Source organism: Streptomyces sp. WAC05374 (genome assembly GCF_004353505.1).
Taxonomy (GTDB): Bacteria; Actinomycetota; Actinomycetes; order Streptomycetales; family Streptomycetaceae; genus Streptomyces.
In genome coordinates this window covers 397,254-454,924 of the sequence record NZ_SMNQ01000002.1, presented here as the reverse complement: position 1 = coordinate 454,924, position 57,671 = coordinate 397,254, and the positions used below count along the sequence as shown (strand labels likewise).

Annotated in this window: 47 protein-coding genes, 2 pseudogenes and 1 riboswitch (2 of these 50 cut by a window edge); of the genes and pseudogenes, 24 read left to right on the top strand and 25 right to left on the bottom strand. The window is 72.3% G+C overall.

Annotation, left to right across the window (positions count from 1 at the left end):
- From E2B92_RS07055 to E2B92_RS07030, 6 genes are all read right to left on the bottom strand, one after another.
- Positions 1-182, bottom strand: partial view of a helix-turn-helix transcriptional regulator gene (locus E2B92_RS07055; protein ID WP_126886929.1) — the 5' end (the start) only. It extends 784 nt beyond the left edge of the window; 182 of the gene's 966 nt are visible here — the first part of the coding sequence; its start codon is at positions 180-182; its stop codon lies beyond the left edge, outside the window.
- A 56-nt stretch (positions 183-238) separates the two neighbouring features.
- Positions 239-2,929 (bottom strand): pyruvate dehydrogenase (acetyl-transferring), homodimeric type, encoded by a 2,691-nt coding sequence (gene aceE / locus E2B92_RS07050; protein ID WP_126886928.1) that lies wholly within the window; start codon positions 2,927-2,929, stop codon positions 239-241.
- Between the two features lie 266 nt (positions 2,930-3,195).
- Positions 3,196-3,819, bottom strand: a complete 624-nt coding sequence (locus tag E2B92_RS07045) for a GntR family transcriptional regulator (protein ID WP_126886927.1) — start codon at positions 3,817-3,819, stop codon at positions 3,196-3,198.
- A gap of 156 nt (positions 3,820-3,975) precedes the next feature.
- On the bottom strand, positions 3,976-5,748 hold the full coding sequence (gene sucB / locus E2B92_RS07040; protein WP_133087427.1) for a 2-oxoglutarate dehydrogenase, E2 component, dihydrolipoamide succinyltransferase: 1,773 nt from the start codon (positions 5,746-5,748) through the stop codon (positions 3,976-3,978).
- Between the two features lie 59 nt (positions 5,749-5,807).
- On the bottom strand, positions 5,808-7,196 hold the full coding sequence (gene lpdA / locus E2B92_RS07035) for a dihydrolipoyl dehydrogenase (protein WP_126882935.1): 1,389 nt from the start codon (positions 7,194-7,196) through the stop codon (positions 5,808-5,810).
- Between the two features lie 302 nt (positions 7,197-7,498).
- The gene (locus tag E2B92_RS07030) at positions 7,499-9,019 is read right to left on the bottom strand and encodes a leucyl aminopeptidase (RefSeq protein ID WP_126882936.1); all 1,521 of its coding nucleotides are present in this window, start codon (positions 9,017-9,019) and stop codon (positions 7,499-7,501) included.
- A gap of 304 nt (positions 9,020-9,323) precedes the next feature.
- On the opposite strand from E2B92_RS07030, the gene E2B92_RS07025 reads away from it, so the two are divergent.
- The 5 genes from E2B92_RS07025 to E2B92_RS07005 are packed head-to-tail and all read left to right on the top strand — an operon-like array spanning position 9,324 to position 15,821.
- A complete protein-coding gene (locus tag E2B92_RS07025) occupies positions 9,324-11,378 on the top strand; it encodes a hypothetical protein (RefSeq protein WP_235023717.1) in 2,055 nt (684 codons plus the stop codon).
- A 25-nt stretch (positions 11,379-11,403) separates the two neighbouring features.
- Positions 11,404-12,936, top strand: coding sequence for a GT4 family glycosyltransferase PelF (gene pelF, locus E2B92_RS07020; RefSeq protein ID WP_126882937.1), 1,533 nt, complete (start codon positions 11,404-11,406; stop codon positions 12,934-12,936).
- Positions 12,936-14,405 (top strand): hypothetical protein, encoded by a 1,470-nt coding sequence (locus E2B92_RS07015; protein WP_126882938.1) that lies wholly within the window; start codon positions 12,936-12,938, stop codon positions 14,403-14,405. Before pelF ends, E2B92_RS07015 begins: the two co-directional genes overlap by 1 nt.
- Positions 14,406-14,424: 19 nt before the next feature.
- Positions 14,425-15,033 (top strand): spherulation-specific family 4 protein, encoded by a 609-nt coding sequence (locus E2B92_RS07010; RefSeq protein WP_126882939.1) that lies wholly within the window; start codon positions 14,425-14,427, stop codon positions 15,031-15,033.
- Positions 15,030-15,821 carry an endo alpha-1,4 polygalactosaminidase gene (locus E2B92_RS07005; RefSeq protein ID WP_126882940.1) on the top strand — a complete coding sequence of 264 codons (792 nt, stop codon included), beginning with the start codon at positions 15,030-15,032 and terminating at the stop codon, positions 15,819-15,821. Before E2B92_RS07010 ends, E2B92_RS07005 begins: the two co-directional genes overlap by 4 nt.
- A 45-nt stretch (positions 15,822-15,866) precedes the next feature.
- Here E2B92_RS07005 and E2B92_RS07000 read toward each other — a convergent pair whose 3' ends face one another.
- A complete protein-coding gene (locus tag E2B92_RS07000; protein WP_126882941.1) occupies positions 15,867-16,070 on the bottom strand; it encodes a cold-shock protein in 204 nt (67 codons plus the stop codon).
- 64 nt (positions 16,071-16,134) lie between these two features.
- Positions 16,135-16,992: an adenosylcobinamide-GDP ribazoletransferase gene (locus E2B92_RS06995; protein WP_399430670.1), complete on the bottom strand. Its 858-nt coding sequence runs from the start codon at positions 16,990-16,992 to the stop codon at positions 16,135-16,137.
- Between E2B92_RS06995 and E2B92_RS33325 the strand changes: the two are divergent.
- A pseudogene (locus tag E2B92_RS33325) lies at positions 16,991-17,758 on the top strand (hypothetical protein); the annotation flags it as partial. The gene E2B92_RS06995 and the pseudogene E2B92_RS33325 overlap by 2 nt on opposite strands.
- On the opposite strand, the gene E2B92_RS32915 reads toward E2B92_RS33325, so the two are convergent.
- The 4 genes from E2B92_RS32915 to E2B92_RS06970 form a co-directional block, all read right to left on the bottom strand.
- Positions 17,695-18,465, bottom strand: coding sequence for a hypothetical protein (locus tag E2B92_RS32915; RefSeq protein ID WP_235023715.1), 771 nt, complete (start codon positions 18,463-18,465; stop codon positions 17,695-17,697). The pseudogene E2B92_RS33325 and the gene E2B92_RS32915 overlap by 64 nt on opposite strands.
- Complete coding sequence (locus E2B92_RS06980) at positions 18,462-20,207, bottom strand: phosphatidylglycerol lysyltransferase domain-containing protein (protein ID WP_126882944.1); 1,746 nt, start codon at positions 20,205-20,207, stop codon at positions 18,462-18,464. The genes E2B92_RS32915 and E2B92_RS06980 overlap by 4 nt, the downstream gene beginning before the upstream one ends.
- A 91-nt stretch (positions 20,208-20,298) precedes the next feature.
- Positions 20,299-21,462 carry a nicotinate-nucleotide--dimethylbenzimidazole phosphoribosyltransferase gene (cobT, locus tag E2B92_RS06975; protein WP_126882945.1) on the bottom strand — a complete coding sequence of 388 codons (1,164 nt, stop codon included), beginning with the start codon at positions 21,460-21,462 and terminating at the stop codon, positions 20,299-20,301.
- A gap of 42 nt (positions 21,463-21,504) precedes the next feature.
- Positions 21,505-22,704, bottom strand: a complete 1,200-nt coding sequence (locus E2B92_RS06970; protein WP_185923459.1) for a bifunctional adenosylcobinamide kinase/adenosylcobinamide-phosphate guanylyltransferase — start codon at positions 22,702-22,704, stop codon at positions 21,505-21,507.
- 80 nt (positions 22,705-22,784) lie between these two features.
- Here E2B92_RS06970 and E2B92_RS06965 point away from each other — a divergent pair, with 80 nt between their 5' ends.
- Complete coding sequence (locus E2B92_RS06965) at positions 22,785-22,994, top strand: hypothetical protein (RefSeq protein WP_126882946.1); 210 nt, start codon at positions 22,785-22,787, stop codon at positions 22,992-22,994.
- Positions 22,995-23,104: 110 nt separating this feature from the next.
- Here the strand turns inward: E2B92_RS06965 and E2B92_RS06960 are convergent, their stop codons facing one another.
- The 4 genes from E2B92_RS06960 to E2B92_RS06945 are packed head-to-tail and all read right to left on the bottom strand — an operon-like array spanning position 23,105 to position 27,434.
- Positions 23,105-24,160 carry a S1C family serine protease gene (locus tag E2B92_RS06960; protein WP_126882947.1) on the bottom strand — a complete coding sequence of 352 codons (1,056 nt, stop codon included), beginning with the start codon at positions 24,158-24,160 and terminating at the stop codon, positions 23,105-23,107.
- Positions 24,161-24,219: 59 nt separating this feature from the next.
- Positions 24,220-25,989 carry an ABC transporter ATP-binding protein gene (locus tag E2B92_RS06955; protein ID WP_126882948.1) on the bottom strand — a complete coding sequence of 590 codons (1,770 nt, stop codon included), beginning with the start codon at positions 25,987-25,989 and terminating at the stop codon, positions 24,220-24,222.
- Positions 25,990-26,040: 51 nt separating this feature from the next.
- Positions 26,041-26,778 (bottom strand): class I SAM-dependent methyltransferase, encoded by a 738-nt coding sequence (locus E2B92_RS06950; protein WP_126883023.1) that lies wholly within the window; start codon positions 26,776-26,778, stop codon positions 26,041-26,043.
- A 59-nt stretch (positions 26,779-26,837) separates the two neighbouring features.
- Positions 26,838-27,434: a DUF3043 domain-containing protein gene (locus E2B92_RS06945; protein WP_126882949.1), complete on the bottom strand. Its 597-nt coding sequence runs from the start codon at positions 27,432-27,434 to the stop codon at positions 26,838-26,840.
- 252 nt (positions 27,435-27,686) lie between these two features.
- Between E2B92_RS06945 and E2B92_RS06940 the strand changes: the two genes are divergently transcribed.
- From E2B92_RS06940 to E2B92_RS06920, 5 genes are all read left to right on the top strand, one after another.
- On the top strand, positions 27,687-28,487 hold the full coding sequence (locus E2B92_RS06940; RefSeq protein WP_126882950.1) for a PspA/IM30 family protein: 801 nt from the start codon (positions 27,687-27,689) through the stop codon (positions 28,485-28,487).
- Between the two features lie 75 nt (positions 28,488-28,562).
- Positions 28,563-28,841: a PspA-associated protein PspAA gene (gene pspAA, locus E2B92_RS06935; protein ID WP_126882951.1), complete on the top strand. Its 279-nt coding sequence runs from the start codon at positions 28,563-28,565 to the stop codon at positions 28,839-28,841.
- A gap of 98 nt (positions 28,842-28,939) precedes the next feature.
- On the top strand, positions 28,940-30,166 hold the full coding sequence (locus E2B92_RS06930; RefSeq protein WP_126882952.1) for a sensor histidine kinase: 1,227 nt from the start codon (positions 28,940-28,942) through the stop codon (positions 30,164-30,166).
- Complete coding sequence (locus E2B92_RS06925) at positions 30,163-30,852, top strand: response regulator (protein WP_126882953.1); 690 nt, start codon at positions 30,163-30,165, stop codon at positions 30,850-30,852. Before E2B92_RS06930 ends, E2B92_RS06925 begins: the two co-directional genes overlap by 4 nt.
- Positions 30,853-30,981: 129 nt before the next feature.
- A complete protein-coding gene (locus E2B92_RS06920; protein ID WP_126882954.1) occupies positions 30,982-34,095 on the top strand; it encodes an efflux RND transporter permease subunit in 3,114 nt (1,037 codons plus the stop codon).
- 104 nt (positions 34,096-34,199) lie between these two features.
- Here the strand turns inward: E2B92_RS06920 and nadA are convergent, their stop codons facing one another.
- Complete coding sequence (nadA, locus tag E2B92_RS06915; protein WP_126882955.1) at positions 34,200-35,387, bottom strand: quinolinate synthase NadA; 1,188 nt, start codon at positions 35,385-35,387, stop codon at positions 34,200-34,202.
- A 257-nt stretch (positions 35,388-35,644) separates the two neighbouring features.
- On the opposite strand from nadA, the gene erpA reads away from it, so the two are divergent.
- On the top strand, positions 35,645-36,001 hold the full coding sequence (gene erpA, locus E2B92_RS06905; protein WP_064071056.1) for an iron-sulfur cluster insertion protein ErpA: 357 nt from the start codon (positions 35,645-35,647) through the stop codon (positions 35,999-36,001).
- A 69-nt stretch (positions 36,002-36,070) separates the two neighbouring features.
- Here the strand turns inward: erpA and E2B92_RS06900 are convergent, their stop codons facing one another.
- Both E2B92_RS06900 and E2B92_RS06895 read right to left on the bottom strand, forming a co-directional pair.
- On the bottom strand, positions 36,071-37,567 hold the full coding sequence (locus tag E2B92_RS06900) for a hypothetical protein (protein WP_235023714.1): 1,497 nt from the start codon (positions 37,565-37,567) through the stop codon (positions 36,071-36,073).
- Between the two features lie 44 nt (positions 37,568-37,611).
- On the bottom strand, positions 37,612-37,818 hold the full coding sequence (locus tag E2B92_RS06895) for a hypothetical protein (RefSeq protein WP_126882958.1): 207 nt from the start codon (positions 37,816-37,818) through the stop codon (positions 37,612-37,614).
- 128 nt (positions 37,819-37,946) lie between these two features.
- Between E2B92_RS06895 and E2B92_RS06890 the strand changes: the two genes are divergently transcribed.
- Complete coding sequence (locus tag E2B92_RS06890; protein ID WP_126882959.1) at positions 37,947-38,921, top strand: carbohydrate kinase family protein; 975 nt, start codon at positions 37,947-37,949, stop codon at positions 38,919-38,921.
- Positions 38,922-39,148: 227 nt separating this feature from the next.
- Here the strand turns inward: E2B92_RS06890 and E2B92_RS06885 are convergent, their stop codons facing one another.
- Positions 39,149-40,528: a cysteine desulfurase/sulfurtransferase TusA family protein gene (locus tag E2B92_RS06885; RefSeq protein WP_126882960.1), complete on the bottom strand. Its 1,380-nt coding sequence runs from the start codon at positions 40,526-40,528 to the stop codon at positions 39,149-39,151.
- Positions 40,529-40,790: 262 nt separating this feature from the next.
- Here E2B92_RS06885 and ctaC point away from each other — a divergent pair, with 262 nt between their 5' ends.
- The 4 genes from ctaC to E2B92_RS06865 all read left to right on the top strand — a co-directional run bounded on the left by ctaC (position 40,791) and on the right by E2B92_RS06865 (position 45,245).
- Entirely contained in the window at positions 40,791-41,753 is a 963-nt protein-coding gene (gene ctaC / locus E2B92_RS06880) for an aa3-type cytochrome oxidase subunit II (RefSeq protein WP_126882961.1), read from the top strand.
- Positions 41,750-43,498: an aa3-type cytochrome oxidase subunit I gene (gene ctaD / locus E2B92_RS06875; protein WP_126882962.1), complete on the top strand. Its 1,749-nt coding sequence runs from the start codon at positions 41,750-41,752 to the stop codon at positions 43,496-43,498. The genes ctaC and ctaD overlap by 4 nt, the downstream gene beginning before the upstream one ends.
- Positions 43,495-43,893, top strand: coding sequence for a cytochrome c oxidase subunit 4 (locus tag E2B92_RS06870; RefSeq protein WP_126882963.1), 399 nt, complete (start codon positions 43,495-43,497; stop codon positions 43,891-43,893). Before ctaD ends, E2B92_RS06870 begins: the two co-directional genes overlap by 4 nt.
- 110 nt (positions 43,894-44,003) lie before the next feature.
- Positions 44,004-45,245, top strand: coding sequence for a L,D-transpeptidase (locus tag E2B92_RS06865; RefSeq protein ID WP_126882964.1), 1,242 nt, complete (start codon positions 44,004-44,006; stop codon positions 45,243-45,245).
- A 24-nt stretch (positions 45,246-45,269) separates the two neighbouring features.
- Here the strand turns inward: E2B92_RS06865 and E2B92_RS06860 are convergent, their stop codons facing one another.
- Positions 45,270-45,671 carry a hypothetical protein gene (locus E2B92_RS06860; protein ID WP_126882965.1) on the bottom strand — a complete coding sequence of 134 codons (402 nt, stop codon included), beginning with the start codon at positions 45,669-45,671 and terminating at the stop codon, positions 45,270-45,272.
- A gap of 198 nt (positions 45,672-45,869) precedes the next feature.
- Between E2B92_RS06860 and ctaE the strand changes: the two genes are divergently transcribed.
- The 6 genes from ctaE to E2B92_RS06830 all read left to right on the top strand — a co-directional run bounded on the left by ctaE (position 45,870) and on the right by E2B92_RS06830 (position 53,020).
- The gene (gene ctaE, locus E2B92_RS06855; RefSeq protein ID WP_126882966.1) at positions 45,870-46,490 is read left to right on the top strand and encodes an aa3-type cytochrome oxidase subunit III; all 621 of its coding nucleotides are present in this window, start codon (positions 45,870-45,872) and stop codon (positions 46,488-46,490) included.
- Positions 46,491-46,567: 77 nt separating this feature from the next.
- On the top strand, positions 46,568-47,377 hold the full coding sequence (gene qcrC, locus E2B92_RS06850) for a cytochrome bc1 complex diheme cytochrome c subunit (RefSeq protein ID WP_126882967.1): 810 nt from the start codon (positions 46,568-46,570) through the stop codon (positions 47,375-47,377).
- On the top strand, positions 47,374-48,426 hold the full coding sequence (qcrA, locus tag E2B92_RS06845) for a cytochrome bc1 complex Rieske iron-sulfur subunit (protein WP_126882968.1): 1,053 nt from the start codon (positions 47,374-47,376) through the stop codon (positions 48,424-48,426). Before qcrC ends, qcrA begins: the two co-directional genes overlap by 4 nt.
- On the top strand, positions 48,423-50,054 hold the full coding sequence (qcrB, locus tag E2B92_RS06840) for a cytochrome bc1 complex cytochrome b subunit (RefSeq protein WP_126882969.1): 1,632 nt from the start codon (positions 48,423-48,425) through the stop codon (positions 50,052-50,054). The genes qcrA and qcrB overlap by 4 nt, the downstream gene beginning before the upstream one ends.
- 136 nt (positions 50,055-50,190) lie before the next feature.
- Positions 50,191-51,255 carry an anthranilate phosphoribosyltransferase gene (trpD, locus tag E2B92_RS06835; protein ID WP_126882970.1) on the top strand — a complete coding sequence of 355 codons (1,065 nt, stop codon included), beginning with the start codon at positions 50,191-50,193 and terminating at the stop codon, positions 51,253-51,255.
- Between the two features lie 76 nt (positions 51,256-51,331).
- A riboswitch (SAM riboswitch) is annotated at positions 51,332-51,449 on the top strand.
- A 206-nt stretch (positions 51,450-51,655) separates the two neighbouring features.
- Complete coding sequence (locus tag E2B92_RS06830) at positions 51,656-53,020, top strand: aminotransferase class V-fold PLP-dependent enzyme (RefSeq protein ID WP_126882971.1); 1,365 nt, start codon at positions 51,656-51,658, stop codon at positions 53,018-53,020.
- Here E2B92_RS06830 and E2B92_RS06825 read toward each other — a convergent pair.
- From E2B92_RS06825 to E2B92_RS06810, 4 genes and pseudogenes are all read right to left on the bottom strand, one after another.
- Positions 53,012-54,155: pseudogene (locus tag E2B92_RS06825) on the bottom strand (glycerate kinase family protein); the annotation flags it as partial. The gene E2B92_RS06830 and the pseudogene E2B92_RS06825 overlap by 9 nt on opposite strands.
- A complete protein-coding gene (locus E2B92_RS06820; RefSeq protein WP_399430702.1) occupies positions 54,152-55,588 on the bottom strand; it encodes an SLC13 family permease in 1,437 nt (478 codons plus the stop codon). The pseudogene E2B92_RS06825 and the gene E2B92_RS06820, both read right to left, overlap by 4 nt.
- Positions 55,589-55,628: 40 nt before the next feature.
- A complete protein-coding gene (locus E2B92_RS06815; protein WP_126882973.1) occupies positions 55,629-56,303 on the bottom strand; it encodes a response regulator transcription factor in 675 nt (224 codons plus the stop codon).
- Positions 56,300-57,671, bottom strand: the 3' portion of a protein-coding gene (locus tag E2B92_RS06810; protein WP_126882974.1) for a sensor histidine kinase. The gene runs 77 nt beyond the window's last position; 1,372 of the gene's 1,449 nt are visible here — the last part of the coding sequence; its start codon lies off the right edge, out of view; its stop codon occupies positions 56,300-56,302. The genes E2B92_RS06815 and E2B92_RS06810 overlap by 4 nt, the downstream gene beginning before the upstream one ends.

The window sequence follows — 57,671 nt, the reverse complement described above, 5'->3', positions numbered from 1 at the left end:
AGCCGGTAGCCGCCCGCGCGGCCCCGGTCCGCGTAGACGGGCACCCCGGCCTCGGAGAGGGCCAGCGCGTCGCGGGTGATGGTGCGTTCGGAGACCTCCAGCTCGCTCGCCAGCTCGGCGGCCGTCATGGACGGCCGGGACTGGAGCAGGAGCACCATCTTGATCAGCCGGGCAGCACGCATGTCCACATCATGCAAGAAAGGCCCCCGCCGAAGCGGGGGCCTTCCCGGGACCGTTCCTACAGGCCGTAGCGCTCGCGGGCGTCCTTCACCTGCGAGGCCGGGACCTCACCGCGCTTGGCGAGCTGGGCCAGGGCGGCGACCACGATCGACTCGGCGTCCACGCCGAAGTGGCGGCGGGCGGCCTCACGGGTGTCCGACAGGCCGAAGCCGTCCGCGCCGAGCGAGCTGTAGTCCTGCTCGACCCACTGCGCGATCTGGTCCGGGACCTGGCGCATGTAGTCGCTGACCGCCAGCACCGGGCCGGGGGCGTCCGCGAGCACCTGGCGGACGTACGGCACCCGCTCCTCGCCGCGCAGCAGAGCCGCGTCGGCCTCCAGCGCGTCGCGCCGCAGCTCCGACCACGAGGTGGCCGACCACACGTCGGCGGTCACGCCCCACTCTGCGGCCAGCATCTCCTGGGCCTTCAGCGCCCAGTGGATCGCCGTGCCGGACGACAGGAGCTGCAGGCGCGGGGCGTCCGCCGTCACCGGCGTGCCCTCCTTGAAGCGGTACAGGCCCTTGATGATGCCCTCGTCCACGCCCTCGGGCTTGGCCGGCTGCGGCATCGGCTCGTTGTAGACCGTCAGGTAGTAGAAGACGTTCGGGTCCTCGCCCGGGGCCGCCTCGCCGTACATCCGGCGCAGACCGTCCTTGACGATCGCCGCGACCTCGTAGGCGAACGCCGGGTCGTAGGTCAGCGCGGCCGGGTTGGTCGCCGCGATGACGGGGGAGTGGCCGTCGGCGTGCTGGAGGCCCTCACCGGTCAGCGTGGTGCGGCCGGCCGTCGCGCCGACGAGGAAGCCACGGCCGAGCTGGTCGCCGAGCTGCCACATCTGGTCGGCCGTCCGCTGCCAGCCGAACATCGAGTAGAAGATGTAGAACGGGATCATCTGCTCGCCGTGCGTGGAGTACGCGGTGGCGGCGGCGATGAAGTCGGCCATCGAGCCGGCCTCGGTGATGCCCTCGTTGAGGATCTGGCCGTCCTTGGCCTCGCGGTAGTACATGAGCTGGTCGCGGTCGACCGGCTCGTACGTCTGGCCCTTCGGCGAGTAGATGCCGAGCGACGGGAACAGCGACTCCATGCCGAAGGTGCGGGCCTCGTCCGGGACGATCGGCACCCAGCGCTTGCCGGTCTGCTTGTCGCGGATCAGGTCCTTCATCAGCCGGACGAAGGCCATGGTCGTCGCGACCGACTGCTGGCCGGAGCCCTTGTCGAACGCGGTGAACGCCTTGTCGGCCGGGGCTGGCAGCGGGTCGAGCGCGTGCATGCGGCGGGCCGGGGCGGGGCCGCCGAGGGCCGCGCGGCGCTCCTGGAGGTAGCGGACCTCGGGGGAGTCGGCGCCGGGGTGGCCGTAGGGGACCTGGCCGTCGGCGAACCGGCTGTCGGAGATCGGCAGGCCCAGCAGGTCCCGCATGTCCTTGAACTCGTCCACCGAGAGCTTCTTCATCTGGTGGTTGGCGTTCTTGGACTCGAAGCCCTTGCCGAGGGTGAAGCCCTTGACGGTCTGGGCGAGGATCACGGTCGGCGCGCCCTTGTGCGCCAGCGCGGCCTTGTACGCGGCGAAGACCTTGCGCGGCTCGTGGCCGCCGCGGGAGTACTGGAAGCACTCGATGATCTTGTCGTCGGAGAGCAGCCGGCCCATCTCGGCGAGGGCGGGGTCCTTGCCGAAGAAGTCCTCGCGGATGTAGGCCGCGTCGCGGGTCTGGTACGTCTGGATCTGCGCGTCCGGCACCTCGCGCAGCCGGCGTACCAGCGCGCCGGTGGTGTCGAGCTGGAACAGCTCGTCCCAGGCGGTGCCCCACAGCGACTTCACGACGTTCCAGCCGGCGCCGCGGAACTGGGCCTCCAGCTCCTGCACGATCTTGAAGTTGGCGCGGACGGGGCCGTCGAGGCGCTGGAGGTTGCAGTTGATGACGAAGGTGAGGTTGTCGAGCTCCTCACGGGCGGCGAGCGCGAGGGCCGCCGTCGACTCGGGCTCGTCCATCTCGCCGTCGCCGAGGAACGCCCACACGTGGGAGTTGGAGACGTCCTTGATGTTGCGGTTGGTCAGGTAGCGGTTGAACCGCGCCTGGTAGATCGCCGACAGCGGGCCGAGGCCCATGGAGACGGTCGGGAACTCCCACAGCCAGGGCAGGCGCCGGGGGTGCGGGTAGGAGGGCAGGCCGTTGCCGCCGGCCTCCTGGCGGAAGTTGTCCAGGTGCTGCTCGTTCAGCCGCCCGTCGAGGAAGGCGCGGGCGTAGATGCCGGGCGAGGCGTGGCCCTGGATGTAGAGCTGGTCGCCGGAGCCGTCCTGCTCCTTGCCCCGGAAGAAGTGGTTGAAGCCCGTCTCGTACAGCCAGGCGGCGGAGGCGAAGGTGGCGATGTGGCCGCCGACGCCGTACTTGGAGCCGCGGGAGACCATGGCGGCCGCGTTCCAGCGGTTCCAGGCGGTGATCCGCGCTTCCATCGCCTCGTCGCCGTCGAAGCCGTAGCCGGCCTCGGCGGCGGTGGGGATGGTGTTCACGTAGTCGGTTTCGAGCAGCTTGGGCAGCGCGAGACCGGCGCCCTCGGCGCGCTCCAGGGTGCGGCGCATCAGGTACGCGGCACGGTGCGGCCCGGCGGCCTTGGCGACGGCGTCGAGGGACGCCTGCCATTCGGCGGTCTCCTCGGGGTCGCGGTCCGGAAGCTGGTCGAGCTCGCTCGGCTGGATGCGGGTGGGGTCGGTCATAGTCGCCGCCTTCCGGAGTCGAAGGGGTGTGGAGCCCTTGGTCTTGGCAGGACAGGGCGAGGGGACCTCTGTTGAAGTCCGCCGACGACTGTACGACCGTGATCGATGATCGATCAAAGCGTTCGGGGAAAAATCTTCGCCGGAGGGGCAAAGTCGGCATCGGGTGCCATGAAATTGGGCACCCGGTGCCTTGTTTTCGCAGGTGGGCGCAGCGAATGAGCGCGCGTCGCGTCCGATGAGCAGGGGGCGTGCGCGGGGGCGTGAACTCAGGCGCGGGGGGCGCAGCCGAGGACGTGCTCCTTCACCAGGACGCCGATCCGGGGGTCCCGGCGGCGGAACGCCTGCACCAGCTCCTCGTGCTCCTCCGCGTACGACTTCTGTACGGTGCCGAGCCAGCGGATCGACAGTGCCGTGAAGACCTCGATGCCGAGCCCCTCCCAGGTGTGCAGCAGCACGCTGTTGTGGGCGGCCCGCACCAACTCCCGGTGGAAGCCCACCGTGTGCCGCACCTGGGCCGTGCCGTCCGCCCGGGCGTCCGCCTCGTACAGCGCCGCCACGTGCGGCTCCAGCGCCGAGCAGTCGTCCCCGAGCCGGCCGGCCGCCAGCTCGGCGGCGATCTGCTCCAGACCGGCGCGCACCGGGTAGCTCTCCTCCAGGTCCGCCGCCGTCAGGTTGCGCACCCGGACGCCCTTGTTGGGCGCCGACTCGATCAGCCGCAGGCTCTCCAGCTCCCGCAGCGCCTCGCGCACGGGCGTCTGGCTGACCGCCAGCTCGGTGGCGATGCGCCGCTCGACGATCCGCTCCCCCGGCTTCCAGCGGCCGCTGACGATGCCCTCCACGATGTGCTCGCGGATCTGCTCGCGCAGCGAGTGGACGACGGGCGGGGTCATGGGGGCTCCTTCGCTGCTGCGGCGGTCGCTGGCCATTATTCCGCCCGGTAACCCCGTACGGCCGCTCCCTGTGCGAGACACCCGTCACTCTTCGTTACGCACGCGACGGCGCCCCGCCCCCGAAGAGCGGGGACGGGGCGCCGTGCGGAGAGGCGGTCACAGCCCGAGGTCGACCTCGAACTCGCCGGCCTCCAGGATCGCCTTGACGGCCGTCAGGTAGCGGGCGGCGTCGGCGCCGTCCACCAGACGGTGGTCGTAGGAGAGTGCCAGGTAGGTCATGTCGCGCACCGCGATGGTCTCGCCCAGGTCCGGGTGGTTGATGACCACCGGGCGCTTGACGGTGGCGCCGATGCCCAGGATGGCGACCTGGTTCGGCGGCACGATGACCGTGTCGAACAGCGCACCGCGCGAGCCGGTGTTGCTGATCGTGAAGGTGGCGCCGGACAGCTCGTCCGGGGTGATCTTGTTGCCGCGGACCTTGCCCGCCAGCTCGGCGGTGGCCTTGGAGATGCCCGCGATGTTCAGGTCGCCCGCGTTCTTGATGACCGGGGTCATCAGACCCTTCTCGGAGTCCACGGCGATGCCGATGTTCTCCGAGTCGAAGTACGTGATCGTGCCCTCGTCCTCGTTGATCCGGGCGTTGATGACCGGGTGGGCCTTCAGCGCCTGGGCCGCCGCCTTCACGAAGAACGGCATCGGGGACAGCTTGACGCCCTCGCGGGCGGCGAACGCGTCCTTCGCACGGGCGCGCAGCTTCATCAGCTTGGTGATGTCCACCTCGACGACCGTGGTGAGCTGGGCCTGCGAGTGCAGGGCCTTCATCATGTTGTCGCCGATGACCTTGCGCATCCGGGTCATCTTGACCGTCTGGCCGCGCAGCGGGGACGCCTCGAGGGCCGGGGCCTTCGGGGCGGCCTGGGCGGCGGCCGGAGCCGGGGCGGCGGCCGCGGCCCTGGCGGCCTCGGCGGCGGCGACGACGTCCTGCTTGCGGATGCGGCCACCGACGCCGGTGCCCTTGACGGTCGCCAGGTCGACACCGTTCTCGGCGGCGAGCTTGCGGACCAGCGGGGTCACGTACGCGCCGTCCTCCGCCGGCTGTGCGGCAGCGGGGGCGGGAGCGGGCGTGACGGGAGCCGGGGCCGGGGCCGGGGCGGCGGCGGGCGCGGGCTGCGCCGGAGCCGGAGCCGGAGCGGCCGGCTGCGCCGGGGCCGGGGCGGGCGCGGGGGCGGCCGGAGCGGCCGGGGCCGGAGCCTCGGCGGCGGGGGCGGGAGCCGCGGCGGCCGGGGCGGCGGCGGGGGCCGCACCGGGGGCGCCGATGACGGCCAGCTTGGCGCCGACCTCGGCGGTCTCGTCCTCGCCGACCACGATCTCCAGCAGCACGCCGGAGGCCGGGGCCGGGGTCCCGGTGTCGCCCTTGTCCGTGGAGACCTCGAGCAGCGGCTCGTCCTCCGTGACCTCCTCGCCGACCTCCTTGAGCCAGCGGGTGACGGTGCCCTCGGTGACCGGCTCGCCCGGCGCAGGCGGGACGACGTCGGTGCCCTCGGCGCCACCGGCCGGGGCGGCGGCCGGAGCCGGGGCCTCGGCGGCCGGCGCCGGAGCGGCGGGGGCCTCGGCGGCGGGAGCCGGGGCCTCCTGGGCCGGAGCGGCGGCGGCCTCGGCGGCGGGGGCCGGGGCGGCGGCCGGCGCGCCCGAGCCGTCGTCGATGACGGCCAGCTCGGCGCCGACCTCGACGGTCTCGTCCTCGGCGACCTTGATGGACGCCAGAACACCGGAAGCGGGGGCCGGGATCTCGGTGTCGACCTTGTCCGTCGACACCTCCAGCAGCGGCTCGTCGGCCTCGACGCGCTCGCCCTCGGCCTTGAGCCAGCGGGTGACAGTGCCCTCGGTAACGCTCTCGCCGAGCGCCGGCAGGGTTACGGAAACCGACATGGTTTCAGTTGCTCCTAACGAATTGCGGTAAGTGGTCGTCGCGCCCGGGACTGAGGGCGTCAGTCGTGGGAGTGCAGGGGCTTGCCGGCCAGCGCCAGGTGGGCCTCGCCGAGCGCCTCGTTCTGCGTCGGGTGGGCGTGGATGAGCTGCGCGACCTCGGCCGGCAGCGCCTCCCAGTTGTAGATGAGCTGCGCTTCGCCGACCTGCTCGCCCATGCGGTCACCGACCATGTGGACGCCGACCACGGCACCGTCCTTGACCTGGACGAGCTTGATCTCGCCCGCGGTCTTCAGGATCTTGCTCTTGCCGTTGCCCGCGAGGTTGTACTTCAGGGCGACGACCTTGTCCGCGCCGTAGATCTCCTTGGCCTTCGCCTCGGTGATGCCGACGGAGGCGACCTCGGGGTGGCAGTACGTCACCCGGGGCACGCCGTCGTAGTCGATCGGGACGGTCTTCAGACCGGCCAGACGCTCCGCCACCAGGATGCCCTCGGCGAAGCCGACGTGCGCGAGCTGGAGCGTGGGGACCAGGTCGCCAACGGCCGAGACGGTCGGCACGTTCGTGCGCATGTACTCGTCGACGAGGACGTAGCCGCGGTCCATCGCGACGCCCTGCTCCTCGTACCCCAGACCGGCGGAGACCGGGCCGCGGCCGATGGCGACGAGCAGCACCTCGGCCTCGAAGGTCTTGCCGTCCGCGAGGGTGACCTTGACGCCGTTGTCGGTGTACTCGGCGCTCTGGAAGAACGTACCGAGGTTGAACTTGATGCCGCGCTTGCGGAAGGCGCGCTCAAGAAGCTTCGAGCTGTTCTCGTCCTCGACCGGCACGAGGTGCTTCAGGCCCTCGATGATCGTGACGTCCGTGCCGAAGGACTTCCAGGCGGAGGCGAACTCGACGCCGATGACGCCGCCGCCCAGGATGATCGCGGACTCCGGGACCCGGTCCAGGGTCAGCGCGTGGTCCGAGGAGATGATGCGGTTGCCGTCGATCTCCAGGCCCGGGAGGGACTTCGGTACGGAACCGGTGGCGAGGAGGATGTGGCGGCCCTCGACCCGCTGGCCGTTCACGTCGACGGAGGTGGGGGAGGACAGCCGGCCCTCGCCCTCGATGTAGGTCACCTTGCGGGAGGCGACCAGGCCCTGGAGGCCCTTGTACAGGCCGGCGATCACGTCGTCCTTGTACTTGTGGACGGCCTTGATGTCGATGCCCTCGAAGGAGGCGAGCACACCGAACTGGTCGGCCTCACGGGCCTGGTCCGCGATCTCACCGGCGTGGAGCAGCGCCTTGGTGGGAATGCAGCCGTTGTGCAGGCAGGTGCCGCCGAGCTTGTTCTTCTCGATCAGTGCGACGTCCAGGCCAAGCTGAGCACCCCGCAGGGCCGCGGCGTACCCGCCACTGCCACCGCCGAGGATCACTAGGTCGAAAACGGTGCTGGCGTCGTTCGCCACGTCACGTCCTCCATGCATGTGCGCCGGTCGCCGGTCCTCGATGACCGGGCGGCGGCTGGTGTTCGGCCGCTGTTTCTTCGGCCCTGTGGTGGGGGCCCTGTCCTGCCGAGAACCCATCTTCGCACTTGTTGCCGGAGCGCGGGACGCGGGGCCAGGCTCTGAGACGGCCGATCGTCCGTCCCGCCGGGTCGCCCAGGCGTACGGAGCTACGGATTCCGTCGCCGTTCCGCCGCAGGACGACGGCCCCGGATCATCCGTCCGGGGCCGTACGTCCCACCTGTGCGGAAGCTCTCACACGGGCGTCAGCCGAGGTCGCCCGCCGCCGTGCGCTCCGCCAGCCGCACCAGGGTGCGGACCGCCGAGCCGGTGCCGCCCTTCGGGGTGTAGCCGAAGGGGCCGCCCTCGTTGTAGGCGGGGCCCGCGATGTCCAGGTGGGCCCAGGTGATGCCCTCGCCCACGAACTCCTTCAGGAACAGGCCGGCCACCAGACCGCCGCCCATCCGCTCGCCCATGTTGGCGATGTCGGCGGTCGGCGAGTCCATGCCCTTGCGCAGGTCGGCGGGGAGCGGCATCGGCCAGGACTGCTCGCCGACCTCCTCCGCGATCTCGTGGATCGAGGTGCGGAAGGCGTCGTCGTTCGCCATGATCCCGAACGTGCGGTTGCCCAGGGCCAGCACCATCGCGCCGGTCAGGGTGGCGACGTCCACGATCGCGTCGGGGTTCTCCTCCGACGCCTTGGTCAGGGCGTCGGCCAGGACCAGGCGGCCCTCGGCGTCGGTGTTCAGGACCTCGACGGTCTTGCCGCTGTACATGCGCAGCACGTCACCGGGGCGGACGGCGGAACCGGACGGCATGTTCTCGGCGAGCGCCAGCCAGCCGGTGACGTTCACCTCCAGGCCGAGGCGGGCGGCCGTGACGACGGCGGCGAACACCGCGGCCGCGCCGCTCATGTCGCACTTCATCGTCTCGTTGTGGCCGGCCGGCTTCAGGGAGATGCCGCCCGAGTCGTAGGTGATGCCCTTGCCGACCAGGGCGAGGGTCTTCTCCGCCTTGGGGTGCGTGTAGGCGAGCCGCACCAGGCGCGGGCTGTTCTCGGAGCCCTGGCCGACGCCCAGGATGCCGCCGTACCCGCCCTTGACGAGGGCCTTCTCGTCGAGCACCTGCACCTTGATGCCGTGCTCCTTGCCGGCCGCGGTGGCGATGGCGGCGAAGGACTCGGGGTAGAGGTCGTTCGGCGGGGTGTTGATCAGGTCGCGGGCGCGGTTGATCTCCTCGGCCAGCGCGAGCGCGCGCTCGGCCGCCGCCTTGTACGCCTTGTCGCGCGGCTTGACGCCCAGCAGGGCCACCTCGGCGAGCGGGCCCTTGGCGTCCTTGCCCTTTTCGCGGTAGGCGGTGAAGGCGTACGCGCCCAGCAGGGCGCCCTCGGCGACGGCCTGGGCGTCCTCGACCGCCTCGACCGGCAGCGCGAACGCGGCCTTCTTCACGCCGTTCAGCGCGCGGGCGGCAACGCCGGCGGCCCGGCGCAGCGCCTCGGCGTCGTACGCCTCGTCCTTCTCGGGGGCCGCGCCGAGTCCCACCGCGACGACGACCGGCGCCTTCAGGCCGGAGGGGGAGGGCACCTTGGTGACCTCACCCTCGGAGCCCGAGGCGCCGAGGGTCTCCAGGACGGTGGCGAGCTTCCCGTCGAACGCCTGGTCCACGGCCTCGGCGCCCGGTGCGACGACGAGTCCCTTGCCGCCCTTCGGGCTCTTGGCGACGCCGACGACGAGAGCGTCGGCGCGCAGTGTCGCCGCGCCGGCGGTGCTGAGAGTGAGAGCAGTCACGGTGGTGAAATCTCGCTTCCATTGAGTTCTGAGGCGGTCGAGGGGTGGGACGACCGGGTCCTGCCGCATCGTAAGTCGGGCCCGGGAAGACCGGGAACGAGCCTACGCGTGCCGTCCCGTTCCGCTCACGGCGGCGGCGATTCACTCATCCGTGGCGTCTCCGCCACGTTCGCGCCGTCAACAGGTGAGAGCTGCGTCACACTCCCTGCATTCGTGCAAGGGAGCAACGTACCCCTTTGCATCATCTCCACAGATCCTGCCGGTGCCCGTACGCGCGCGGAGGACCCATCAGGGGGGAAGTCATATGCATACATTCGGACCGCGGTGCTCCAGAACGGCCGGGCGGCTGTCCGCCGCGACCCTGCTGGCCACGGCCCTGCTGGCGACGGCCGTTCCGGCCGGCCCGGCCGCGGCCGCCGAACTCGCGCCGCGCGTCGACCTGACGGTGCTGGTCGTCGACGACGGCGGCGGCGCGGTCGGGGCGATCACCTCCGAACTGAAGGGCTCCGGCGTCCCGTACCGCACCGTCCGCCTCGCCGACCCGGCCCGCCCGGTCATCGACGCCGCGTTCCTCGCCGACACGGTGGACGGCCGGCCCCGCGCCAAGTACCAGGGCGTGGTGCTCCCGGACGAGGCGCCCTCGGGCCTGGCGGCGGCGGAGCGGGCCGCCCTCACCGCGTACGAGCAGAAGTACGCCGTCCCCCAGGTCGACGCCTACACCTGGGCGCACCCGGGCGTGGGCCTCGACTACACCAGCGACGGCGGGCGTTCCGGCGTCATGGACGGGGTGCGCACCGACGTCACCGCCGCCGGGAAGGCCGGCCCCTTCGGCTACCTCGACGGGCCGCTCACCTTCGAGGACAACGCCCCGGACATCGCCGAGAGTTACGGGTACGCCGGCCGGCCCCGCGAGGGCTACACCAGCTACCTGGATCTCCCCACCGACGACGGCGGGCGCGCCAGCCTCGTCGGGCAGTACGCCCACGACGGCCGGCGCGAACTGGTCGTCACCTTCGCCTACAACCAGCACCAGCGGCAGTTCCGCGCGCTGGCCCGCGGCATCGTGGAGTGGCTCACCCAGGGCGTCCACCTCGGCCGCAGCCGCAACTACTTCTCCGTCCACGTCGACGACGTCTTCGCCCCCGACGCCCGCTGGGACACCGAACGCAACTGCACCCCCGGTGACCTCGACTGCGTCGGCGGCGACGGCGAGGGCACCCGCCCCATCCGGATGACCGCCGCCGACGCCGAGTACGCCGCCCAGTGGCAGCGCACGGCCGGCTTCACCCTCGACATGGTCTACAACGCGGGCTCCGGCGAGGAGTGGAAGGCCGAGCACGGCGGCAGCGACCCGCTCACCGCCCGGCTGGTCGCCGACCGCGCCCAGTACCGCTGGATCAACCACACCTACACGCACCCGTTCCTCGGCTGCGTCCAGGACACCTCCACCGTCCCGTGGAGCTGCGCCAAGGACGCCTACGGCAACACCCGTTACATGAGCCGCGCCGAGATCGCCGCCCAGATCCGCGACAACCACACCTGGGCCGTGAACCGGGGCATCGCCGTCGACCGCACCGAGCTGGTCACCGGCGAGCACTCCGGCCTCAGGACGCTCCCGCAGCAGCCCGCCGACAACCCCAACCTCGCCGGCGCCCTCTCCGACACCGGCGTGCGCTGGATCGCCAGCGACAACTCCCGTGAGCCCCGGCAGCGCCCCGTCGGCCCCGCGCGGACCGTCCCGCGCCACCCGATGAACGTGTACTACAACGTCGGCACCGCCGCCGAGATGACCGACGAGTACAACTGGATCTACACGTCCAAGGAGGACGGCGGCAGCGGCGTCTGCGAGACCGACCCCGCCTCCACCTGCCTCGACGAGCCGCTCGACGTGAACACCGGGTACGCCTCGTACATCGTGCCGCAGGAGGCCCGCATCGCCCTCGGCCACGTCATCGCCAACGACCCCCGGCCGCACTACGTCCACCAGTCCAACCTCGCCGAGGACCGGCTGCTGTACCCGGTGCTGGACAAGGTCCTCGCCGACTACCGGGCGCTGTTCGCCGACAACACCCCGCTCGTCACCCCCCGCCAGCGCGACACCGGCACGGAACTGGCCCGGCGCGCCGCCTGGGACCAGGCCCTCGCGGAGGGCAGGGTCACCGCGTACCGCATCGGCAGCACCGTCACCGTCAAGGCGCCGGCCGGGGTGACCGCCCCCGTCACCGCTCCCGAGGGCACACGCAAGCAGCAGCTCCTCGGGTCGACGGCGTTCGGCACCCCGTACGCCGGAGCGCGCTCCGCCTGGACCGCGCCGGAGGCCCTCCAGTCGGCGGTCACCCTCACGCTGCCGCCCGCCTGACCAGCTCACTTCCGGGGGGAATCCGATGCCTGCCACAGGCCGTCATGTCACCATGCTCACCGAGGGCACCTACCCGCACGTCCACGGCGGCGTCAGCACCTGGTGCGACCAGCTCGTGCGGGGCATGCCCGAGGTGGACTTCCACGTCCTGGCGCTGACCGGCAGCGGCCGCGAACCGGTCACCTGGGAGCTGCCGCCCAACCTCTACCGGCACACCTCCTTCCCGCTGTGGGGCCCGGCCCAGGGGCGCGGCCGGCCCCTCATCGGGCGCGAGCGGCGCCGCTTCACCGACACCTACGAGCGCTTCCTGCTGTCGATCCTCGACCCGTCCGCCGGGTGCGACTTCGGCGAGGGCCTGTACGCGCTGGCCCTCCTGGCCCGGCGCGGCAGGCTCTCGGCGGCGCTCCGCTCCGAGTCGGTCCTGCGGTCACTGATGTGGATATGGACCATGCCGCACCTGACGACGGCAGCCGCCCGCCCCACCGTCCACGACGCCCTGACCGCCACCGACCTGCTCGAACACGCGCTGCGTCCGCTCGCCGCCCGCGTCCCCGACGACAGCGTGGCCCACGCCGTCTCCAGCGGCCTGGCCACCCTTCCCGCCCTCGCCGCCCAGCACTTCGACGGCGTACCGTTCCTGCTCACCGAACACGGCATCTACCTGCGCGAGCGCTACCTCGGCTACCGCAGCGCGGCCCAGCGCTGGCCGGTCAAGGCCCTGATGCTCGGCTTCTACCGGGAGCTCAACAGCCTCGGCTACCGCAAGGCCGACCTCATCACCCCCTGCAACCAGTACAACCGCCGCTGGGAGGAGCGCGGCGGCGCCCCTACCGACCGCATCCGCACCGTCTACAACGGCGTCGACCCGCACGCCTTCCCGCTGGCCGGCCCCGAACCCGACGTGCCCACCCTGAGCTGGTGCGGCCGCGTCGACCCCATCAAGGACCTGGAGACGCTTATCCGGGCGTACGCCATCGCCCGCGCCGAACTCCCGGCACTGCGGCTGCGGTTGTTCGGCCCCGTGCCCGCCGGCAACGAGGACTACCGCACCAAGCTGGAGAAGATCGCCGCCGACCTCGGGGTCGGCGACGGCATCAGCTACGAGGGCCGGATCTCCGACGTGGCGAGCGCCTACGCGGCGGGCAGCCTGGTCATGCTCTCCTCGATCAGCGAAGGGTTCCCCTTCTCGCTGATCGAGGCCATGTCGTGCGGCCGGGCCACCGTGTCCACGGACGTCGGCGGGGTACGGGAGGCCGTCGGCGACACCGGGCTCGTGGTGCCGCCCCGCGAACCGGCCGTCATGGCGGAGGCCGTGCTGTCCCTGCTGCGCGACGACGCGCGCCGCGCCGAACTGGGCCGCCGGGCCCGGCAGCGGGTCATCGACCAGTTCACCCTGCACCGCTCCGTGGACGGCTTCCGCCGCATCTACCTGGAACTGGCCGGGGCGCCGGAGCCCCGGCGGATCGACGCCGACGACTGGACCCTCCAGCTCCGCATCACCGACCCCTGGCGCGACCTGGTCACCGAGGACGACCTCGTCGGCGAGGAGGCGGCCTGATGAGCGGCTCCCTGTGGCTGACGGAGGGGTCGGCCGGCCGCGACACCCTGCCCGCGATCCCCCGCCCGCGGCCGAGCTGGGCCGCGCCCGACCCCATCGACGAACTGACCACCCGGCTGGAGGACGTGATAGCGGCGGCCGTCCACCCCGACGAGATAGCCGCCATCCTCGAGTCCGACGGCATGACGGACGACCACATACGGCTCACCTACGGCCGGGAGAACTCCTTCGCCCTCGCCGAGGACCTCTACGCGCGCGTGGAGCGGCGTTTCCCCGAACCGGACGGGCCGCCCACCGACCCCTGGCACACCGGCATCGGCGGCTGCCTGCTGCGCGGTCTGGTCTTCGCCCTCCCCGGCCTCGCCTACGTCCTCGGCGCGCCCCTCCTGGAGGGCCCGCCCAGCGTGTTCGGGCTGCCCGCCGGCACGGTTCCGCTGCTCGCCGGCGCGGTCACCGGCTGGGTGTGGAACCAGGCCCTGTCCCACCGCGCCTACTCGTGGCTGGGCCTGGGCGACCGCCGGGCCGCCGCCCGCACCCTGCGGCGCGGAGCCCCGGCGGGCGCCCTGCTCGGCACGGTGGTGGCGTTCGCGGCGGGCGGGCCGGGGGAGTGGGGCGGCGCCGTGTTCGCGGCGGGCCAGGCGGTGTACCTGGGGGCCGCGACCGTACTGCTGGTCCTGGACCGGGAGCGGGCGCTGCTGGGGGCGCTCGCGCCGCTGGTCGCCGGCACGCCCGCCGCGTTCTGGCTCGGGCTGCCCGACCCGGCCCGGGCGGCCCTGCTGGGCACCTCCCTGGCCCTGGCGGTGGCCCTGGCCGGGCGGGAGCTGCTGCCCGGGGCGGAACCCGCCGGGGAGCGGGGCAAGGCCGCGCCCCGGGTCGCCGCCTCCGTGCCGTACGGGCTGTTCGGCCTCGGCACCGGCGGGCTCGTCCTGTACGCCGCGATCGGCGACGTCGTGGCCGAGGGCGCCGGGGCGCAGGCGTCCGGGGCGTCGGTGGCCGGGCCGACCGCCGTGGCGCTCACCCTGTCCATGGGTCCCGCGGAGTGGCTGCTGCACCGGTTCCGCAGCGAGAGCCTCGCGGGCCTGCGGGCCGCCACCAGCGCGCGCGCCTTCCGCCGCGCCACGGCCGGCACCCTGACGCTGTGCCTGACCGTCTACCTCGCGGTGCTGCTCGCCCTCGCGGTGACCGGCACGCTGCTGTGGCCGGGCGCCCCGGACATCGGCGGAATCCGGCTCGCGTCCCTGCTCCTGATCGGTACGGTGCTGTGGGCGGCCCTGCTGCTGCAGTCGTTCGGGGCGGCGCTCAGCGCGGCGGTGGTGTGCGGGGCGGCGACCGCGGCGCAGACGGTGGCACTGGCTACGGGGGCGGGCGACCCGCGGCTGGTGGGCGCCGGGATCGCCGGGGCCGCCGCCGTGGTGCTGGCCGTGCTGGGCGCCGTCCTCCTCGGGCGGGCGACCGCGCACCGTACGTGAACACAGTGAGGAAGCGCACGTGGACCTGCTGGTGCCCTACTACGAGCACCCCACTCAACGCCCCGCCGAATGGGACGCGATCATCTCCTCGGCCCCGCTGCTGTACGGGGTCGTGCTCAACCCCGCGAGCGGCGCGGGCCGGGCGCCGGACCCGGCGTTCGTGACCGTGGCGGACCGGCTGCGGGCGGCCGGGGTGTGCGTCCTCGGCTACACCGACACCGACTACGGCCGCCGCCCGCACGCCGACGTCCTCACGGACCTGGTCCGCCACCGCGACTGGTACGGGGCCGACGGCGCGTTCCTCGACCAGGTGCCCACGGAACCGGGGGCCGTCGAGCACTATCGGCGCCTGGGCGTCGCCGCCCGCGCTGCCGGGGCCGCGACCGTCGTCCTCAACCACGGGGCCCAGCCCCACCCCTCGTACGCCGAACTGGCCGAGCTGCTCGTCACCTTCGAGGGCCCCTGGGACACCTACCGGGCCATGGACCTGCCGGTCGCCGACCACTACTGCCATCTGGTCTACGCGGCCCCGGCCGACGCCCGGGTCACCACCCGCGTCCGGTGCGCGGTCCCCGGCGCCGGGGCCCACCCGTGGGGGACCCTGCCGCACGCCCTGGAGTCCCGGTGACCCGCCGCCTGCCCCTGCTGCTCGGCGCCCTGGTGCTGCTGCTGGCCGGCTGCGCGGGCCCGTCCGGCGACGACCCCGGCCCCCGGGAGGGCCGCTGGCAGCCCCGGCCCGGGCAGGCGTGGCAGTGGCAGCTCAGCGGCCGCCTCGACGCGACCGTGGACGTGCCCGTGTACGACATCGACGGCTTCGACCACCCCGCGTCGGTCGTCGCCGACCTGCACCGGCGGGACCGCAGGGTGATCTGCTACCTGTCCACCGGGGCGTGGGAGGACTGGCGCCCGGACGCCCGGAAGTTCCCGAGGGCCCTGCTCGGCCGGGGCAACGGCTGGAAGGGCGAGCGGTGGCTGGACATCCGCCGTACCGACGTCCTGGAACCGCTGATGGCCGCCCGCCTGGACATGTGCCGCGACAAGGGGTTCGACGCGGTCGAGCCCGACAACATGGACGGCTACGCCAACCGCACCGGCTTCCCCCTGACGGCGGCCGACCAGCTCCGGTACAACCGCCTGATCGCGCGCCTCGCGCACGAGCGCGGCCTGGCCGTGGGCCTCAAGAACGACCTCGACCAGATCCCCGAGCTGCTGGACGACTTCGACTTCGCGGTGAACGAGCAGTGCGCGGAGTACGACGAGTGCTCCGCCCTCCGCCCGTTCATCGCGGCGGGCAAGGCGGTCTACCACGTCGAGTACGAGCTCCCGACGCGGGAGTTCTGCCCGGAGGCGAAGCGGCTGCGGATGAGCTCGATACGGAAGCGGTACGAGCTGGACGCCTGGCGCGCCCCCTGCTGATGTCCCCCGGGCAGGCTCCCTGGACGGGCTCCCTGGACGGGCTCCCTAGGCGGGACTCACGTTCTCCGCCTGCGGGCCCTTCGGTCCCTGCGTCACGTCGAACTGGACCTTCTGGCCCTCCTGGAGCTCGCGGTACCCGGATGCGTTGATGGCCGAGTAGTGCACGAACACGTCGGGGCCGCCGCCGTCCTGCTCGATGAACCCGAAGCCCTTCTCGGGGTTGAACCACTTCACGGTGCCAGTAGCCATGCTGATCTATCTCCTTCTTCCTTCACCCAGCGACTACCGGGCCCGGGGGCTTTTCAAACGCCCATCAGCCGAAGGTCAGCACGACCAGTGCCGCCGTGGCCGCCGTCTCCTCCACCGCCCCGAAGACGTCGCCCGTCACCCCGCCGAAACGGCGCACGCACCGGCCCAGCAGCCACTGCGCCGCCGCGAGGGCCACCCCGGCCGCCAGGGCGTGCCGCAGCGCGCCGTACGGGCCGCCCAGCGCGGCGCCCGCCCCGGCCGCGGCCACCAGGACCAGGACGGTCACCGCCAGCGCCCACCGCACCGGTACGGTGCCCGCCACCACCGCGCCCAGCCCCTCGGGGCGGGCGGCCGGGACGGAGGCGCGGGAGGCGAGGGTGAGCGCGAGGCGGGCGACCGTGCCGGTGACGGCGGCGCCGGCCATGCCGTAGGCCCAGCCCCCGGCCGCGTACAGCTCGTGCAGCGCGGCCACCTGGGCGAGCAGCGCGAACAGCAGCGTGACGACCCCGAACGGGCCGATGTCCGACTGCTTCATGATCCGCAGCGCGTCCTCGGCGGGCCTGCCGCTGCCCAGTCCGTCCGCCGTGTCCGCCAGCCCGTCCAGGTGCAGGCCCCGGGTCAGCACGGCGGGTACCGAGGCGGAGGCCACCGCGGCGAGCAGCGGGCCCGCGCCGAGCAGCCAGAACAGGCCCCCGGCGGCCGCCGCGGCGAGGCCCACCACCAGGCCGGCGAGCGGCGCCCACAGCATGCCCGCGCGGGCCGCCTCCCGGTCCCAGCGGGTGACCCGCACGGGCAGGACGGTCAGGGTGCCGAAGGCGAAACGTATGCCGTCGGCGCTCGCGCGGGCGCCGGTACGGGTGCGGGAAATGGTCACCGCGCGCAGGGTAGTCGGTAGCACGCACGAACCTGGAGCGGGTGGCATGGGGCACTGGTGGTACCGCAACATCGTCGAGCCGGGGAAGCTCCCGCTGCTCGTCGCCCTCGCCTCCTTCGTGTGCACCTTCCTGATCACCCGCACCATCACCCGGCTGATCCGGGCGGGCAAGGGGCCCTTCCGCAACGTCCGGCCCGGCGGGTTGCACATCCACCACGTGGTGCCCGGTGTCGTCCTCACCCTGATCGGTGGTTTCGGCGGGGTGGCGGCGGGACGGCACGAGGCCGGGGCCATCGTCTGCGCGCTGCTGCTGGGGATGGGCGCGGGGCTGGTGCTCGACGAGTTCGCGCTGATCCTCCACCTCGACGACGTGTACTGGACCGAGCAGGGCCGCCAGAGCGTGGAGGTCGTGGTCCTCACCACCGCGCTGCTCATGCTGGTCCTCGGCGGGTTCTCCCCGCTGGGCGTCGACGAGGTCACCCCGGAGGAGCGGCAGGGCCGGGGCAGCTTCATCCTCAGCCTGGTCGGCAACTTCCTCTTCGTGCTGGTCGCGCTGTTCAAGGGCAAGTTCCGGATGGCGATCCTCGGCCTGTTCCTGACGCCCGTCGCCGTCTTCGGGGCGGTGCGGCTGGCCCGGCCCGGCTCCCTGTGGGCCCGCCGCTTCTACCGCAACCGGCCGAGGGCCCGCGCCAGGGCCGGGCTGCGGGCCTTCCACCACGACCGGCGCTGGGACCGGGCCAGGCGCCGCTTTCAGGACCTGATCGCCGGGGCCCCCGACCGCGTACTGCCCCTGCGCCATCCCCCGGACGACCGCCCGCCGTCCGGCGAGCTTCCGTCCGCCGAGCCGCCGTCCGACGGCCGGCCGCCGGACGAGCGCCCGCGCTGACGCCACGAGGCCACCGCGCACACCACCAGCACGGCCGCGATCGCCGCCAGGTGCTCCTTGCCCGCGAGGTTGCACTTCACCAGCACCTCGATGACCATCGCCACGACCACCAGGCCGCCCGTCACCCACGCCCGCCGCTGCCAGCAGACGTACACCGCGAGCCCCACCACCGCCGCCGACGGGCCGGTGTCCACGACCCGTGCGTCGGAGGCGGGCAGCCCCAGCCCCAGCGGGGCGTCCGGGCCGAGCGCGATGCCGAGCCGCGCGTACATCGTCCCGGCCAGCGTCGCCGCGTACGCGATCAGCAGCGTCCGGGGCCGGCCGAGGCAGATCTCCGCGATCCCGAACACGAGCAGGATCTGCGCCAGCGCCCCCCACACCGGCAGGTCGAGCGCCGGGACGAACAGCGACAGCGGCGTGCGCAGCAGGGCCGTCCACCACGGGTCCTCGGCCCGTACGGAGCCGATGTTCTGGACCACCCCGTACCCCCAGGGCTGGTTCTGCACGACCTGGAAGACGGCCGTCAGGCACACCGCCCCCAGCGTCATGGCGACCGCCCGCCACCCGCGGTCCGCCAGGGCCGTGCGCACAGCCGTGTACAGCGCCCCCCACTCGCGGCGCGCGAACCGTCTCAACGCCGTCTGCCTTCCAGGCGCCGGTGCGTCCACCGGGGCAGGCCGGGCGTCTCCAGGAAGCCTTCCGCGCGGCCCGCGGCCAGGCCGATGCGCAGCAGGTCGGCACTCTTCTCGAAGAGCATGAATCGCGGCTCCCAGATCGGTCGGTACTTGGCGTTGGCGCGGTACAGCGACTCGATCTGCCACCAGCGGGAGAAGAAGCTCAGCAGGGAGCGCCACAGTCGCAGCACGGGACCGGCCCCGAGCTTCGCGCCACGTTCGAAGACCGACCTGAACATGGCGAAGTTGAGTGAGACCTGAGTGATCCCGATCTCTCCGGAGCCCCGGAGGAGCTCGATGACCATGAACTCCACCAGGCCGTTCTCGGCGTCCGGGGCACGCCGCATCAGGTCCAGCGACAGGCCCGCGGGCCCCCACGGCACGAACGACAGCAGGGCGCGCGGCTCGCCGTCGGCGTCCGAGCACTCCAGCATCACGCACCGTCCGTCGGCCGGGTCGCCGAGCCGCCCCAGCGCCATCGAGAAGCCCCGCTCGGTGGCGCCGTCGCGCCAGTCGTCGGCCAGCCGCAGCAGCGCGGCCATCTCGCCGGCCGGGATGTCCTCGTGGCGCCGCACGCGCACCCGGTACCCGGCGCGCCGCACCCGGTTGTACGCCTGGCGCACGGTGCGCATCGCCCGCCCGTCGAGGGTGAACTCGTCCGTGTCGACGATGGCCTCGTCGCCCAGCTCCAGCGCGTCCATGCCGTGCCGGGCGTAGACGGTGCCCGCCTCCTCGCTCGCGCCCATGACGGCCGGCACCCAGCCGTGCTCGCGCGCCTCGGCCAGCCACGGCTCGATCGCGCCCGGCCACGCCTCCGGGTCGCCGATCGGGTCGCCGGAGGCGAGCGAGACGCCGCCCACCACGCGGTAGGCGACCGCCGCCTTGCGGGTGGGCGACCAGACGACGCTCTTGTCGCGGCGCAGCGCGAAGTAGCCGAGCGAGTCCCGCTCACCGTGCCGGTCCAGCAGTTCCCGCAGCTCCCGCTCGTCGCGCTCGTCCAGCGGGTCGACGGCCCGGCGGGAGCGGAAGGCCGCGTACAGGACGGCGATCAGCAGGAGCGCCGCCATGATGTTGATGACCACGTCGACCCAGGTGGGTGTGCGGATGCCGGGGGCCGTGTCGGTGGCGAGCGTCACCAGGCGCAGGACGCCGTACCGCCAGCGTTCCGGGAAGGTGGAGGGGGAGGTGTCGGTCGCGGTGACGAGCAGGGCGGCGATCAGCGAGGTGACCAGCAGCCCGCCGACGGCCACGGCGGTGGCCAGCACGGGGTTGGAGCGGTCGCCCTTGGCGTAGAACTCCCGGCGGCCCAGCAGCAGCGCCAGCACGAGACCGGCGCTCAGCACCAGGGAGACCCAGTTCTGCGCGTGCCCGCGGATCTCGGGGACGGCCATGGCGAGGGCGAGCAGCAGCAGGAACAGTCCGGCGAGGACGAGGTTGAGGATCCACGCGGCGCGTTTGCGGCGGCGCATGGTGATCGCCAGGAAGAGCGCGAACGCGCCGGAGGCGAAGCCGGCGGTGAGCAGGTACGGCGTGACGTGGTCGTCCGTGTTGTGCCGCCGCAGGTCCTGGCCGAAGGAGACCCACACGGCGCCCAGGAAGTTCAGGAACGCGGCGATCCGCAGGTACCAGACGGCGAACGCGGCGCCGCGCCGTGAGCGGACGGTGCCGCCGGGGGTTTCGTCGGAGGACCGGTCATCTCCCATGCAACGGGAGCATAAAGGGCATCACGTGACATGGCCGGTCCAACGGGAACGGCCGCCGGCCCGTGCGGGGCGGCGGCCGTAACGGCGGGTGTCAGCGCTCTTCCGGCCCCGGGTCGGCCCGGTCGTCCACCGGGTCGGCCCGGTCGTCCACCGGCTCCGCCTTGTCGTGCGCCGGGTCGGCCTTGTCGTGCGCGGGGTGGGCCGGCTTCTCCGGCTTCTCCGGCAGCTCGGCCGCGAACGCCGCTGCTGCCTGGACCAGCGGGAGGGCCAGCAGCGCCCCGGTGCCTTCCCCCACGGTGACGCCGTGGTCGAGCAGCGGGTTGAGCGCCATCCGGTCCAGCGCCTTGGACTGCGCCGGCTCGCCGCTCACCTGGCCCGCCAGCCACCAGTCCGGCGCCCGGAACGCGGCGCGCTGTGCCACCAGGGCGCACGCCGCCGACACCACCCCGTCCAGGATCACGGGCATCCGCCGTACCGCGCTCTGCAGCAGGAACCCGGTCGTCGCCGCCAGGTCCGCCCCGCCGACCGCCCCCAGCAGTTCGAGCTGGTCGCCCAGGACCGGCCGGGCGCGGCGCAGCGCGTCACGCACGGCCGCGCACTTGCGCATCCAGGCCAGGTCGTCGATCCCGGCACCGCCCCGGCCGGTGACCACCGAGGCGTCCGTGCCGCACAGGGCGGCGATCAGCGTGGCGGCGGCCGTGGTGCCGCCCACGCTGAGGTCGCCGAGCACGACCAGGTCGGTGCCCGAGTCGGCCTCCTCGTCGGCGACGGCCATCCCGAGGCGCACCGCCCGCTCCGTCTCCTCCGGGGTCAGCGCGTCCTCGACGTCGATGCGACCGCTGCCGCGCCGCACCCGGTGGCGCGCCACGTCGGCGGGCAGCAGCCCGGGGTCGCAGTCCACCCCGGCGTCGACGACCCGTACCGGAACGTTCATCCGCCGTGCCAGCACCGCCACCGGGCTCGTCCCGTCCAGCACGCCGCGCACCAGCCCGTACGTGCCGCCGGCGGGCCGGCCGGACACGTCCAGCTCCGCCACCCCGTGGTCGCCGGCGAACAGCACCACGCGCGGCCGCTCGACGGGCCGCACCGGGACGGCCCCCTGGGCGGCGGCCAGCCATTCGCCCAGCTCGTCCAGCCGGCCGAGCGCCCCGGGCGCCACGGCGAGGCGCTCCCGGCGTTCCTCGGCGTCACGCCGCGTACCGCTGTCGGGGCGCTCGATCAGATCGGAGAAGTCGTCGAGATTCAGCCTGCTCATTCGAGGAACAGTACAGGCGCCGCCGCACGGCCGGACGGGTGCTCAGCCGCGCAGGACGAGGGCCTGTCCGGCGACCACCAGCAGCACGTGCTCGCACTCGTCGGCGAACGCCGCGTTGAGCCGTCCCAGCTCGTCGCGGAACCGCCGCGACCCCGCGTCGCCGGGCACGATCCCGGCACCCACCTCGTTCGTCACCGCGACGACCGTGCGGGTGGCGCCCCGCACCGCAGCGATCAGCTCCGCCACCCGCTCGCGCAGCTCGCGCTCACCCGCCTTGGCCCAGGTGTCGTCGTCCCAGGCGCCGGCCCGGTCCATCGCGTCGGTCAGCCACAGCGACAGGCAGTCGATCAGCAGCGGCGGCCCGTCCTGCCGCAGCAGCGGCGCCAGTTCGCACGTCTCCTCCGTACGCCACGACGCCGGGCGCCGGTCGCGGTGGGCGGTCACCCGGGCCGCCCACTCGGTGTCGCCGTTCCGGGTGCCGCCCGTCGCGACGTACACCACGCCGGGGAAGCCCTCCAGGCGCCGTTCGGCCTCCAGCGACTTGCCCGACCGCGCCCCGCCGGTGACCAGGGTGCGCCGGGGCACGCCGGGGACGTCGTGGTACTCGCCCACGGTCAGCGTCGTGCCGTCCGGCACGGCCCGCGCGCCCGCGGCCGCCAGGCGCCGGTCCAGCTCCCGGCCGGACGGCACGTCGTGGTCCAGGTGCACCGCGACCACGTCGGTGGCCGGGCCGACCCCTCCGGCCGCCCGCAGCCGGGCCAGGCCGTCGGGCCGGGCGACCACATCGGCGACGACCATGTCGTACGGCCGCCGCACCCCGGTGACCCCGGCGGGGGCACCGCCCGGCGGCAGGTACAGCAGGTGCAGGCCCTCCGGTGACGTCACCTCGTAGCCGGTGCCGGGCGAGTCCATCGGCACGGCCCGCACCCGGTGCCCGCTGATCAGCGTCAACTCCCGCCCGTCCGGCACCCGCCCGGCCGTCGGCAGCCCGGCGGGCAGGTCGAAGGCCGGCCCGTCGTGCGGATGCGTCAGCAGCACCTGCCGTACGCCGCTCAGCGAGTGCCCGGCCCGGGCGGCGGCCAGCGCGGCCCCGGGCGTCAGGTCGAGCAGCAGCGCGCCGTCCACGAGCAGCGCGGTCGCGGCGCGCGCCCGGCTGCCGCGGGCGGTGGCGCACGCGGCGCAGGGGCAGTCGGGGCGGGGCAGGCCCTCGGGGGCACCGGTACCGAGCAGAGTCACATCCACGGGACGATCCTCCCGCGTCCCCGCGCGGGCTGCGCGCCCGGCTACGCTGCGGGCAGGAAACCGATCATCTGGAGGCCCACATGGCATGGACGTGGCGGTTCGAGGGGTCCGACGGCACGGAGGTCGCTCCGGCGGTGGAGCCGGAGGAGTTCACCACCCAGGGCGACGCGGAGTCCTGGATCGGCGAGGTCTGGAAGGACCTCCTGGAGGGCGGTGCCGATCGGGTGACCCTCTTCGAGGACGGCGCGGAGATCTACACGATGAGCCTGCGGGCCGCGGCGGAGGCGTGAGAGCGCCCTGACGAGGCCGTCCGGTCCCCGCCCCGGGAGGGGCGGGGGCCTTCCGCGCGGAACGGGCCCCGGTGGCCGGGCCGTCGCGCCCGCCCGGCCGGGGTGCCGCCTCAGATCTCGCCCAGCGTCACCCGTGCCGTCGCCGAACGGCCGCCGCGGGTGTACGTCACGGTCACCTCGTCGCCCGGTTTCGCCGACGCCAGCGCCTCCAGCAGGGAGGTCATCGTGGTGATCCGCGCGTCGTCCAGCTTCGTGATGATGTCGCCCGCCCTCAGGCCCGCGTCCGCCGCCGCCCCGCCCGGCGAGACCTCGACGATCGCGACCCCGCCCGGCTGGTAGTCGTCGGTCAGGACGGTGCGGCCGGTGATGTTCAGGGCCGCCCGGCCGGAGTCGGTGACCCGGCCCGTGCGGATGATCTGGTCGGCGACCGTGCGGACCATCGAGGCGGGGATGGCGAAGCCGATGCCGGGTGCCGCGCTGCCGCCCAGCTCCGGGTCGGCCGCCGCGAGGGTGGGGATGCCGATGACCTCGCTGTCCAGGTTGACCAGCGCGCCGCCGCTGTTGCCCGGGTTGATGGCCGCGGACGTCTGGACCATGTTGCCGATCGTCGCGCCCGTCCCGCCGCCGGAGGGGCTCTCGCTGACGGTGCGTCCGGTCGCCGAGACGATGCCCTGGGTGACGCTTCCGGACAGGCCGAGCGGTGACCCCATGGCCAGCACGATCTGGCCGACCTCCACCTCGGACGAGTCGCCGAACTCCGCCGGCTTCAGCCCGTCGGGGCGGCGGTCCAGCTTGATCACGGCCAGGTCCTGCTCCGGGTAGCTGGAGACCAGCTTCGCGCTCAGTGCCTCCTCGCCCGTCGCCACGGTGACCCGGAAGGTCCGCTCCCTGCCGATGACATGGGCGTTGGTGATGATGTGGCCCTGGTCGTCGTAGACCACACCGGACCCCAGGCCGGCCCGGGCCTCGATCTGCACGACCGACGGCAGCACATTGCGGATGACGGTCCGGTAGTCGTCCTCCAGCTCGGCCGCCCGCGCCGCCCCCGCCACCCGTGGCTCCGCCGCCGGTCTGCCGGCCGCCGGTGGCCCGGCCGAGCAGCCGCCCACCAGGGCGGCCGCGCAGACCGCGGAGGTCAGGGGCGCGAGCACGCGAAGGGCTTCCATGACCGGAGTATCCCTTTCGTCCCCCAGGGGCGGCGCCCGCTGCGCACCCGAACAGGGGGTCAGGCGCCGCCGGCGGTCAGGAACTGGGTCGCCGCCAGCTCCCCGTACAGCGGGTCGGCCGCCACCAGCTCCGCATGGGTGCCCACCGCCCGTACCCGGCCCGCCTCCATGACGACGATCCGGTCCGCGAGCGTCACGGTCGACAGCCGGTGCGCCACCACCAGGACCGTCACCTCCTTCGCCACCTCCGCCACCACGTCCCGCAGCGCCAGCTCGTTGACGGCGTCGAGCTGCGACGTCGCCTCGTCCAGCAGCAGCAGCCGGGGCTTGCGCAGCAGCGCCCGCGCGATGGCCACCCGCTGCCGCTCACCGCCCGACAGCTTGGACCCCCGGTGCCCGACGAGGGTCTCCAGCCCGTCCGGCAGCCGGTCCACCAGCGCGTCCAGCCGGGCCCGCACGAGCACGTCGCGGATCTCCTCCTCCGTGGCACCGGGAGCGGCGAAGACCAGGTTCTCGCGCAGCGTCCCGGCCAGGACCGGGGCGTCCTGCTCCACGTAGCCGATGGCCGCGCGCAGGTCCGCCAGCGGCCAGTCCCGTACGTCCCTGCCGTCGACCAGGACCCGGCCGCCGGACGCCTCGTAGAACCGCTCGACCAGCCCGAACACGGTCGTCTTGCCCGCCCCCGACGGCCCGACGAACGCCGTCATCCCGGCGCCGGGCACCTCGAAGGACACGCCGTGGTGGACGTACGGCAGGTCGTCCCGGTAGCGGAAGGCGACGTCCTCGAAGGCGACGGTCGCGGGCCGGCCGCCCCGGGCCGTGACGGCGGCCGGGGCGGGGCTCTCGGTCGCCAGCCGCTCCGCCTCCGCGATGCGGGCCACGGCCGCCAAGCCGACCTGGTACTCGGTCGCCGCCGACACCAGCTTGGAGATCGGCTCCGTCAGGTAGAAGAGGTAGAGCAGGAAGGCGACCAGGTCCGCCACGCCGATCGCGCCCGACGCCACCCGCGCGCCACCGATGCCCAGCACCGCCAGGAACGACACCTGGACGGCCAGGCCCACCGACGACCCCGACACCGCCTGCCACTTGGCCGACCGCAGCCCCTGCCGCCACGCCTCCTCGGCCGCCGCCTCCACGACCGCCGCCTCACGGTCCTCCGCGCCCGACGCCTTGACCGTGCGGAACGCGCCGAACACCCGCTCCAGCCGGGTCGAGATCTCCGCGACCGCCTCCTGGGAGCGCCGGGTCGCCCGCGAGATCTGCGGCATCACCAGCGCCATGGCGCCCCCGATCAGCACGATCACGCCCAGGGTCACCCCGAGCAGCACCACGTCCATCACGGCCATCATCACGAGGGTGGCGAGGAACGCGAGGCCGCCCGTCACGGCCGAGACGATCGAGTCGGTCGTCACCGCCCGCAGCAGGGTCGTGTCGGAGGTGATGCGCGACATCAGGTCGCCCGGCTGGGTCCGCTCCACCTCGGGCAGCCGCAGCCGCAGCAGCCGGCCGATCAGGGTGCGGCGGGCGGCGAGCACCACGGACTCGGCGGTGCGCTCCAGCACGTACGCGCCGACCGACTCGATCGCCGTCCCCAGCACGACCAGCGCGGTGAGGACGAGGAGTATCCGGCCGACCGGCTCGTCCTGGCCGAGCCGCTCCACCAGCGCCCTGGCCGCCAGGGGCTGGAGGATGCCGGTGCCCGCGCCGACCAGGGCGAGGAGGGTGCCGCACGCGACGGTCCAGCGGTGCGGCCGGAAGTGCCGGTACAGGGCCCGCCAGGTCTCCCGGGCGGGCAGCTTGGGTGTGGTGTCCGTTTCCGTGATGCTCACGTCGGTGGAAGACGCGGGAATCCCCCGATCACCTGACCGGCACCCCGGGCGTCAGCCCCGTACCCCGCACAGGTGCAGCAGCGCCGCCACCCGGCGGTAGGGGTCGGTGCGCCCCGCCCGGTCCTCGGCCGCCAGCAGCCGCTCCAGCTCCTCGGCGGCGGGCAGGCCCTCCTCGTTGGGCACGTTGTCGGTGAAGACCCGCACCCCGTACCAGGCCTGGAGCGGCGCGGCGATCCCCGCGAGCGTCGCCGTCAGCGTCTCCAGCCGGTCGGCCCGCACCGGCGACGCCGGGTGCCCGGGGGAGTAGGTGTCCGAGTCGAACGCGGCCAGCGCCCCCGACCAGTCCCCGGCCATGCCCGGCCGCATGGCCAGCGCGTCCGCGTTCCGCACGAGCAGCGACAGCAGACCGCCCGGCGCCAGCATCCGGGCGAGCCCGGCCAGCATGGCGTCCGGCTCCTCCACGTGCATCAGCACGCCGTGGCAGAGCACCACGTCGAAGCTGCCCGGCAGGAAGTGCACGCCGGTCTCCCGGCCGTCCCCCTCGAGCAGGCGCACCCGCTCACGGATGCCGGCGGGCTCCGACGCCAGGGCCTCGCGGGCCGCCCTCAGCAGCGCGGCGTCCGACTCCAGGCCCGTGATGGTGTGCCCGGCACGGGCCAGGCGCAGCGCCTGCGCGCCCTGTCCCATGCCGACGTCGAGTATCCGCAGCCGCTGCCCCACGGGATAGCGGGCGGCTATCTGCTCGTCGAGCTGGCGTGCGACGAGCTCCTGGCGGACCGTTTCGCGCAGTCCGCCGAGCCCCTCCAGCCAGTCCCCCGATGTGCCTCCGATACCGGAGACCAGGGTGCTCAGGGCCGCTCTCCGCGCTTGACCTGCGGCTTGGGCAGGCGCAGTCGGCGAAGCTGGAGGCTGCGCATCAGGCCGTAGGCCACGGCACCGCGCTTGGGCTCGTCCGGGAAGCGTTCGCCCAGCCGCTTCTTCAGCCGGAGCCAGATGCCGATCGAGTCCAGGATGATCAGGGCGATCACGGCCATCCACAGCAGCAGGGCGATGTTCTTGACCTGCGTGTTCGGAAGGCTGGACAGGATCAGGATCACGACCGCCAGCGGCAGGAAGAACTCGGCGACGCAGAAGCGGGAGTCGATGAAGTCGCGCACGTAGCGGCGGACGGGGCCCTTGTCGCGGGCCGGCAGGTAACGCTCGTCTCCGCCGGCGAGCGCCTGGCGCTGCTTGGCCAGGTCCGCGCGGCGGGCCTCGCGCTGGCGGCGCATGGCCTCCTTGCGGTCGGTCGGCACGGTCTGCGCACGTCGGCGCTGGGTCTGGGCCTCACTCCGCTTCGGGGTCGGGCGGCCCTTGGGGGCCTCGGGGTCGCGGGGCTGCTTGGAGAGGTCCGCCGTCACCTTGTCGGTGGGGGCCTTCTCATCCTTCGAACGGCTACGGAACACAAAGCCCAAGGGTACGGGGTGCACCGCACGGACCCCACCCCGGCGGGGAACGATCCGGCAACGGCGTGCGTCCACCCCGTAGGAGGCCCCGACGGGTCCCTACTCCTTGCGCCGGATCGACGCCGTCCGCAGTCGTCCTTGGGGAGGAGCGCATCCGCGCCCGAACAGTGCGGTAATGGAGGCAGGGCCCGTACTGTGGGTTCTGTTGGAGTGCTGGAGCCGAAGTCCGTCAGAAGGGGGCGCGCGAAGCCCATGAGCGGTGTCATGAAGCGTATGGGGATGATCTTCCGCGCGAAGGCAAACAAGGCCCTTGACCGGGCCGAGGATCCGCGCGAGACCCTCGATTACTCGTACCAGAAGCAGCTCGAGCTGCTCCAGAAGGTGCGCCGCGGCGTCGCCGACGTGGCGACCTCGCGCAAGCGCCTGGAGCTCCAGCTCAACCAGCTCCAGGGCCAGTCCGCCAAGCTGGAGGACCAGGGCCGCAAGGCGCTCGCGCTGGGCCGCGAGGACCTGGCGCGCGAGGCGCTCTCCCGCCGGGCCGCGCTCCAGCAGCAGGTCACGGACCTGGAGACGCAGCACCAGACCCTCCAGGGCGAGGAGGAGAAGCTCACCCTGGCCGCGCAGCGCCTCCAGGCCAAGGTCGACGCCTTCCGCACGAAGAAGGAGACGATCAAGGCCACGTACACCGCGGCCCAGGCGCAGACCCGGATCGCCGAGTCGTTCTCGGGCATCTCCGAGGAGATGAGCGACGTCGGCGTCGCCATCCAGCGGGCCGAGGACAAGACCGCGCAGCTCCAGGCACGGGCCGGCGCGATCGACGAGCTGCTCGCCTCCGGGGCGCTGGACGACCAGTCCGGCCTTCAGAAGGACGACATCCAGGCCGAGCTGGACCGCCTCTCGGGCGGTACGGACGTCGAGCTGGAGCTCCAGCGGATGAAGGCGGAACTGGCCGGAGGCACCACCTCGCAGCAGGCCCTCGAGGGCGGCACGGGTACCGGGCAGGACCAGTCCCAGCAGCAGTCGCAGTCCCAGCCCCGGTTCGACAAGAGCTGAAGCCCCGGGACCACCACCGGCCCCGGCGGAAGCCAACGGCGAAGACACGAGCATCCAGGACAAGGACGGCACGTCATGATCGTCAGGATCATGGGGGAGGGCCAGGTGAACGTGGCCGACAGCCACTTCGCCGAGCTCAACAAGCTGGACGACGAACTGCTCGACGAGATGGAGGGCGGCGACGAGGAAGGCTTCCGCCGCACCCTCCACGCCCTGCTGGAGACGGTGCGCCAGCTCGGCGAGCCGCTGCCCGACGACGCGCTGGAACCTTCCGAACTGATCCTCCCGGCGCCGGACGCGACCCTCGACGAAGTGCGTTCCATGCTCTCCGACGACGGCCTGATCCCCGGCTGACCGGCACCTCCAACACACCGCCCGTGCCCCGCCCCCGCGCCCCGGGGGCGGGGCACGGGCGCTGACCGGCGCCCTTCCAGGCCGTACCGTTTCCTCCCGTGACCACCCTTGGAGAACGCCTCGTGCGCGGGCGGGGCTGGCTGCGCGAGCACCCCCTGGCGCTCGACGGCGCCCTGGCCCTGGCCGTGCTGCTGTGCATGGTCGCCGGTTCGTTCGTCGACCGGCACGGCGGGCCGCACGGCACGCCCGACTTCGGCGGCCGCACCCCCGGCGCCACCAGCGTGCTGCTCATGCTGAGCGGTGCCGCCGCCCTCGTCTGGCGCCGCCGCAACCCGCTGGGCGTCCTGCTGGTCACCGGCGCGGTCACACTCGTCGAACACGTCGCCGAGGACCCGCCCGCCCCCGTGGCGATGAGCGCCGTGGTGGCCCTCTACACCGTCGCCTCGCGCACCGACCGCCCCACCACCTGGCGGGTCGGCCTGCTGACCATGACGGTCCTGACCGGCGCCGCGATGCTGTGCGGCTCGGCGCCCTGGTACAGCCAGGAGAACCTGGGCGTCTTCGCGTGGACCGGCATGGCCGCGGCCGCCGGGGACGCCGTACGCAGCCGCCGCGCCTTCGTCGACGCCATACGGGAGCGCGCCGAACGGGCCGAGCGCACCCGCGAGGAGGAGGCCCGCCGCCGGGTCGCCGAGGAGCGGCTGCGCATCGCCCGGGACCTCCACGACGTGGTCGCCCACCACATCGCGCTGGTCAACGTCCAGGCCGGGGTCGCCGCCCACGTCATGGACAAGCGCCCCGACCAGGCCAAGGAGGCCCTCGCCCACGTCCGCGAGGCCAGCCGCTCCGCCCTCAACGAGCTGCGCGCCACCGTCGGCCTGCTCCGCCAGTCCGGCGACCCGGAGGCGCCCACCGAGCCGGCCCCGGGGCTCGCCGTCCTCGACGAGCTGCTGGCCACCTTCCGCAACGCCGGCCTGCCGGTGGAACTGGCCCGCACCGACCAGGGCACCGCACTGCCCGCGGCCGTCGACCTCGCCGCGTACCGGATCGTCCAGGAGGCGCTGACCAACGTCCGCAAGCACGCGGGCCCGGACGCCAGGGCCGAGGTGAGCGTCCTGCGGGTGGGCCGGACGCTGGAGGTGACCGTCCTCGACGACGGCGTCCCGACACCCGCGCAGGACGGCGGCGGAGGTCACGGCCTGCTCGGCATGCGCGAGCGCGTCACCGCCCTGGGCGGCGCCCTCACCGCGGGCCCCCGGTACGGCGGCGGCTTCCGGGTGCAGGCGATACTTCCCGTCACGGCACGGACAGGGGAGGCCACATGACCATCAGGGTGCTGCTCGCCGACGACCAGGCGCTGCTGCGCAGCGCGTTCAAGGTGCTGGTGGACTCCGAGCCGGACATGGAGGTCGTGGGGGAGGCGGCGGACGGCGCCGAGGCCGTCGCGCTCGCCCGCTCGCGGCGGGCCGACGTGGTGCTGATGGACATCCGCATGCCCGGTACGGACGGGCTCGCCGCCACCCGCATGATCAGCGCGGACCCCGACCTGGCCGGCGTACGGGTGGTCATGCTGACCACCTTCGAGGTGGACGAGTACGTGGTGCAGGCCCTGCGGGCCGGGGCGTCCGGGTTCCTCGGCAAGGGCGCGGAACCGGAGGAGCTGCTGAACGCCATCCGGATCGCCGCGGCCGGGGAGGCGCTGCTGTCGCCCGCCGCCACCAAGGGTCTGATCGCCACATTCCTGGCGCAGAGCGGCGGTGCGGACGGGCCCGCCGGTGACGGGCAGGGGTATTCGGAGCGGCTGGCGGCGCTGACCGTGCGCGAGCGGGAGGTCCTGGTCCTGGTCGCCGGGGGCCACTCCAACGACGAGATCGCCGAGCGGCTGGAGGTCAGTCCGCTGACCATCAAGACGCACGTCAACCGGGCCATGGCGAAGCTCGGCGCCCGCGACCGGGCCCAGCTCGTCGTCACGGCCTACGAGTCGGGCCTGGTACGTCCCAGGGTGGAGTGAGCGCCTACGCCGCTGTACTCCGTTCGGTGTATGCCCGGCGTAAGCAAACGGGACCTGGGGGCGACGGAACCCTCGCCTCCGTGGCTGATCGTATGAAGACCTGCCGATCCGCCACAGAAGAGAGACCCCATGTCCTGGCTGTCCAGATTCAGCCTCGCGCAACGGGCCCTGATAGGGCTGATGTCGATCGTGGCGATCGTCTTCGGGGCGATCGCCATCCCGCAGCTCAAGCAACAGCTTCTGCCCTCCATCGAGCTGCCGATGGTGTCGGTCCTCGCCCCGTACCAGGGCGCGTCCCCCGACGTGGTCGAGAAGCAGGTCGTCGAACCGCTGGAGGACTCCCTCGAAGCGGTCGACGGAATCAAGGGCGTCACCTCCACGGCCAGCGAGGGCAACGCCCTGATCATGGCCACCTTCGACTACGGGGACGAGTCGACCAAGCAGCTCGTCGCCGACGTCCAGCAGGCCGTCAACCGCGCCCGCCTCCAGCTCCCCGACACCGTGGACCCGCAGGTCGTGGCCGGTTCCACCGACGACATCCCGACCGTCGTCCTCGCCGTCACCTCCGGCAAGGACCCGCAGGCGCTGGCCGACCAGCTCGAGCGGACCGTCGTCCCGGCCCTGGAGGACATCGACGGTGTCGGCCAGGTCTCCATCGACGGCGTTCAGGACCTCCAGGTCTCCGTCACCCCCGACGACCGCGGGCTCGCCGCGGCCGGGCTGACCACCATGGCCCTGTCCGAGGCGCTCAAGGCGGGCGGCGCCACCGTCCCGGCCGGCTCCTTCTCCGAGGACGGCAAGAGCCGCACGGTCCAGGTCGGCGGCGGCTTCACCTCGCTGAAGCAGATCCAGGACCTGACGATCAAGCCCGAGAAGGGCGAGCCGGTACGGCTCGGCGACGTCGCCACCGTCAAGCAGGAGGAGTCGCGGCGCGTCTCGCTCACCCGGACGAACGGCAGGCCGAGCCTCGCCGTCATGGCCACCATGGACAACGACGGCAGCGCCGTCGCCATCTCCGAGGCGGTCAAGGACAAGCTGCCCGGGCTGCGTGAGGACCTGGGCGACGGCGCCGAGCTGACGGTCGTCTCCGACCAGGGCCCGGCGGTCTCCAAGTCGATCTCCGGCCTGACCACCGAGGGCGCGCTCGGCCTCGTCTTCGCCGTCCTCGTCATCCTGGTCTTCCTGGCCTCCCTCCGCTCCACCCTCGTCACCGCGGTCTCCATCCCGCTCTCGGTGGTTCTCGCCCTGATCGTGCTGTGGACGCGGGACCTGTCCCTCAACATGCTCACGCTGGGCGCGCTGACCATCGCGATCGGCCGGGTCGTCGACGACTCGATCGTGGTCCTGGAGAACATCAAGCGGCACCTCGGCTACGGCGAGGAGCGCCGGGAGGCCATCCTCACCGCGGTCCGCGAGGTGGCCGGCGCGGTGACCTCCTCCACCCTCACCACCGTGGCGGTCTTCCTCCCGATCGGCCTGGTCGGCGGCATGGTGGGCGAGCTGTTCGGCTCCTTCAGCCTCACCGTCACGGCAGCCCTCCTCGCATCCCTCCTGGTCTCCCTGACCGTCGTCCCCGTCCTCTCGTACTGGTTCCTGCGCGCCCCCAAGGGCACCTCCGCGGACCCGGAGGAGGCGCGCCGCGCGGCGGAGGAGAAGGAGAACCGCAGCCGCCTCCAGCGCATGTACGTCCCGGTCCTCCGCTTCGCCACCCGCCGCCGTCTCACCAGCGTCGCCCTCGCGATCGTCGTCCTGGTGGGCACCTTCGGCATGGCCCCGCTGCTGAAGACCAACTTCTTCGACCCGGGCGACCAGGAGGTCCTGTCCATCAAGCAGGAGCTGCCCGCCGGTACCAGCCTGGAGGCGGCCGACGCCGCGGCCAGGAAGGTGGAGAAGGCGCTGGCCTCCGTGGACGAGGTGAAGGACCACCAGGTCACCGTCGGCTCGTCCGGTTTCATGGCGGCCTTCGGCGGCGGTACGGGCGCCAACCAGGCGTCGTACCAGGTCACGCTCACCGACTCGGCCTCCTACGAGCAGGCCCGCGACAGCATCGACGAGGAGCTGGCCAAGCTCGACGGCATCGGCGACACGACCATCGCGGCCGGCGACGGCTTCGGCAACCAGGACCTGAGCGTCATCGTCAAGGCGGCCGACGCCGCCACCCTGAAGAAGGCCTCCGAGCAGGTACGGGCCGAGGTCGCCGAGCTGGACGACGTCACCGACGTCCAGAGCGACCTGTCGCAGTCCGTCCCGCGCGTCTCGGTCAAGGCCACCGCCAAGGCGGCCGCCGCGGGCTTCAACGACGCGACGCTCGGCATGGCCGTCGCCCAGGCGGTGCACGGCACCCCGGCCGGCACGGCGATCCTGGACGACACCGAGCGGGACGTGGTCATCACCTCCGCCGCGCCCGCCAGGACCCTGGCGCAGCTCCGGCAACTGCCGCTCGGTCCGGTGAAGCTCGGCGACATCGCCGAGGTGAAGCTGGTCCCCGGTCCGGTCGCGATGACCCGCATCGACGGCGCCCGCGCCGCCACCATCACGGCCAAGCCGACCGGTGACAACACCGGCGCGGTCAGCGCCGACCTCCAGTCGAAGATCAACGCACTGGACCTTCCGGAGGGTGCCACGGCCTCCATCGGCGGGGTCTCGGAGGACCAGGAGGAGGCGTTCGCCAACCTGGGCCTGGCCATGCTGGCGGCCATCGCGATCGTCTTCATGCTGCTGGTGGCGACCTTCAAGTCGCTGGTCCAGCCGCTGATCCTGCTGGTCTCCATCCCGTTCGCGGCCACCGGCGCCATCGGCCTGCTGATCGCCACGGACACGGCGATGGGCGTCCCTGCCATGATCGGCATGCTGATGCTGATCGGCATCGTGGTCACCAACGCGATCGTGCTGATCGACCTGATCAACCAGTACCGCGCCCAGGGGCTCGGGGTCATCGAATCGGTCATCGAGGGCGGTCGTCACCGCCTCCGCCCGATCCTGATGACGGCCCTGGCGACGATCTTCGCCCTGCTGCCGATGGCCCTGGGGATCACGGGCGAGGGCGGCTTCATCGCCCAGCCGCTCGCGGTGGTCGTCATCGGCGGTCTGGTGACGTCGACGCTCCTCACCCTGCTGCTGGTCCCGACGCTGTACGCGATGGTGGAGCTCCGCAAGGAACGCCGCCGCGCCAAGCGCGCCGCCAAGCGCGCCGCGAAGTCGGCGCCGGCCGAGGAGAAGACCCCGGCCCCCGCCAACGCGTAGCGACCGTCCAGGCGCCCGCCCCGGCCGGGGCACCGGCACCGCACCGAACGCCCGAGGGGCGCCCCGCAACCGGCGGGGCGCCCCTCAGTGGCGTACGGGGACGGCTACGGCAGCGCCAGCATGCGCTCCAGCGCCAGCTTGGCGAAGCTCTCGGTCTCGCGGTCGACCTGGATCTGGTTGACCAGGTTGCCCTCGGCGAGCGACTCCAGCGCCCACACCAGGTGCGGCAGGTCGATGCGGTTCATGGTGGAGCAGAAGCAGACCGTCTTGTCGAGGAAGACGATCTCCTTGTCCTCGCTGGCGAATCGGTTCGCCAGACGGCGGACCAGGTTCAGCTCCGTACCGATCGCCCACTTCGAGCCGGCCGGGGCCGCCTCCAGGGTCTTGATGATGTACTCCGTGGAGCCGACGTAGTCCGCCGCCGCCACGACCTCGTGCTTGCACTCGGGGTGCACCAGCACGTTCACGCCCGGGACGCGCTCGCGCACGTCGTTCACCGAGTCCAGCGAGAAGCGCCCGTGCACGGAGCAGTGGCCCCGCCACAGGATCATCTTCGCGCCGCGCAGCTCCTCGGCCGTCAGGCCGCCGTTCGGCTTGTGCGGGTTGTAGAGCACGCAGTCGTCCAGGGACATGCCCATGTCGCGGACGGCGGTGTTGCGGCCCAGGTGCTGGTCCGGCAGGAAGAGCACCTTCTCGCCCTGCTCGAAGGCCCAGTCCAGGGCCCGCTTGGCGTTCGACGAGGTGCAGATGGTGCCGCCGTGCTTGCCGGTGAAGGCCTTGATGTCGGCGGAGGAGTTCATGTACGAGACCGGGACGGTCACGTCGGCGACGCCCGCCTCCGTCAGCACGTCCCAGCACTCAGCGACCTGCTCGGCCGTCGCCATGTCGGCCATGGAGCAGCCGGCCGCGAGGTCGGGCAGCACGACCTTCTGGTCGTCGGTGGTGAGGATGTCGGCCGACTCGGCCATGAAGTGCACGCCGCAGAAGACGATGTACTCGGCCTCCGGCCGCGCCGCCGCGTCCCGGGCGAGCTTGAAGGAGTCGCCGGTGACGTCCGCGAACTGGATGACCTCGTCGCGCTGGTAGTGGTGCCCCAGGACGAAGACCTTGTTCCCGAGCTTCTCCTTGGCCGCGCGGGCGCGCTCGACCAGGTCCGGGTCGGAGGGCGAGGGCAGGTCGCCCGGGCACTCCACTCCCCGCTCGCTCCTGGGGTCGGCCTCACGGCCGAGGAGCAGCAGGGCGAGGGGCGACGGCTGGACGTCCAGGGGCTGGGCGGTGGTCACGTCACGCACCCTTTCTTTTCTGCGGAGAACTTCTGCGGAGAGCCTTTTCGTCGAAATGACGCTATCTATCATAACCGCTTCACGTCACTTTGACGATGGCCATAGTGTCGATGTGACACATCCCCCCTCCACAGGTCGGTGCTTGTCCGGAGCCCGGTGTGCGAGCATGAAGGGGAAAGACAAGCGCTGTGCCCGGAATGAATCCGCGGCCCCGCCGGTTGCAACCGGTCGGCAAGCAGTCTCCGTACAACCCGGGAGAGAAGCAGATGTCCGTATCGGACGAGAAGACCACTGTCAGCGACGGCATCCTCCTGTCGGACGCCGCCGCGGCCAAGGTCAAGGCCCTGCTCGACCAGGAAGGCCGCGACGACCTGGCACTGCGCGTCGCCGTTCAGCCCGGTGGCTGCTCCGGCCTGCGTTACCAGCTCTTCTTCGACGAGCGCTCGCTCGACGGCGACGTCGTCAAGGACTTCAACGGCGTCAAGGTCGTCACCGACCGCATGAGCGCCCCCTACCTGGGCGGCGCCTCCATCGACTTCGTCGACACCATCGAGAAGCAGGGCTTCACGATCGACAACCCCAACGCCACCGGCTCCTGCGCCTGCGGCGACTCGTTCAGCTGACGCCGACGGCCGGCCACGCGAGGCGGCGGCCCCGGACGATCCCCGGGGCCGCCGCCTTCGTCGTACCCGCTACTTCCTCGGCACCCGCTCCCCGCTCGCCGCGTCCACGACCTGCCGGTCGCCCAGCGGCCGGTCCAGCGTGACCGTGCCGGTCAGCTCCTTGGCGATCAGGACGCACACCCGGCCCGGCTCGATCGGCTTCTCGACCACCGTGAGCTTCACCTGGGTGCCGCTCTCCTCCGCCTCGACGGTGTACTTGCTGCACACCCCGCCCCAGAAGCGCGCCGTCAGGATCCGGCCGTCCAGGCCGTACGACTCGACCTGCCGCGGCGCCTTCCCGGTGCCCGGCGACGGCTCCGGCGGCTCGGGCTTGGCCGGGGGCGGCGCGGGCGCCAGGTGCCGCGGAGCCACCGCCGGGTAGGTGACCGTGAACGGCCGGGCGTCGCCCTCCGGCGCCACCTCGAACAGCCACGACGGCACGAGCGCCGGACGCCCCGCCGTGTAGTGGGCCGCCAGCCCGAAGACCGCCCCCGAGACGGTCACCGTCTCCCGGCTCCCCTCACCGGGGGTCTTGCAGGGCGCGACCGGCTTGGTCCCGGAGTCCTCCAGCGGCGCGGGCGTCGCGCACCCGCCGATGGAGGGCCTGGCCCCGCCCGACCCGCCGTTCAGCAGCTTCAGCGCCTCCGCCGCGCCGATCACCGGGTACGCGTGGCTCTCCGCCGGCGCCTTCAGCCGGCCGCTGCCGCCGGTGACCGAGCCGTCCGCGCCCACCTGGATGCCGGTCGACCAGCCGTACGTCGGCAGCCCGCCCACCACCGGGTCCGCGTTCACCACCCGGACCGGGCCCATCACCTGGGTGGCGTCCAGCTCGGCGTCCCGCTGGCCCAGTGCCTCCAGGACCGGCGCCGCCGCCTTCTTCGCGGCCGCCTCGCTCACCGGCGCCCCGCTCAGGCGCTCCGGCGTCGTCGCACCGGTCGACGGGCACTCCTTGCCCTTCAGGCAGTTGTCGCTGCCGGCCGGCGCCGTGCCGAACGTCCAGGTGCCCGGCGCCTGCCGCTCCACGTGCAGCGTGGCGCCCGAGCCGTCCTTGTCCGGCCCCACCTTCCACGCCGAACCGGCCGCCTTCGGCGTACCGGCCACGCCCAGCGCCTTGGCCAGCCGTGCCACCTCGTCGGCGCCCACGGTGCCCTCCGGCCGGTACACGTGCGCCGAATCGGGGCCCTCGGGCAGCGGTCCGGAGGCCCGGTAGACCACCCCGCCCGGGTCCGGCTCACCGGGCGCGATGCCGGGGCCGCCGCCCGGCCCGCCGCGCTCGGTGTGGCCGTCCAGGGCGAGCGGCGGCGGCTGCGTACCGCCCGCCGCCGGGACGCCACCGCGGTCCTCACCCTCCGACGCCACCGTGGCGAAGTACGCGCCACCGCCCCCGGCCAGCAGCACCGCTGCCGCCACCGAGGCGACGGCGAGCGGCGAACGCCTCCGGCGAGGACTGTCCTGTGTCGGCTCCGTGGCCGGCTCCGGCTCCGTACTGCTCACCGCAATGCTCCTTCGAACGCCGTGGTCCCTCATACGGGAGACACCCGTGGGACGGAGCGGAGGAGCGCGCGGTTCCCTCAGCCGCCGTACTCGGGGGTGGCCTCGATCAGCCGGGCGGAAGCGGGCGGGACGACCACGCCATGGATCAGGGACGGCGACACGGGAGCGGGCGCGGCCTCCGCCGGAACCGCCCAGTGCGGAGCCATGCGCGCGCTGTCCCCCCGCAGCTCGGCCAGGCTCCACTCGGACTCGTACTGCTCACGCGGAACGCTGTACTTGGTCATGAACGCACCGTACGCACGCGAGAGCCGACCGAAAAAGACCTACTATCGGGTAGTTTCCGCGTAGGGGGAGTCCCGCCGACCCGGTAGCGTGAACTGTCAACTCCACCTCCCAGCAGGAGCGCCCAGCCGTGCGTATCGCAGTCACCGGCTCCATCGCCACCGACCACCTCATGACCTTCCCCGGCCGATTCGCCGACCAGCTCGTCGCCGATCAGCTCCACACGGTCTCCCTCTCCTTCCTGGTCGACAACCTCGACGTCCGCAGGGGAGGGGTGGCGGCGAACATCTGCTTCGGCATGGGGCAGCTCGGCACCCGCCCGATCCTGGTCGGCGCGGCGGGCTCCGACTTCGACGAGTACCGGGCCTGGCTCGACCGCCACGGCGTCGACACGAGCTCCGTACGGATCTCCGAAGTCCTGCACACCGCGCGCTTCGTGTGCACCACGGACGCCGACCACAACCAGATCGGCTCCTTCTACACCGGCGCCATGAGCGAGGCGCGCCTGATCGAGCTGAAGGCCGTGGCCGACCGGGTCGGCGGCCTGGACCTGGTGTCGATCGGCGCGGACGACCCCGAGGCGATGCTCCGCCACACCGAGGAGTGCCGCGCCCGGAACATCCCCTTCGCCGCCGACTTCTCGCAGCAGATCGCCCGCATGGACGGCGACGAGATCCGCACGCTGCTCGACGGCGCGACGTACCTCTTCTCCAACGAGTACGAGAAGGGGCTCATCGAGTCCAAGACCGGCTGGACCGACGAGGAGATCCTCGCCCGGGTCGGCCACCGGGTCACCACCCTCGGCTCGCGGGGCGTCCGCATCGAGAGCGACGGCGGCACCCGCATCGAGGTCGGCTGCCCCGAGGAGGAGGCCAAGGTCGACCCCACCGGTGTCGGCGACGCCTTCCGGGCCGGCTTCCTGTCCGGTCTGTCCTGGGGCGTCGGCCTGGAGCGCGCCGCCCAGGTCGGCTGCATGCTGGCCACCCTGGTCATCGAGACGCTCGGCACCCAGGAGTACACCCTCAGCCGCGTCCACTTCATGGACCGCTTCACCAAGGCGTACGGCCACGAGGCCGCCGCCGAGGTCCAGGCGCACCTGCCGTAATGCCCTAGGGGCCGTCTTGTCGATCTTGCCGGGCTCGCGACGCCTGGCACGCACGCTCGCTGCGTTGTCGTCGGTTGCCAATGTCCCCCGTAGCCCTACGGGCACGGGAGGTGCCCCCACCGCAGTGGCTCCTCCCCCTGCCTTCGGCGGGGGGACCCCCACCTCCGCCTGGCGATCGCACGCACCAGACGCCGCTCCCTGATCCGGCCTGATCGACAAGACACCCCCTAGGACGTCCGGCGGACCATGTACGCCGTGCCGTGGTCCGCCGGGCGCTCGCCCACGTACTCCTGGCCGCGCATCTCGCACCAGGCCGGGATGTCCAGGCGGGCCGCCTCGTCGTCGGACAGCACCGTGACGGTGCCGCCGACCGGGACGTCGCCGAACACCTTCGCCAGCTCGATCACCGGGATCGGGCACCGCCGCCCCAGCGCGTCCACCACCAGGGACTCCTCGCCCCCCGTGGCCGGCGCCGCGGCCGGCGCGCCGAACCGCTCGCGGAGCTGGGCCACCGTGCCCGGCAGCACCTGGAGGAACCGCTCCACGTCCGCCTCCGCCGTGCCGAACGGCAGCGACACGCGGACGTTGCCCTCCGACAGCACGCCCATGGCGCGCAGGACGTGGCTGGGCGTCAGCGTCGAACTCGTGCACGACGAACCGGAGGAGACGGAGAAGCCCGCCCGGTCCAGCTCGTGCAGCAGCGCCTCCCCGTCGACATAGAGACACGAGAAGGTGACCAGGTGGGGCAGCCGCCGCACCGGATCGCCGACCACCTCCACGTCCGGCACCGACCCCGCCACCCGCGCCCGGACGCGCTCCACCAGCTCCCGCAGCCGCCCGGCCTCCTCCGCCGCCTCCGCGCGCACCGCCCGCAGCGAGGCCGCCGCCGCCACGATGCCCGGGATGTTCTCGAACCCGGCCGCCCGCCCCGACTCACGCTCGTCCGCCGGGCCTTGGGGCGCGAACCGCACACCCTTGCGGACCGCCAGCAGCCCCACGCCCGCGGGACCGCCCCATTTGTGGGCACTTGCCGTGAGCAGTGACCACTCACCCGCCACCGGACCCCACGCCAGCGACTGCGCGGCGTCCACCAGCAGCGGCACCCCCGCCTCCCGGCACGCCGCGGCCACCTCGGCCACCGGCTGCTCCGTGCCCACCTCGTGGTTGGCCGACTGGAGGCAGGCGAGCGCCGTGCCGTCCCCCAGCGCGGCGGCGTACGCCTCGGGCGCCACCCGCCCGGTCCGGTCCACCGGGACCTCGGTCACCGTCCCGCCGTCCGCCTCGTGGGCGGCAGCCGCGTGCAGCACGGACGAGTGCTCCACCGCCGACACGACCAGGTGCCGCCCCGTCCGCCGCCGCCCGGCGAGCGCACCGGCAACCCCCGAGTGCACCGCGCGGGTACCCGAAGGAGTGAACACCAGCTCGTCGGGGCGGCACCCCACCGCCTCCGCGGCCGCCTCCCGCGCCGCGTCCAGCAGCAGCCGGGCGCGCCGCCCCTCCCGGTACAGCCGGGCGGGATCGGCCCACCCCTCGTCGAGCGCCGCCTGGAGGGCCTGCCGGGCCACGGGGTGGAGGGGAGCGGAGGAAGCGGAATCGAAGTAGGGCACACGGCCACGCTAACTCCGGTGGCCCCGCCCCCGGGCCGCCGGCCCGGCGGGAGGCCGGTCGGAACCCTCGGAACATCGGCCTTCAACACCCCTTCGGGGTGCGCTGCGGCGCGTTGGGCACCCTCCCCGCGCGACCCCAAATTGCGTCCAGTAGGGTTTGGTCCGCATAAACATCCAAACCCCTGCCCGCGTCAGGGCCGGCGACCGACCAGCGTGACGGCCGCAGCCGACCGCGCGGGCGAGACTCTCGGGAAGGCGCTACGTGAGTCCCAACGGCTCCGACCGCTCGTCGCGGCGCCCGATGCGGCGGAAGCTGCCGCAGGTGCTGACTGCGGGCCTGATCCTCGCGACCGCCACCGGTTGCACATACAAGGACTTCCCCCGCCTTGGAATGCCCACCCCGGTGACGGAGGAGGCTCCGCGGATCCTCTCCCTGTGGCAGGGCTCGTGGGCGGCTGCGCTCGCCACGGGCGTCCTCGTCTGGGGCCTGATCCTGTGGAGCGTCATCTTCCACCGGCGCAGCCGCACCAAGGTCGAGGTTCCTCCGCAGACCCGGTACAACATGCCCATCGAGGCGCTGTACACGGTGACCCCCCTCATCATCGTCTCGGTGCTCTTCTACTTCACCGCGCGTGATGAGTCGAAGCTGCTCGCCCTCTCCGACAAGCCCACCCACACCATCAACGTGGTCGGCTACCAGTGGAGCTGGGGCTTCAACTACATCGAGAACGTCGACGGCAAGCCGGAAACGGCCGCCGAGACCGACAAGTCCCTCGCCGCCATTCCGGACAAGTACCAGAAGGACTTCCCCCAGGGAGCCGACGGCGTCTACGACTACGGCATCCCCGGCACGCGGAACCCGCAGAACGGCAACCCGGGTCCGACCCTGTGGCTGCCGAAGGGCGAGAAGGTCCGGTTCATCCTGACCTCGCGTGACGTCATCCACTCCTTCTGGGTGCTGCCCTTCCTCTTCAAGCAGGACGTCATCCCCGGCCACACCAACGTGTTCGAGGTGACGGCCACCGAGGAGGGCACCTTCAGGGGCAAGTGCGCCGAGCTCTGCGGCGTCGACCACTCCCGCATGCTGTTCAACGTCAAGGTGGTCTCACCGGAGCGTTACCAGCAGCACCTGAAGGAGCTGGCCGAGAAGGGGCAGACCGGCTTCATCCCGTCGGGCATTCAGCAGACGGACCCGGCCAGGAATGCGGAGAAGAACCAACTGTGAGCATCCTCAACGAACCTCAGGGTGCCGCCTCGGCAGCCGACGGCTCGCGTGAGCCGTACGCGAACGAGCTGCCCGTCCGGCGCAGGCACCCCGGCGGCGTGGTCGTGAAGTGGCTGACCACCACCGACCACAAGACCATCGGCACGCTCTACCTGGTCACCTCGTTCGCCTTCTTCTGCATCGGCGGTCTGCTGGCGCTCTTCATGCGCGCCGAGCTCGCCCGGCCGGGTACGCAGATCATGTCGAACGAGCAGTTCAACCAGGCGTTCACGATGCACGGCACGATCATGCTGCTGATGTTCGCGACGCCGCTGTTCGCCGGATTCGCCAACTGGATCATGCCGCTGCAGATCGGCGCGCCCGACGTGGCGTTCCCGCGGCTGAACATGTTCGCCTACTGGCTGTACCTCTTCGGCTCGATCATCGCGGTGGCCGGCTTCCTCACCCCGCAGGGTGCGGCCGACTTCGGCTGGTTCGCCTACACGCCGCTGTCGGACGCGGTCCGCTCGCCGGGTGTCGGCGCCGACATGTGGATCATGGGTCTGGCCTTCTCCGGCTTCGGCACGATCCTCGGCTCGGTCAACTTCATCACCACGATCATCTGCATGCGCGCACCCGGCATGACGATGTTCCGCATGCCGATCTTCACCTGGAACGTGCTGCTGACCGGCGTGCTGGTCCTGCTCGCCTTCCCGGTGCTCGCCGCCGCGCTCTTCGCGCTGGAGGCCGACCGGAAGTTCGGCGCCCACATCTTCGACCCCGCCAACGGCGGCCCGTTGCTGTGGCAGCACCTCTTCTGGTTCTTCGGTCACCCAGAGGTGTACATCATCGCCCTGCCGTTCTTCGGCATCGTCTCGGAGATCATCCCGGTCTTCAGCCGCAAGCCGATGTTCGGTTACATCGGTCTGGTGGCCGCGACCATCGCGATCGCCGGTCTGTCCGTGACGGTGTGGGCGCACCACATGTACGTCACCGGCGGTGTGCTGCTGCCGTTCTTCTCCTTCATGACCTTCCTGATCGCGGTACCGACCGGTGTGAAGTTCTTCAACTGGATCGGCACCATGTGGAAGGGCTCGTTGTCCTTCGAGACCCCGATGCTCTGGACGATCGGCTTCCTGGTCACCTTCACCTTCGGTGGTCTGACCGGTGTCATCCTGGCGTCGCCCCCGATGGACTTCCACGTCTCCGACTCGTACTTCGTCGTCGCGCACTTCCACTACGTCGTCTTCGGCACCGTGGTCTTCGCGATGTTCGCCGGATTCCACTTCTGGTGGCCGAAGTTCACCGGCAAGATGCTGGACGAGCGCCTGGGCAAGATCACCTTCTGGACGCTGTTCATCGGCTTCCACGGCACGTTCCTGGTGCAGCACTGGCTGGGTGCCGAGGGCATGCCCCGCCGTTACGCGGACTACCTCGCCGCCGACGGCTTCACCCTGCTGAACACGATCTCCACGATCGCCTCGTTCCTGCTGGGCCTGTCGATCCTGCCGTTCATGTACAACGTCTGGAAGACCGCCAAGTACGGCAAGAAGATCGAGGTCGACGACCCGTGGGGCTACGGCCGTTCGCTGGAGTGGGCGACCTCCTGCCCGCCGCCGCGGCACAACTTCCTCACGCTGCCGCGCATCCGCTCGGAATCCCCGGCCTTCGACCTGCATCACCCTGAGATCGCCGCTGTCGGCCAGCTCGAGAACCACGGGCAGAAGGACACCGCGCTGTTCGGTGGCAAGGAGGTCGGCAAGTGAAGATCCAGGGCAAGATGTTCATCTGGCTGAGCATCTTCATCCTCGCCATGGCGATCCTCTATGGCGTGTGGTCGAAGGAGCCGGCCGGTACGACGGCGCTCTTCATGGCCTTCGGCCTGGCCGTCATGATCGGCTACTACCTGGCCTTCACGGCCCGGCGGGTGGACGCCATGGCGCAGGACGACAAGGAGGCCGACGTCGCGGACGAGGCCGGCGAGGTCGGCTTCTTCTCGCCGCACAGTTGGCAGCCGCTCTCCCTGGCCATCGGTGGCGCCTTCGCCTTCCTGGGCGTCGCGCTCGGCTGGTGGCTCCTGTACTTCTCCCTGCCGCTGATCCTGATCGGCATCTTCGGCTGGGTCTTCGAGTACTACCGGGGCGAGAACCAGAACCAGTAGGCGTCCGCGCTTCGACAAGGGGCCCGGCGACCTCCGTACGGAGGTCGCCGGGCCCCTCGTTTGGAGTCATCCCGCGTGCCGTTGCGGTGTTGTCTTCCTACGGTGTGGTTATGAGCAACACGCCCCGCATGCGCACCGCCATAAGCTGCACCCTGCTGGTCGCCGTCACCGGTGCGAGCGCGACCGCGTGCGGTGGCCCGGACGGCCACCCCCTCTCCGCGAAGCCGTACGACGCGGCCCGCCAGGTCGCGTTCAACGCCCCGTCCGGCACCGCCAAGGCGGCCCTCGACAAGCCGCTGGAAGTCACCGCCACGGGCAAGGACGGCCGCATCACGGACGTCACCGCCGTCGACACGGCCGGGCACTACCTCGCCGGCGAACTCTCCGCCGACGGCAGCCGCTGGCGCTCGACGGCCCCCCTGGTCGCCGGCACCCGCTACACCGTCCGGGTCGCCACGGAGGACCGCAAGGGCGCTCCGGGCGCCCGTACGGTGACGTTCGAGACCGCGGCCGCCAAAAGCCTCCTGAACGTGAAATTCGGCCCTGAGGCGGGCAAGTACGGCGTCGGGCAGCCCATTACGGCGGAGCTCAGCGCCCCGGTGACCACCAAGGAGGGCCGGGCCGCCGTCGAGCGCTCGCTCAAGGTGCGCTCCCGGCCGGCGGTCACGGGCTCCTGGTACTGGGTCGACGACAAGAAGCTGCACTATCGCCCGAAGGAGTACTGGCCCGTCGGCGCGTCCGTCACCGTGACGGGCAATCTCGGCGGTGTCAGGGTCGCGGGCAACCTCTACGGCGGCTCCGCCAAGGCCCTCAACCTCACCATCGGCGACCGCGTCGAGGCCATCACCGACGCGGCCACCCACCACATGACGGTCAAGCGCAACGGAAAGGTGATCAACACCATTCCGGTGACCACCGGGAAACCGGGCTTCTCCACCCGTAACGGCATCAAAGTGGTGCTCGGCAAGGAGTACTTCGTCCGGATGCGCAGCACCACCGTCGGCATCGCCGCGGGCAGCAGCGAGTCGTACGACCTCCCCGTCTACTACGCCACCCGGGTGACCTGGAGCGGCGAGTACGTCCACGCCGCCCCCTGGTCCGTCGGCTCACAGGGCTCCGCCAACGTCAGCCACGGCTGCACCGGCATGTCCACCAGCAACGCCGCCTGGTTCTACGAGAACGTCCGCCCCGGCGACCTGGTCACCGTGGTCAACAGCGCGGGCAAGGAGATGGACCACTTCGGCAACGGCTTCGGCGACTGGAACCTGCCCTGGGACAAGTGGCAGTCGGGCAGCGCCGCCCGCGCCGACGCCCCCCGCACGGAGGCCGTACGGCTCAGGCCGGGCCTCTGAGGCGACCGGACACGTCGGTGGGGGTCACGCCTCCACGGACAGCCGGGAGCGCAGGAGGGCCGCCAGGGAGTCCGCGAGCTCGACGGGGTCGACCGGGAGGGTCACCGCGGCGTCCGCGCGGCTCCAGGTGGCCAGCCAGGCGTCCTGGGGGCGCCCGATCAGCAGCAGCACCGGCGGGCAGCGGAAGACCTCGTCCTTGATCTGGCGGCACACCCCCATGCCGCCCGCCGGCACCGCCTCGCCGTCCAGGACGCAGACGTCGATGCCGCCCTTGTCGAGCTGGTCCAGCACGGCCGGGAGCGTCGCGCACTCGATGTACTCGACCGGCGGAACGTCGGCCGCGGGCCTGCGCCCGGCCGCCAGCCGCACCTGCGCGCGGGTGTTGGCGTCGTCGCTGTAGACCAGGACGGTGGCGCTCGACTGCATTGTTCCTCCGAGTACGTCGGCGGCATGGGCAGGAAGGCTGGTACCGATGCGCCGGATGCTACTCCTGTCCACCGCCCCCGGGCACCGGTTCGGACACCCCTTCGACGCCCGCCGCGATGGGCCGTTCGGGCTGGACAGAGCGCACCAACACACCGAACGGCACCCCCCGGAGTGAGGGCGGGATAAGCGACCGACATAATGTCGGTCGTGGCGACAGCAACGACAGTAGAAACCGGGCACGCGCACCCGTCGGTCAATCGGCCGAACCTCACCAGCGTCGGAACCATCATCTGGCTGAGTTCCGAGCTGATGTTCTTCGCGGCCCTCTTCGCGATGTACTTCACCCTGCGATCGGTGACGGGTGCCGAGTTCTGGTCAGAGAAAGCCGACCTGCTGAACTTCCCGTTCTCGGCGACCAACACCACGATCCTGGTGCTCTCCTCCCTCACCTGCCAGCTCGGCGTGTTCGCGGCCGAGCGGGGCGATGTGAAGAAGCTCCGGGCGTGGTTCATCATCACGTTCGTGATGGGTGCGATCTTCATCGGAGGCCAGGTCTTCGAGTACACCGAGCTGGTCAAGCACGAGGGCCTCTCGCTCTCGTCCGACCCCTACGGCTCCGTGTTCTACCTGACGACCGGCTTCCACGGCCTGCACGTGACGGGCGGTCTCATCGCCTTCCTGCTGGTCCTCGGCCGTACGTACGCGGCCAAGAGATTCACTCACGAGCAGGCAACCGCCGCCATCGTCGTGTCCTACTACTGGCACTTCGTCGATGTCGTCTGGATCGGCCTCTTCGCCACGATCTACATGATCAAGTAGTCGGACCCGTACCCGACAGGTACACCCGACACATCCAGCAAGCATCGACGCAGAAGATCCTGACACCGGGGTAATCCGTGAAAAAGCTCTCCGCACGACGACGCCATCCGCTGGCGGCGGTCGTCGTCCTACTCCTCGCGCTGGCGGCCACTGGGGGGCTGTACGCCGCGTTCGCGCCCGCGGGCAAGGCGCAGGCAGACGAAACCGCCCAGTCCCTCGCCATCGAGGAGGGCAAGAAGCTCTACACCGTCGGCTGCGCTAGCTGCCACGGAACCGGCGGTCAGGGAACCACTGACGGCCCGAGCCTGGTCGGCGTCGGCTCCGCAGCCGTGGACTTCCAGGTCGGCACCGGCCGCATGCCGGCGCAGCAGCCCGGCGCCCAGGTGCCGAAGAAGAGGAACATCTACTCGCAGGCGGAGATCGACCAGCTCGCCGCGTACGTCGCGTCCCTCGGCGCCGGCCCGATCACGCCGACCGAGAAGCAGGTCAGCCCGGAAGGCGCGGACATCGCCCGGGGTGGCGACCTGTTCCGCACCAACTGCGCCCAGTGCCACAACTTCACCGGCGAGGGCGGTGCCCTGACGCACGGCAAGTACGCCCCCAGCCTCGACGGTGTGAGCAACAAGCACATCTACGAGGCCATGCAGACCGGCCCGCAGAACATGCCGTCCTTCCCCGACACCACGATGCCGGAGAAGGAGAAGAAGGACATCATCGCGTACATCAACAGCGTGAACGGTGACGAGACGCCGACCCCCGGCGGCTTCGCACTGGGCGGGCTGGGCCCGGTCAGCGAGGGCCTGTTCGGATGGATCTTCGGTCTGGGTTCCCTGATCGCTGTCGCCGTCTGGGTCGCGGCCCACACCGCTAAGGCCAAGAAGTCATGAGTAGCCAAGAGATTTCATCAGCAGAGAGCCTGCCGAACGCGCAGGACACCACGCACGGCACGGCGGTGGCGGAGAACCCGTTCGCCGACCCGGGGCTGCCGCCCCACAAGCCGCGCATCCAGGACATCGACGAGCGGGCCGCCAAGCGCTCCGAGCGCACGGTCGCCCTGCTGTTCACCCTGTCGATGCTGGCCACGATCGGCTTCATCGCCTCCTTCGTGATCTTCCCGGTCGACAAGATCGTCTACGTCTGGCCGCTGGGCCACGTCAGCGCGACCAACCTGTCGCTGGGTCTGACCCTGGGCCTCGCCCTCTTCTGCATCGGCGCGGGCGCGGTCCACTGGGCCCGCACCCTGATGTCCGACGAGGAGATGGCCGACGACCGGCACGCCATCGAGGCGACGCCGGAGGTCAAGGCCAAGGTCATGGCGGACTTCGCGGACGGTGCGCGGGAGTCCGCGATCGGCCGCCGCCCGCTGATCCGCAACACCATGCTCGGCGCGCTGGCCATGGTGCCGCTCTCCGGCGTGGTGCTGCTGCGCGAGCTGGGCCCGCTGCCCGAGAAGAAGCTGTTCCACACCGGGTGGTCCAAGGGCAAGCAGCTCATCAACATGAACACGAACGAGCCGCTGCGTCCCGAGGACGTCGCGGTGGGTTCGCTCACCTTCGCCAAGCCGGAGGGCCTGGAGGAGAGCGACCACGAGTTCAACACCAAGATCGCCAAGGATGCCCTGATGATCGTCCGGATCCAGCCGGAGGACATCAAGGACAAGCGCGAGCTGGAGTGGTCGCACGAGGGCATCGTCGCCTTCTCCAAGATCTGCACCCACGTGGGCTGCCCGATCTCCCTGTACGAGCAGCAGACGCACCACGTCCTCTGCCCGTGCCACCAGTCCACCTTCGACCTCTCCGACGGCGCCCGCGTCATCTTCGGCCCGGCCGGTCACCCGCTGCCGCAGCTGCGGATCGGCGTGAACGACGAGGGCTTCCTCGAAGCGCTCGGTGACTTCTCCGAGCCCGTCGGCCCTGCATTCTGGGAGCGCGGATGAGCACCACGACCGCAAGCGACGCCAAGCGCAAGGCGCCCGCCGGCGAGCGGGTCGCCGACTGGGCCGACGGCCGGCTGGGCATCTACGGCCTCGCCAAGGCCAACATGCGCAAGATCTTCCCGGACCACTGGTCCTTCATGCTGGGCGAGATCTGCCTCTACAGCTTCCTGATCATCATCCTCACGGGTGTGTATCTGACGCTGTTCTTCCACCCGAGCATGAACGAGATCGAGTACCACGGCTCGTACGTGCCGATGCAGGGCATCCGCATGACCGAGGCGTACGCCTCGACCCTGGACATCAGCTTCGACGTCCGCGGTGGTCTGCTCATCCGGCAGATCCACCACTGGGCCGCGCTGATCTTCCTCGCGGGCATGTTCGTGCACATGATGCGCGTCTTCTTCACCGGCGCGTTCCGCAAGCCGCGTGAGATCAACTGGCTGTTCGGCTTCCTGCTCTTCGTCCTGGGCATGTTCACCGGTTTCACCGGCTACTCGCTCCCGGACGACCTGCTCTCCGGCACCGGTGTCCGCTTCACGCAGGGCGCGATCCTGTCCATGCCGATCGTCGGCACGTACATCTCGATGTTCCTGTTCGGCGGCGAGTTCCCCGGCCACGACATGGTGGCCCGGTTCTACTCGATCCACATCCTGCTGCTGCCGGGCATCATGCTCGGCCTCGTGGTGGCGCACCTGATCCTGGTCTTCTACCACAAGCACACGCAGTTCCCCGGCCCCGGCCGGACGAACAAGAACGTCGTCGGCATGCCGCTGCTGCCGGTGTACATGGCCAAGGCCGGAGGCTTCTTCTTCCTGGTCTTCGGTGTCATCGCCATGATCGCCGCGCTGTTCACGATCAACCCGATCTGGTCCATGGGCCCCTACCGCCCCGACCAGGTCTCCACCGGCGCCCAGCCCGACTGGTACATGGGCTTCGCCGAGGGTCTGATCCGTGTCATGCCGGGCTGGGAGATCAACCTCTGGGGCCACACCCTGGTCCTGGGCGTGTTCATCCCGCTGATGCTCTTCGGCGTGATGCTCGCCGCGATCGCGGTCTACCCGTTCATCGAGTCGTGGATCACCGGCGACAAGCGCGAACACCACCTGCTGGACCGGCCGCGCAACGCGCCGACCCGGACCGCGCTCGGTGTCGCCTGGGTCACCGGCTACATGATCATGCTGATCGGTGGTGGCAACGACATCTTCGCCACCCACTTCCACATGTCGATCAACTCGATCACCTGGTTCGTCCGGATCTTCTTCTTCCTCGGCCCGGTCATCGCGTTCATCGTCACCAAGCGGATCTGCCTGGGTCTCCAGCGGCGCGACAAGGACAAGGTGCTGCACGGACGTGAGTCCGGCATCATCAAGCGCCTGCCGCACGGTGAGTTCGTGGAGATCCACGAGCCGCTCAGCCAGGCCCAGCTCCACGCGCTCACCGCGCACGAGCAGTACACGCCCGCCGAGATCGGCCCGACGGTCGACGAGAACGGCGTCGAGCGCAAGCCGTCGCGCGGGCAGCGGCTGCGCGCCAAGCTGAGCAAGGGGTACTTCGGCGACGGGAACCAGATCCCCAAGGCCACCGCCGAGGAGTACAAGGAGATCACGAGCGGCCACGGCCACCACTGATCACCTCCCCCTCCCCGGGGGACCCTGAGAGTCGCCACGGCGAGAGCCCCGTCCATTCGCTGGACGGGGCTCTTTGCCGTCCCCCGCGCTCGATAGGCTGTGCTCATCCCTGTACGCACGGACACCAGGAGCGACCATGAGCGCTGTGAGCCCCGCTGGAGGTACGAGCACGGCGGGTCGTTCCTGGCCCGAGGTGCTGAACGGCCTGCTGGAAGGCCGCGACCAGAGCGCCGACGACACGGCGTGGGCGATGGACCGCATCATGCGCGGCGAGGCCACCGACGCCCAGATCGCCGGGTTCGCGGTCGCGCTGAGGGCCAAGGGCGAGACGGTCGAGGAGATCTCCGGCCTCGTGCGCACCATGTACGCGCACGCCAACGTCATCGACGTGCCCGGCCCGTCCGTCGACCTCGTGGGGACGGGCGGCGACGGCGCCAAGACGGTCAACATCTCCACCATGTCGGCGATCGTCGTCGCCGGAACGGGCGCCAAGGTCGTCAAGCACGGCAACCGCGCCGCTTCCTCCGCCTCCGGCTCCTCCGACGTGCTGGAGAAGCTCGGCGTCAACCTGGACCTGTCGCCCCGGCGGGTCGCGGAGGTCGCCGAGGAGGCGGGCATCACCTTCTGCTTCGCGGTGAAGTTCCACCCGGCGCTGCGCCATGTGGCGGCCGCCCGCAAGGAGCTGGGCATCCGCACCACGTTCAACTTCCTGGGGCCGCTCACCAACCCGGCGCGGGTGAAGGCCCAGGCGACCGGGGTCGCCGACCCCCGGATGGCCCCCATCATGGCCGGTGTGCTCGCCGAGCGCGGCTCCTCCGCGCTGGTGTTCCGGGGCGACGACGGGTTGGACGAGCTGACCACCACGGCCACCTCCAAGGTGTGGGTCGTCCGCGACGGCGCGGTGCGCGAGGAGACGTTCGACCCCCGGGACGTGGGCATCTCCCTGGTGCCGGTGGACGCGCTGCGCGGCGCGGACGCCTCGTACAACGCGGACGTGGCGCGCCGGCTGCTGGGCGGCGAGACCGGGCCCGTCCGGGACGCGGTGCTGCTCAACGCGGCGGCGGCCCTGGTCGCCCTGGAGCCGTCGGACGCGCCGCTGGCCGAGCAGATCCGGGCGGGCATCGCGAAGGCGGCCGAGTCGGTCGACTCCGGCGCGGCCCGGGCGGCGCTGGAGCGGTGGGTGGCGGCGAGCCACCGCTGACCTCGGCCCGGGGCGCGGTCCGGATGGCGGACCGCGCCCTTGCGCATGCCGAGACGTATGGCAAGATGCCTTTCAAGGTCATGAGTGACAGCGACTACGGCCCCGGCCCGCTGTCCGGCAACCCTCCGTCCGTGGCGGGGTGCCCCGGGTGAAGACCAGGTCGCGGGCAGCGAGGTCCGCGGCAAGCGCGGACCCCTGCACACCCTGGGGTCCTGGTCCTCAAGGGAGCAGTCTCGTGAGCAAGCGAATGCGATAGGGCGTATCGCCCCCTCTTCAGTACACCCTCCGCGCGGTGGCGTTCCGCCGTGCGTCGAGGCAACCCCCGTGTGCCGCGCGGCCCTCCGCGTGCCGCCCGCACGGGTCATGAAGCGATTCCCCTCTGCCTGCCCGGGAGATACCCATGTCTGTCACCGCCGTCGCCGCCGACCAGTCCATTTGTTCGCCGCTGCCCGTCCTGGGTGGGGATGTCACCGTGCCGCTGGTCACCGGCGGCGAGGTCACGTACGCCGCCCTCGACTACGCGGCCAGCGCGCCGGCCCTCCAGCGGGTGTGGGACGACGTGGCCGCCTACGCGCCGTACTACGGCAGCGTGCACCGGGGGGCCGGGTACCTGTCGCAGCTCTCGACCGACCTGTTCGAGAACAGCCGCGCCGCCGTGGCGGAGTTCCTGGACTGCCGCGAGGGCGACCAGGTCGTCTTCACCCGGTCGACGACCGACTCGCTCAACCTGCTGGCCGCCGCCCTGCCCGCCGACTGCCAGGTCTTCGTCTTCGAGACCGAGCACCACGCCTCGCTGCTGCCCTGGAGGGACGCGCGGGTCACGTACCTCAACGCCCCGCGCACGCCAGGGCAGGCGGTCGAGACGCTGGAGCGGGCGCTCGCCGACCGCGACCCCTACGGCCCCGCCCTGGTGTGCGTCACCGGCGCGTCCAACGTGACCGGAGAGCTGTGGCCCGTACGGGAACTGGCCGCCGCCGCCCACGCCCACGGCGCCCGCATCGTCCTGGACGCCGCGCAGCTCGCGCCGCACCACCCGGTCTCGGTGAAGGACCTGGACGTCGACTGGGTGGCGTTCTCCGGGCACAAGCTGTACGCCCCCTTCGGCTCGGGCGTCCTCGCCGGGCGCGCCGACTGGCTGCGGGAGGCCGAGCCGTACCTGGCCGGCGGCGGCGCGTCCCGGAAGGTGGCGCGGCGCGCCGACGGCGGCGTGGACGTGGAGTGGCACACCACCGCCGCCCGCCACGAGGCCGGCTCGCCCAACGTCATCGGCGTGTACGCCATCGCCTCCGCCTGCAAGGCCCTCACCGAGGCCGGGTTCGACGCCCTGGTGGCCCGCGAGCGGTACCTGATCGGCAAGGTCCGGGAAGGGCTCGCCGAGGTGCCCGAGGTGAAGGTGCTGTCGCTGTTCGGCGACGACGCTCCCCGGGTCGGTGTCATCTCGTTCGTGGTGGAGGGCTGGAACAGCTCGCACTTCGCGGCGGCGCTGTCGGCCGAGTACGGGATCGGCGTCCGTGACGGGCTGTTCTGCGCCCACCCCCTGGTGCGGACCCTGCTCGGCGGCGAGCGCGAGGACGTCGGCGAGTGCGGCGCGCCGGAGGCGGCGCCCGGGGAGAAGTCGCTGAACGCGATCCGCGTCAGCTTCGGGGCGGGGACGCCGGACGAGCACGTCGAGCGGTTCGTTCGGGCCGTGAAGGAGCTCGTCCGGGACGGGGCGCGGTGGAACTACCGTACGGAGGACGGGCGCTGTGTGCCCGACCGCGGCTGACGAGCCGGGTGCCCACCAGGATGGTGCGCAGGGCCCGCTCGGCGGCGTCGGCGAGCAGCCCGGCCGCGCCCTCCAGGGCGTCCGGCAGTGACAGGGGCCCGGGCGCGATCGACTCGTAGGCGTCCAGCCCCGCCGCCTCCGCCCCGTCGCCGAGCGTCCCGGCGAGCGCGAGCACCGGGACACCCGCCTCCCGTGCCCGGCGCGCCACCTCGCCCGGCACCTTGCCGCGCACGGTCTGGGCGTCCAGGGCACCCTCGCCGGTGATCACCAGGTCGGCGTCGCCGAACCGGGCGGCGAGGTCCAGCCCGTCGAGGAGCACCTCGAAGCGCGGGAGCAGCCGGGCGCCCACCGCCGCGAGCCCGGCGCCCAGCCCGCCCGACGCCCCGGTGCCGGGCGCCGACCGCAGGTCCACCTCCGGCGCGAACGTCCCCGTCAGTGCGGCGGCCCAGTGCTCCAGGGCCGCCGACAGCTCCTCGCACTGTGCCGGGGTGGCGCCCTTCTGGGGCCCGAACACCCGCGCCACGCCCCGCTCGCCGCACAGCACGTTGAACGGGTTGCACGCCACCAGCAGTTCGCAGTGGGCCAGCCGCGGGTCGAGCCCGCCGGGGTCGACGGCCGCCAGCCGTCCCAGGACGGCCCCGCCGTACGGCAGTTCGGTGCCGGAGGCGTCCAGCAGCCTTACGCCCAGCGCCTGGAGGGCGCCCGCGCCGCCGTCCGAGGTGCCCGAGTCGCCGCAGCCGACCAGGACGCGGCGGGCGCCCGCGTCGAGGGCGGCCCGGATCAGCTCGCCGACCCCGTACGTCGTGGTGGCACCGGGGTCCCGGAGGCCCGGCGGCACCAGGGCCAGACCGGCGGCGGCGGCCATCTCCACGACGGCCGAACCGTCCCCGAGGAGCGCGAAGTGGCTCTCCACCGGGTGGCCCAGGGGGCCGGTCGCCGGGTACGGGACGAGCCGCCCGCCCGTCGCGGCGGCCAGCGCCTCCGCCGTGCCCTCACCGCCGTCGACCAGCGGGACCAGGTCCAGGTCGGCGTCCGGCAGGACCCGCAGGACCCCCTCGGCGATGGCCTCGGCGGCCTGGCGGGCGGACAGGGACTCCTTGAAGCCGCTGGGCGCGATGGCGATGGAAAGGTTCACGGCTGGGTCTCCAGGAGGACGGGCACGCCGAGCGACGGCCAGACGGTCAGGGCGAACAGCAGGACCAGGCCCGCCGTGAGCGGGGCGAGCACCGCCGACAGCCGCAGCAGGTCGCGCGGCGTGAAGGTGGGCACCCCGTCGGGGAGGTCGGAGAAGAGCGCCACCGGTTTCGCCGACGCGGGCAGCGTGTGACAGAACCCGGCCGCCGCGGTCGAGGCGAGCGCGGCGGCCACCGGGTTGACCCCGGCCGCGGCCGCGGCCACGACCACCAGCGGGACGAGCACCGACGAGCGGGCCGAGCGGGACTGGAGCACCAGGTGCGCCGCCGTGCTGACGACCACCACGACGGTGAGGAACAGCCAGGGCGCCGCGCGCAGCGGGAGCCCGGACACCAGCCAGGCCGCCGCGCCGGAGTCGGCGAGCGCCACGCCCATCGCCATCGTCGCCGCCATGAACAGCAGCAGCGGCCACGGCACGGTCCGCAGGGCGTCCTTGAGCCGTACCGTGCCCAGCGCCGGGGACGCGGCCACCACCGCGCCGATCAGTGCGACCACCGCCGGCGGGACCCGGTGGAGCGGCTCACTGCACCAGAGCACCACGACCGTGGCCAGCAGCAGGGCGCAGCGCGCCTCGGCCGTGGACAGCGGCCCGGTGACGGGCGTGGGGGAGTGCGCCTCCAGGTCGGCGTGGGTGATGCGGACCGGGCCGCGCCGGTCGTCCCGCGAGGTGGTGGTCACAAGGACGGCCTCGGCGGCCAGGTGGGAGGAGACGATTGCCAGCGGCAGCCCCAGCAGCAGCCACTGGACGAACCCCAGCCTCTGCCCGGTGTGCTCCCACAGCACATGGACGGTGATCAGGTGCGCCCCCGCACCGATCAGTGTGGCGACGGCCGACAGCAGCACCACCGTCGGGAACAGCAGCGCCAGCATCACCACCAGCCGCCTGCGCTCCGCCAGCACCTCGGCCAGCGCCAGGAACACCGGCAGTGCCAGCGCGGCCCGCCCCGAGGTCGCCGGCACGGCGAAGGACGTCACGACCAGCGCGGCGGTCGTCAGGTGGACCAGTTGGCGCACCGTGCGGGCGCCGCTGACCAGGAACGCCGCCGCCCGCCCCGCGAGCCCGGTCCGGGTCACCGCGGCGGCCAGCACGAACGCGCAGATCAGCAGCCAGATCGTCTCGTCGCCCAGGGTGGCGAACAGGGTCTCGCTGCTGATCACCCCGGTCGCGGTGAGCGCCAGGCCCGCGCCCAGCGCGACGAACGTGTCGTCGACCGGCGTGGCGATCCAGGCGACGGTGGCGAGCACGAAGACGGCCAGTGTCAGGCGCGCCTCGACGCCGAGTCCGGGGAACCGGTTCGGCAGCGCCAGCAGCGCGCACACCCCGAGCGCGCCGCCCAGCCAGGCCGCCCGGCCGAGGGAGGGGGTCACGGTGATCAGTCTGGGTACGTGCCGTGAGCCCTCAATGAGCGCTTTGTTAAGGAAGGTTCATCAACGGCAGCCGGTACCCCATGCCGCGGACCGTCTCGAGTCGCCGCGCGCCCAGTTTCTTCCGCAGGTTGCGCACATAGACGTCCACGATGTTCGAGCCCGGATCGAAGTCGTACCCCCAGACGTGGGACAGGATCTGCTCCCGGGACAGCACCTGGCCGGGATGGCGCAGGAACAGCTCCAGCAGCACGAACTCACGGGCCGTCAGGTCGACGGTCCGCTCCCCGGCACGGGCCCTGCGGGTGCGCAGGTCCAGGCCGAGGTCGCCGCTGCGCAGCACCGTCACCTCGGGCGCCCGGGCGGCGGTGCGCAGCCGCAGCCGTACCCGCGCCAGCAGTTCCTCGAACCGGAACGGCTTGGTCATCCAGTCGTCGGCACCGCCCTCCAGGCCGGCCACCGTGTCCCGTACCGAGTCCCGTGCGGTCAGCACGATGACCGGGAGCGTCACCCGGGCCTCGCGCAGCTCCCGCAGCACGGTGAAGCCGTCCCGGCCGGGCAGCCCGATGTCCAGCACCATCAGGTCGAACCCGCCGGTGACGGCGTAGTCCAGGGCGGTGTCCCCGTCGGCCGCGACCGTGGTGGTGAAGGCGTTGGCGCGCAGCCCCTTCTCGACGAACGAGGCGATCCGCTCCTCGTCCTCGGCGATCAGGATCCGGTTCACTCGTCCTCCTCCAGTACGAGTACGAAGGTGGCCCCGCCGCCCTCGGTGCGGCGCAGCTCCACCCGGCCGCGGTGCCCCTCGGCGATGGCCTTCACGATGGACAGCCCGAGTCCGGCGCCGCCGCCCGCGCGGGTGCCGCGCCGGGCCGCGCCCCGCCGGAACCGCTCGAAGATCACGGCGGCGTCCTCGGCGCGCACCCCGGACCCGGTGTCGGCGACGTACAGCTCGATCCGCCCGTCGCTCTCGCGCGAGCCGATCCCTATCCGCTGGCCCGGGACGGTGTGCTGGACGGCGTTCTGCGCGAGCTGCACCATCGCCTGGGTGATGCGCTGCGGGTCCAGCTCGGCCTCCCGGTCGGCGACGGAGTCCAGCACCCATTCGCGCTCGCCCAGCGCCCGCGCCTTCACGAACACGTCGGCGGTCAGCTCGCCGAGCTGGACGGGCTCCGGCGTGACGAAGTCGGGGCGCTCGGCCTTGGCGAGGAGGAGCAGGTCCTCCACGATCCGGCTCATCCGGTCCAGCTCGTCGGTGACCAGCCGGATCGTCTCCGCCTGCTCGGCCGGGTCGTCGCCCATCAGCTCCAGGTGGCCGCGCACGATCGTGATGGGCGTGCGCAGCTCGTGCCCGGCGTCGTCGACGAACCGGCGCTGCGTGGCGAACGCCCGCTCCAGCCGGTCCAGCATGGCGTTGAACGTCTCGGCGAGCAGCGCGATGTCGTCGCGGCCCTGGACCGGGATGCGGCGGGTCAGGTCCTGCTCGGTGAGCTGTGCGGCGGCCCGGCGGACCAGGCGTACGGGGGCGAGGATGCGGCCCGCGACGGCCCAGCCGATGCCGGTCGTCATCAGCAGCGCCACCCCCGAGATGGCGAGCTGGGTGCGGAACGCCTCGGCGGCGATGGCCTGTTCGTGGCCGGCGTGGAAGGCGACGACGAAGGCGCCGGGCGCGGCGCGCCCCGCCGGCTGGATGGGCACCTTCGCCCACCGGACCTCGCCCTGGGGGCGGTGCAGGGTGCCGGAGCGGGCGGGGGAGGCGAAGATCCGGGCGAGCGCGCCCCGGTCGCGGTGCAGGGCGGCGCCGGTGGTGTCCCGGGGCTGGCGCAGCACGGCGGGGGTGCCGCCCGGCCCCCGGGTCAGGCCGAGCAGTTCCTCGTCGGGGTCGGAGTACTGGCGCTGGAGGAACACCTCCAGCAGGCGGCGCGGTGCGGTGAACTCGGCGCCGGTGTCGGGGTCCACGCCCTGGTCCACGAAGTTGGCGAACTCGCGGGTCTCCTGGGTGAGAAGCTGGCTGATCCGGTGGTCGACGTCGCGCAGCAGGATGGAGCGGGTCGTCATCGCGACCGCGACCAGCGCCACGGCCATCACCAGCAGC

Coding starts and splice junctions, on each gene's coding strand:
- trpD (WP_126882970.1), top strand. CDS start 50,191: ATGAGCGCTGTGAGCCCCGCTGGAGGTACGAGCACGGCGGGTCGTTCC.
- E2B92_RS06865 (WP_126882964.1), top strand. CDS start 44,004: ATGAGCAACACGCCCCGCATGCGCACCGCCATAAGCTGCACCCTGCTG.
- E2B92_RS06860 (WP_126882965.1), bottom strand. CDS start 45,671: ATGCAGTCGAGCGCCACCGTCCTGGTCTACAGCGACGACGCCAACACC.
- E2B92_RS06830 (WP_126882971.1), top strand. CDS start 51,656: ATGTCTGTCACCGCCGTCGCCGCCGACCAGTCCATTTGTTCGCCGCTG.
- aceE (WP_126886928.1), bottom strand. CDS start 2,929: ATGACCGACCCCACCCGCATCCAGCCGAGCGAGCTCGACCAGCTTCCG.
- qcrB (WP_126882969.1), top strand. CDS start 48,423: ATGAGCACCACGACCGCAAGCGACGCCAAGCGCAAGGCGCCCGCCGGC.
- E2B92_RS06895 (WP_126882958.1), bottom strand. CDS start 37,818: ATGACCAAGTACAGCGTTCCGCGTGAGCAGTACGAGTCCGAGTGGAGC.
- E2B92_RS06940 (WP_126882950.1), top strand. CDS start 27,687: ATGAGCGGTGTCATGAAGCGTATGGGGATGATCTTCCGCGCGAAGGCA.
- E2B92_RS07000 (WP_126882941.1), bottom strand. CDS start 16,070: ATGGCTACTGGCACCGTGAAGTGGTTCAACCCCGAGAAGGGCTTCGGG.
- cobT (WP_126882945.1), bottom strand. CDS start 21,462: ATGAGCAGGCTGAATCTCGACGACTTCTCCGATCTGATCGAGCGCCCC.
- E2B92_RS06980 (WP_126882944.1), bottom strand. CDS start 20,207: ATGGGAGATGACCGGTCCTCCGACGAAACCCCCGGCGGCACCGTCCGC.
- E2B92_RS07025 (WP_235023717.1), top strand. CDS start 9,324: ATGCATACATTCGGACCGCGGTGCTCCAGAACGGCCGGGCGGCTGTCC.
- sucB (WP_133087427.1), bottom strand. CDS start 5,748: ATGTCGGTTTCCGTAACCCTGCCGGCGCTCGGCGAGAGCGTTACCGAG.
- E2B92_RS06900 (WP_235023714.1), bottom strand. CDS start 37,567: ATGAGGGACCACGGCGTTCGAAGGAGCATTGCGGTGAGCAGTACGGAG.
- E2B92_RS06960 (WP_126882947.1), bottom strand. CDS start 24,160: ATGGAAGCCCTTCGCGTGCTCGCGCCCCTGACCTCCGCGGTCTGCGCG.
- E2B92_RS07015 (WP_126882938.1), top strand. CDS start 12,936: ATGAGCGGCTCCCTGTGGCTGACGGAGGGGTCGGCCGGCCGCGACACC.
- ctaE (WP_126882966.1), top strand. CDS start 45,870: ATGTCGGTCGTGGCGACAGCAACGACAGTAGAAACCGGGCACGCGCAC.
- pelF (WP_126882937.1), top strand. CDS start 11,404: ATGCCTGCCACAGGCCGTCATGTCACCATGCTCACCGAGGGCACCTAC.
- E2B92_RS07045 (WP_126886927.1), bottom strand. CDS start 3,819: ATGACCCCGCCCGTCGTCCACTCGCTGCGCGAGCAGATCCGCGAGCAC.
- E2B92_RS06925 (WP_126882953.1), top strand. CDS start 30,163: ATGACCATCAGGGTGCTGCTCGCCGACGACCAGGCGCTGCTGCGCAGC.
- erpA (WP_064071056.1), top strand. CDS start 35,645: ATGTCCGTATCGGACGAGAAGACCACTGTCAGCGACGGCATCCTCCTG.
- E2B92_RS06965 (WP_126882946.1), top strand. CDS start 22,785: ATGGCATGGACGTGGCGGTTCGAGGGGTCCGACGGCACGGAGGTCGCT.
- qcrA (WP_126882968.1), top strand. CDS start 47,374: ATGAGTAGCCAAGAGATTTCATCAGCAGAGAGCCTGCCGAACGCGCAG.
- E2B92_RS06920 (WP_126882954.1), top strand. CDS start 30,982: ATGTCCTGGCTGTCCAGATTCAGCCTCGCGCAACGGGCCCTGATAGGG.
- pspAA (WP_126882951.1), top strand. CDS start 28,563: ATGATCGTCAGGATCATGGGGGAGGGCCAGGTGAACGTGGCCGACAGC.
- E2B92_RS06995 (WP_399430670.1), bottom strand. CDS start 16,992: ATGCCACCCGCTCCAGGTTCGTGCGTGCTACCGACTACCCTGCGCGCG.